The 56,284-nt window shown below is 57.9% G+C and carries 54 protein-coding genes and 2 pseudogenes; 40 read left to right on the top strand and 16 right to left on the bottom strand.

Annotation, left to right across the window (positions count from 1 at the left end):
- Positions 1-154: 154 nt before the first annotated feature.
- The 3 genes from ABLV30_RS23855 to ABLV30_RS23845 are packed head-to-tail and all read right to left on the bottom strand — an operon-like array spanning position 155 to position 1,870.
- A complete protein-coding gene (locus tag ABLV30_RS23855; RefSeq protein ID WP_004123464.1) occupies positions 155-358 on the bottom strand; it encodes a YpfN family protein in 204 nt (67 codons plus the stop codon).
- Between the two features lie 27 nt (positions 359-385).
- Positions 386-1,513 carry a succinyl-diaminopimelate desuccinylase gene (gene dapE, locus ABLV30_RS23850; protein WP_004853076.1) on the bottom strand — a complete coding sequence of 376 codons (1,128 nt, stop codon included), beginning with the start codon at positions 1,511-1,513 and terminating at the stop codon, positions 386-388.
- A 3-nt stretch (positions 1,514-1,516) separates the two neighbouring features.
- Positions 1,517-1,870, bottom strand: a complete 354-nt coding sequence (locus ABLV30_RS23845; RefSeq protein WP_004853073.1) for an ArsC family reductase — start codon at positions 1,868-1,870, stop codon at positions 1,517-1,519.
- Between the two features lie 386 nt (positions 1,871-2,256).
- On the opposite strand from ABLV30_RS23845, the gene ypfM reads away from it, so the two are divergent.
- Entirely contained in the window at positions 2,257-2,316 is a 60-nt protein-coding gene (gene ypfM / locus ABLV30_RS23840; RefSeq protein ID WP_100181659.1) for a protein YpfM, read from the top strand.
- A 137-nt stretch (positions 2,317-2,453) separates the two neighbouring features.
- On the opposite strand, the gene acrD is transcribed toward ypfM, so the two are convergent.
- Complete coding sequence (gene acrD / locus ABLV30_RS23835; RefSeq protein ID WP_004853071.1) at positions 2,454-5,567, bottom strand: multidrug efflux RND transporter permease AcrD; 3,114 nt, start codon at positions 5,565-5,567, stop codon at positions 2,454-2,456.
- 381 nt (positions 5,568-5,948) lie between these two features.
- Between acrD and aegA the strand changes: the two genes are divergently transcribed.
- The 3 genes and pseudogenes from aegA (at position 5,949) to ABLV30_RS23820 (ending at position 9,702) form a co-directional block, all read left to right on the top strand.
- Positions 5,949-7,913 carry a formate-dependent uric acid utilization protein AegA gene (gene aegA, locus ABLV30_RS23830; RefSeq protein ID WP_348865684.1) on the top strand — a complete coding sequence of 655 codons (1,965 nt, stop codon included), beginning with the start codon at positions 5,949-5,951 and terminating at the stop codon, positions 7,911-7,913.
- A 58-nt stretch (positions 7,914-7,971) separates the two neighbouring features.
- Positions 7,972-8,569: pseudogene (nudK, locus tag ABLV30_RS23825) on the top strand (GDP-mannose pyrophosphatase NudK).
- Positions 8,570-8,634: 65 nt separating this feature from the next.
- On the top strand, positions 8,635-9,702 hold the full coding sequence (locus ABLV30_RS23820; RefSeq protein ID WP_064358871.1) for a DUF1176 domain-containing protein: 1,068 nt from the start codon (positions 8,635-8,637) through the stop codon (positions 9,700-9,702).
- Here the strand turns inward: ABLV30_RS23820 and tkt are convergent.
- A complete protein-coding gene (gene tkt / locus ABLV30_RS23815; RefSeq protein ID WP_042945780.1) occupies positions 9,671-11,665 on the bottom strand; it encodes a transketolase in 1,995 nt (664 codons plus the stop codon). The genes ABLV30_RS23820 and tkt overlap by 32 nt on opposite strands.
- A gap of 289 nt (positions 11,666-11,954) precedes the next feature.
- Here tkt and maeB point away from each other — a divergent pair, with 289 nt between their 5' ends.
- The 18 genes from maeB to eutR all read left to right on the top strand — a co-directional run bounded on the left by maeB (position 11,955) and on the right by eutR (position 29,257).
- Positions 11,955-14,234 (top strand): NADP-dependent oxaloacetate-decarboxylating malate dehydrogenase, encoded by a 2,280-nt coding sequence (gene maeB / locus ABLV30_RS23810; RefSeq protein WP_004853066.1) that lies wholly within the window; start codon positions 11,955-11,957, stop codon positions 14,232-14,234.
- 159 nt (positions 14,235-14,393) lie between these two features.
- The gene (gene eutS / locus ABLV30_RS23805; protein ID WP_004123425.1) at positions 14,394-14,729 is read left to right on the top strand and encodes an ethanolamine utilization microcompartment protein EutS; all 336 of its coding nucleotides are present in this window, start codon (positions 14,394-14,396) and stop codon (positions 14,727-14,729) included.
- A gap of 12 nt (positions 14,730-14,741) precedes the next feature.
- The gene (gene eutP, locus ABLV30_RS23800; protein WP_009654912.1) at positions 14,742-15,221 is read left to right on the top strand and encodes an ethanolamine utilization acetate kinase EutP; all 480 of its coding nucleotides are present in this window, start codon (positions 14,742-14,744) and stop codon (positions 15,219-15,221) included.
- A complete protein-coding gene (gene eutQ / locus ABLV30_RS23795) occupies positions 15,199-15,891 on the top strand; it encodes an ethanolamine utilization acetate kinase EutQ (protein ID WP_109241387.1) in 693 nt (230 codons plus the stop codon). Before eutP ends, eutQ begins: the two co-directional genes overlap by 23 nt.
- Positions 15,888-16,691: an ethanolamine utilization cob(I)yrinic acid a,c-diamide adenosyltransferase EutT gene (eutT, locus tag ABLV30_RS23790; protein WP_014839175.1), complete on the top strand. Its 804-nt coding sequence runs from the start codon at positions 15,888-15,890 to the stop codon at positions 16,689-16,691. Before eutQ ends, eutT begins: the two co-directional genes overlap by 4 nt.
- Positions 16,688-17,704, top strand: a complete 1,017-nt coding sequence (gene pta / locus ABLV30_RS23785; protein WP_032750862.1) for a phosphate acetyltransferase — start codon at positions 16,688-16,690, stop codon at positions 17,702-17,704. The genes eutT and pta overlap by 4 nt, the downstream gene beginning before the upstream one ends.
- Before the next feature lie 41 nt (positions 17,705-17,745).
- On the top strand, positions 17,746-18,036 hold the full coding sequence (gene eutM, locus ABLV30_RS23780; protein WP_000387720.1) for an ethanolamine utilization microcompartment protein EutM: 291 nt from the start codon (positions 17,746-17,748) through the stop codon (positions 18,034-18,036).
- 114 nt (positions 18,037-18,150) lie between these two features.
- Positions 18,151-18,438, top strand: a complete 288-nt coding sequence (eutN, locus tag ABLV30_RS23775; RefSeq protein WP_004853058.1) for an ethanolamine utilization microcompartment protein EutN — start codon at positions 18,151-18,153, stop codon at positions 18,436-18,438.
- 11 nt (positions 18,439-18,449) lie between these two features.
- Positions 18,450-19,853 carry an aldehyde dehydrogenase family protein gene (locus ABLV30_RS23770; RefSeq protein ID WP_025106624.1) on the top strand — a complete coding sequence of 468 codons (1,404 nt, stop codon included), beginning with the start codon at positions 18,450-18,452 and terminating at the stop codon, positions 19,851-19,853.
- 10 nt (positions 19,854-19,863) lie between these two features.
- Entirely contained in the window at positions 19,864-20,703 is an 840-nt protein-coding gene (gene eutJ, locus ABLV30_RS23765; protein ID WP_014839174.1) for an ethanolamine utilization protein EutJ, read from the top strand.
- Positions 20,693-21,880 (top strand): ethanolamine utilization ethanol dehydrogenase EutG, encoded by a 1,188-nt coding sequence (gene eutG / locus ABLV30_RS23760; protein WP_064374451.1) that lies wholly within the window; start codon positions 20,693-20,695, stop codon positions 21,878-21,880. Before eutJ ends, eutG begins: the two co-directional genes overlap by 11 nt.
- Before the next feature lie 194 nt (positions 21,881-22,074).
- On the top strand, positions 22,075-23,307 hold the full coding sequence (gene eutH / locus ABLV30_RS23755; protein ID WP_004853049.1) for an ethanolamine utilization protein EutH: 1,233 nt from the start codon (positions 22,075-22,077) through the stop codon (positions 23,305-23,307).
- Entirely contained in the window at positions 23,304-24,707 is a 1,404-nt protein-coding gene (gene eutA / locus ABLV30_RS23750) for an ethanolamine ammonia-lyase reactivating factor EutA (protein ID WP_025106628.1), read from the top strand. Before eutH ends, eutA begins: the two co-directional genes overlap by 4 nt.
- Positions 24,708-24,718: 11 nt before the next feature.
- A complete protein-coding gene (gene eutB / locus ABLV30_RS23745; protein ID WP_004104373.1) occupies positions 24,719-26,080 on the top strand; it encodes an ethanolamine ammonia-lyase subunit alpha in 1,362 nt (453 codons plus the stop codon).
- Between the two features lie 20 nt (positions 26,081-26,100).
- Positions 26,101-26,994, top strand: coding sequence for an ethanolamine ammonia-lyase subunit EutC (eutC, locus tag ABLV30_RS23740; RefSeq protein ID WP_032693169.1), 894 nt, complete (start codon positions 26,101-26,103; stop codon positions 26,992-26,994).
- Between the two features lie 9 nt (positions 26,995-27,003).
- Positions 27,004-27,663 carry an ethanolamine utilization microcompartment protein EutL gene (eutL, locus tag ABLV30_RS23735; protein WP_004853042.1) on the top strand — a complete coding sequence of 220 codons (660 nt, stop codon included), beginning with the start codon at positions 27,004-27,006 and terminating at the stop codon, positions 27,661-27,663.
- A 10-nt stretch (positions 27,664-27,673) separates the two neighbouring features.
- On the top strand, positions 27,674-28,156 hold the full coding sequence (eutK, locus tag ABLV30_RS23730; protein ID WP_014230327.1) for an ethanolamine utilization microcompartment protein EutK: 483 nt from the start codon (positions 27,674-27,676) through the stop codon (positions 28,154-28,156).
- A gap of 48 nt (positions 28,157-28,204) precedes the next feature.
- On the top strand, positions 28,205-29,257 hold the full coding sequence (gene eutR / locus ABLV30_RS23725; protein WP_025106630.1) for an HTH-type transcriptional regulator EutR: 1,053 nt from the start codon (positions 28,205-28,207) through the stop codon (positions 29,255-29,257).
- 58 nt (positions 29,258-29,315) lie between these two features.
- Here eutR and hemF read toward each other — a convergent pair whose 3' ends face one another.
- Positions 29,316-30,215, bottom strand: a complete 900-nt coding sequence (gene hemF / locus ABLV30_RS23720; RefSeq protein WP_265801321.1) for an oxygen-dependent coproporphyrinogen oxidase — start codon at positions 30,213-30,215, stop codon at positions 29,316-29,318.
- Entirely contained in the window at positions 30,215-31,090 is an 876-nt protein-coding gene (gene amiA / locus ABLV30_RS23715) for an N-acetylmuramoyl-L-alanine amidase AmiA (protein WP_004870750.1), read from the bottom strand. Before amiA ends, hemF begins: the two co-directional genes overlap by 1 nt.
- A 211-nt stretch (positions 31,091-31,301) precedes the next feature.
- Between amiA and ABLV30_RS23710 the strand changes: the two genes are divergently transcribed.
- The 9 genes and pseudogenes from ABLV30_RS23710 (at position 31,302) to cysM (ending at position 38,807) form a co-directional block, all read left to right on the top strand.
- On the top strand, positions 31,302-31,727 hold the full coding sequence (locus tag ABLV30_RS23710) for a GNAT family acetyltransferase (RefSeq protein ID WP_004853033.1): 426 nt from the start codon (positions 31,302-31,304) through the stop codon (positions 31,725-31,727).
- Positions 31,714-32,162, top strand: a pseudogene (locus tag ABLV30_RS23705) (DUF2919 domain-containing protein). The gene ABLV30_RS23710 and the pseudogene ABLV30_RS23705 overlap by 14 nt, the downstream one beginning before the upstream one ends.
- Before the next feature lie 63 nt (positions 32,163-32,225).
- On the top strand, positions 32,226-32,801 hold the full coding sequence (locus ABLV30_RS23700) for an RpoE-regulated lipoprotein (RefSeq protein ID WP_116280135.1): 576 nt from the start codon (positions 32,226-32,228) through the stop codon (positions 32,799-32,801).
- A 93-nt stretch (positions 32,802-32,894) separates the two neighbouring features.
- Positions 32,895-33,794, top strand: coding sequence for a Dyp-type peroxidase (locus ABLV30_RS23695; RefSeq protein WP_009654897.1), 900 nt, complete (start codon positions 32,895-32,897; stop codon positions 33,792-33,794).
- A gap of 226 nt (positions 33,795-34,020) precedes the next feature.
- Positions 34,021-35,037: a thiosulfate/sulfate ABC transporter substrate-binding protein CysP gene (gene cysP / locus ABLV30_RS23690; protein WP_049069738.1), complete on the top strand. Its 1,017-nt coding sequence runs from the start codon at positions 34,021-34,023 to the stop codon at positions 35,035-35,037.
- Positions 35,037-35,870 carry a sulfate/thiosulfate ABC transporter permease CysT gene (gene cysT / locus ABLV30_RS23685; protein ID WP_004123378.1) on the top strand — a complete coding sequence of 278 codons (834 nt, stop codon included), beginning with the start codon at positions 35,037-35,039 and terminating at the stop codon, positions 35,868-35,870. The genes cysP and cysT overlap by 1 nt, the downstream gene beginning before the upstream one ends.
- Positions 35,870-36,745 (top strand): sulfate/thiosulfate ABC transporter permease CysW, encoded by an 876-nt coding sequence (gene cysW / locus ABLV30_RS23680; RefSeq protein ID WP_004853017.1) that lies wholly within the window; start codon positions 35,870-35,872, stop codon positions 36,743-36,745. Before cysT ends, cysW begins: the two co-directional genes overlap by 1 nt.
- Entirely contained in the window at positions 36,735-37,829 is a 1,095-nt protein-coding gene (gene cysA, locus ABLV30_RS23675; RefSeq protein WP_004853015.1) for a sulfate/thiosulfate ABC transporter ATP-binding protein CysA, read from the top strand. Before cysW ends, cysA begins: the two co-directional genes overlap by 11 nt.
- Positions 37,830-37,895: 66 nt before the next feature.
- Entirely contained in the window at positions 37,896-38,807 is a 912-nt protein-coding gene (gene cysM, locus ABLV30_RS23670) for a cysteine synthase CysM (RefSeq protein ID WP_014230319.1), read from the top strand.
- Here the strand turns inward: cysM and ABLV30_RS23665 are convergent.
- From ABLV30_RS23665 to ptsJ, 3 genes are read right to left on the bottom strand one after another with little or no spacing between them, the layout of a single operon-like run.
- Positions 38,804-39,211: a nuclear transport factor 2 family protein gene (locus tag ABLV30_RS23665; RefSeq protein ID WP_047723142.1), complete on the bottom strand. Its 408-nt coding sequence runs from the start codon at positions 39,209-39,211 to the stop codon at positions 38,804-38,806. The two genes, cysM and ABLV30_RS23665, sit on opposite strands and share 4 nt — an antisense overlap.
- Positions 39,212-39,256: 45 nt before the next feature.
- On the bottom strand, positions 39,257-39,964 hold the full coding sequence (locus ABLV30_RS23660; protein WP_048260624.1) for a type 1 glutamine amidotransferase: 708 nt from the start codon (positions 39,962-39,964) through the stop codon (positions 39,257-39,259).
- A gap of 14 nt (positions 39,965-39,978) precedes the next feature.
- Positions 39,979-41,277, bottom strand: a complete 1,299-nt coding sequence (gene ptsJ, locus ABLV30_RS23655) for a transcriptional regulator PtsJ (RefSeq protein ID WP_265801325.1) — start codon at positions 41,275-41,277, stop codon at positions 39,979-39,981.
- Positions 41,278-41,359: 82 nt separating this feature from the next.
- Here ptsJ and pdxK point away from each other — a divergent pair, with 82 nt between their 5' ends.
- Together pdxK and ABLV30_RS23645 are read left to right on the top strand one after the other, a co-directional pair.
- On the top strand, positions 41,360-42,226 hold the full coding sequence (pdxK, locus tag ABLV30_RS23650; RefSeq protein WP_025106636.1) for a pyridoxine/pyridoxal/pyridoxamine kinase: 867 nt from the start codon (positions 41,360-41,362) through the stop codon (positions 42,224-42,226).
- The gene (locus ABLV30_RS23645) at positions 42,223-42,462 is read left to right on the top strand and encodes a hypothetical protein (RefSeq protein WP_004104337.1); all 240 of its coding nucleotides are present in this window, start codon (positions 42,223-42,225) and stop codon (positions 42,460-42,462) included. The genes pdxK and ABLV30_RS23645 overlap by 4 nt, the downstream gene beginning before the upstream one ends.
- Before the next feature lie 41 nt (positions 42,463-42,503).
- Here the strand turns inward: ABLV30_RS23645 and crr are convergent, their stop codons facing one another.
- From crr to cysZ, 5 genes are all read right to left on the bottom strand, one after another.
- Positions 42,504-43,013 carry a PTS glucose transporter subunit IIA gene (gene crr, locus ABLV30_RS23640; RefSeq protein WP_000522253.1) on the bottom strand — a complete coding sequence of 170 codons (510 nt, stop codon included), beginning with the start codon at positions 43,011-43,013 and terminating at the stop codon, positions 42,504-42,506.
- 42 nt (positions 43,014-43,055) lie between these two features.
- Positions 43,056-44,783 carry a phosphoenolpyruvate-protein phosphotransferase PtsI gene (gene ptsI, locus ABLV30_RS23635; RefSeq protein WP_004852999.1) on the bottom strand — a complete coding sequence of 576 codons (1,728 nt, stop codon included), beginning with the start codon at positions 44,781-44,783 and terminating at the stop codon, positions 43,056-43,058.
- 44 nt (positions 44,784-44,827) lie between these two features.
- Positions 44,828-45,085 carry a phosphocarrier protein Hpr gene (gene ptsH, locus ABLV30_RS23630; RefSeq protein ID WP_002913505.1) on the bottom strand — a complete coding sequence of 86 codons (258 nt, stop codon included), beginning with the start codon at positions 45,083-45,085 and terminating at the stop codon, positions 44,828-44,830.
- A 381-nt stretch (positions 45,086-45,466) separates the two neighbouring features.
- Positions 45,467-46,438, bottom strand: coding sequence for a cysteine synthase A (gene cysK / locus ABLV30_RS23625; protein ID WP_025106638.1), 972 nt, complete (start codon positions 46,436-46,438; stop codon positions 45,467-45,469).
- A gap of 159 nt (positions 46,439-46,597) precedes the next feature.
- The gene (gene cysZ / locus ABLV30_RS23620; protein ID WP_009654873.1) at positions 46,598-47,359 is read right to left on the bottom strand and encodes a sulfate transporter CysZ; all 762 of its coding nucleotides are present in this window, start codon (positions 47,357-47,359) and stop codon (positions 46,598-46,600) included.
- A 230-nt stretch (positions 47,360-47,589) separates the two neighbouring features.
- Here cysZ and zipA point away from each other — a divergent pair, with 230 nt between their 5' ends.
- The 3 genes from zipA to ABLV30_RS23605 all read left to right on the top strand — a co-directional run bounded on the left by zipA (position 47,590) and on the right by ABLV30_RS23605 (position 50,913).
- On the top strand, positions 47,590-48,603 hold the full coding sequence (gene zipA / locus ABLV30_RS23615) for a cell division protein ZipA (RefSeq protein WP_032720511.1): 1,014 nt from the start codon (positions 47,590-47,592) through the stop codon (positions 48,601-48,603).
- A gap of 74 nt (positions 48,604-48,677) precedes the next feature.
- Positions 48,678-50,702 (top strand): NAD-dependent DNA ligase LigA, encoded by a 2,025-nt coding sequence (gene ligA, locus ABLV30_RS23610; RefSeq protein ID WP_048260628.1) that lies wholly within the window; start codon positions 48,678-48,680, stop codon positions 50,700-50,702.
- Entirely contained in the window at positions 50,695-50,913 is a 219-nt protein-coding gene (locus ABLV30_RS23605) for a DUF3820 family protein (protein ID WP_064374459.1), read from the top strand. Before ligA ends, ABLV30_RS23605 begins: the two co-directional genes overlap by 8 nt.
- Here the strand turns inward: ABLV30_RS23605 and ABLV30_RS23600 are convergent.
- Positions 50,910-51,908 (bottom strand): bile acid:sodium symporter family protein, encoded by a 999-nt coding sequence (locus tag ABLV30_RS23600; RefSeq protein WP_004852990.1) that lies wholly within the window; start codon positions 51,906-51,908, stop codon positions 50,910-50,912. The two genes, ABLV30_RS23605 and ABLV30_RS23600, sit on opposite strands and share 4 nt — an antisense overlap.
- Positions 51,909-51,997: 89 nt before the next feature.
- Here ABLV30_RS23600 and ABLV30_RS23595 point away from each other — a divergent pair, with 89 nt between their 5' ends.
- From ABLV30_RS23595 to ABLV30_RS23580, 4 genes are all read left to right on the top strand, one after another.
- Positions 51,998-52,924, top strand: a complete 927-nt coding sequence (locus ABLV30_RS23595; protein ID WP_014230310.1) for a LysR family transcriptional regulator — start codon at positions 51,998-52,000, stop codon at positions 52,922-52,924.
- A gap of 122 nt (positions 52,925-53,046) precedes the next feature.
- Positions 53,047-53,880: a xanthosine phosphorylase gene (gene xapA, locus ABLV30_RS23590; RefSeq protein ID WP_014230309.1), complete on the top strand. Its 834-nt coding sequence runs from the start codon at positions 53,047-53,049 to the stop codon at positions 53,878-53,880.
- Between the two features lie 60 nt (positions 53,881-53,940).
- Positions 53,941-55,197, top strand: a complete 1,257-nt coding sequence (locus ABLV30_RS23585; protein WP_014230308.1) for a nucleoside permease — start codon at positions 53,941-53,943, stop codon at positions 55,195-55,197.
- A gap of 98 nt (positions 55,198-55,295) precedes the next feature.
- Positions 55,296-56,180: a LysR family transcriptional regulator gene (locus ABLV30_RS23580; RefSeq protein WP_032750841.1), complete on the top strand. Its 885-nt coding sequence runs from the start codon at positions 55,296-55,298 to the stop codon at positions 56,178-56,180.
- Positions 56,181-56,284 lie beyond the last annotated feature (104 nt).

The raw sequence follows: 56,284 nt of genomic DNA, 5'->3' as shown, positions 1-56,284 counted from the left end.
CCCGTAGCCCGGGCAAGGCGCGTTAAGCGCCGCCCCCGGGAAAAGAGCGCAGAGTAGGATATTTTCCCGGAGGCGATGATGCGCATCAGTCCGGGCTACTTGACCCGCGTCGAACTCGCCGGGCGATTGCTTTATGGCAATCCGCAGTAAGATGTTACTTCTTCTTCGACGGGTCGTTCTTCGGCCAGTCGTCATCGTCGTCCCACTTGTCGTTGAAGTCGCGATGCGGGGGCAGATCCGGTTTATTGTTGAGAAATTTTTTGTGGTCAACGCGGGTCAGATCTTTAATCACGTTGATCATCACGCCCACCAAAAATACCAACACCAGAACCCACCAGTATTTCGTTAGCCAATCCATGCGCTTACCTCTTCTCTATTGATGCCGTCAGGCGACCAGCTGTTCCATGATGCGTTGGTACATCCGCGCCAGCAGCTGGAGGTCGGCGGCATTCACACACTCGTTTATTTTATGAATGGTGGCGTTCACCGGCCCCAGTTCAACCACCTGCGCGCCCATACGCGCGATAAAGCGCCCGTCGGAGGTGCCGCCGTTGGTCAGCAGCTGCGGTTTTATTTCATTATAGTGCTCAATGGCGTTAACCACCGCATCAACCAGCTTACCGCGGCTGGTCAGGAACGGCTGGCCTGAGAGCCACCAGTCGACGCTGTAGCGCAGCGCGTACTTCTCCAGCAGCGCCACGACGCGCGCTTTAATCATTTCGTCGGTCAGCTCGGTGCTAAAGCGGAAGTTGAACTGGACGAACATATCGCCGGGAATTACGTTGTTGCTGCCGGTGCCGGACTGCACGTTAGCGATTTGCATACTGGTCGGCGGAAAGAACTCGTTGCCCTTATCCCATTCGATATTCACCAGCTCCGCCAGCATCGGCGCGGCGCGGTGCACCGGGTTATCGGCGAGATGCGGGTAGGCCACGTGCCCCTGTACGCCGTGAATGGTCAGGTTGCAGGTCAGAGAGCCGCGACGGCCGTTTTTCACTACATCGCCGACGACTTCGGTGCTGGACGGTTCGCCGACCAGGCAATAATCCAGGCGCTCGTTGCGCGCCATCAGCGCTTCAACAACCTTAACGGTGCCGTTTTTGGCGCTGGCTTCTTCATCAGAAGTGATCAGGAAGGCCAGACGACCTTTATGATTTGGATACTGAGCGACAAAACGTTCGGCGGCGACGACCATTGCCGCGAGCGAGCCTTTCATATCCGCGGCGCCGCGGCCAAACAGCATGCCGTCGCGAATGGTGGGTTCAAAGGGGGGATTAATCCAGCGATCGGCGTCCCCCGACGGGACGACATCGGTATGGCCGGCAAACGCCAGCGTTTCCCCGCGCCCGCGCCAGGCCCAGAAGTTTTGGGTATCCCCGAAATCCATCGGTTCAACGGTAAAGCCAATCGCACGCAGGCGTTCAATCATTAACGCCTGGCATCCCGCATCATCGGGGCTGAGGGAAGGGCGGCGAATAAGCTGCTGAGCCAGCTCAATGACCGGGCAAGACATAGACTACACCTCGTTAAACTGCTGATAACTTGATTCACTGAAACCCAGCAGCATAGGCTGACCGGGCGCGCAGAGCAATGGGCGTTTAATGATTGCCGGCATTTCCAGCATCAGTTTTGCCGCAGCGTCGGCGTTATTGATACCGGCGCGGACCGTTTCATCCAGCTTGCGCCACGTCGTCCCCCGGGTGTTAAGCAGGGCTTCCCAGCCGAGTTCAGCGATAAAGGTATCTAATAAAGTGCGATCCAGACCATCGACACGATAATCATGAAAGCGATATTCTATCTGCTGCGTCTCCAGCCAGCGGCGAGCCTTTTTTATGGTGTCGCAGTTTTTTATCCCGTACATGGTAAGCATGATTAAACCTTTTCCGTTGAATTAAACGATTGGCTAAGAATGTTCCGAATATATAAGCCCTGAATAAATAATACGTGAAATGCTTTAATAAATATCGTTTTTTCCCGTCGGGATATATTCATTGTTACATTTTGGCTGTTTTTTAAACGCCCCCTGACGGCGTTTCCTGGCCTCGAGGCGGATTCCGGTGATTCAGGCTGATGAACAAATGTTGCTAAATGTTGCTGTTGGTCACATTAAAATGCGCAAAATCGGCTCATAGTACTTACGAATGAAAGAGAACGTTCCGCAGGGGGTAATGAAAGTTATCAGTACGATAGCGCAAACAGGCTTTTAACCATCAATGAATTTGCATAAAATCACCCATAATAATAAGAGAGGCTATTATGATTGAACACGAACTGGGGAACTGGAAAGACTTTATCGAAGGCATGCTTCGTAAATAGTTTTCCGCAATAAAAGCATGGCGATTTCACAGGCAGAATAATAATGCAGTTGAAGCGACCACATGAAAAAGGCGACCTGTCCGGTCGCCTTTTCTGTTATTTGGCCCTGGCGAAAATATCGTCAGGGCGCGTCCCGATTATTGCGGCCGTTCCTTGAGCGGGAAGCGGCGGCGTACCAGCACAAAGAACAGCGGCACGAAGAAGATAGCCAGCACCGTGGCGGAAATCATCCCGCCCATCACCCCGGTGCCGACGGCATGCTGGCTGCCGGAGCCCGCCCCGGTGCTGGTGGCCATCGGCAGTACGCCGAAGATAAACGCCAGCGAGGTCATCAGGATCGGCCGCAGACGCTGGCGGCAGGCGGAGAGCGTGGCGGTAAGCAGATCTTCGCCTTTCTGATTCAGCTCATTGGCAAATTCGACAATAAGAATGGCGTTCTTCGCCGACAGGCCGATAACCGTCAGCAGGCCCACCTGGAAATAGACATCGTTTTCCAGGCCGCGCATCCAGGTTGCCAGCAGCGCGCCGATAACCCCCAGCGGCACCACCAGCATCACCGAGAACGGCACCGACCAGCTTTCATACAGCGCCGCCAGGCACAGGAACACCACCAGCAGCGAAATGGCGTACAGCGCCGGCGCCTGCGCCCCGGAGAGCCGCTCCTGATAAGACATCGCCGTCCATTCGAGACCAAACCCGTTCGGCAACTGCTGGGCCAGCTCTTCCATAATCGTCATGGCGGTACCGGTACTGACGCCCGGCGCGGCTTCACCGACGATCTCTACCGCCGAGTAGCCGTTGTAGCGCTCCAGACGCGGCGAGCCGGTCTCCCAGCGCGAGGTCGCGAAGGCGGAGAAGGGCACCATCGTACCGCTGCTGTTGCGCACGTACCACAGGTTGATATCGTCCGGCAGCATGCGATACGGCGCGGCCGCCTGAACGTAGACCTTCTTCACGCGGCCGCGATCCATAAAGTCGTTGACGTAGCTTGACCCCCACGCGGTCTGCAGGGTGTCGTTGATATCGTCGATAGAGACGCCCAGCGCCTGCGCTTTACGCTGATCGATGTCCACCTGAAGCTGCGGACTATCGTCGAGGCCGTTGTGGCGGACGCGGGTGAGCTGATTATTTTTGCCGGCCAGTTCCAGCAGGGTATCGCGGGCGGCCATCAGCGCTTCGTGTCCGTTGCCCGCGTGATCCTCCAGCTCCATATCGAAACCGGCGGAGCTGCCCAGACCGCTGATGGCCGGCGGACTGCTGGCAAAGACGCGCGCTTCTTTAATTTTGTTAAACGCTTTGGTTGCGCGTTCGATGATGGCAAAAGATGAACCGGTTGTGGGATCGCGTTCGTCCCAGTCCTTAAGGCGTACGAACATACGCGCCACGTTCTGGCCGTTGCCGCCGGGGCCGGAGCCGATGGTCGCGAACACCGATTCAACATTTTGCTTCTCATTGTTCAGGAAGTAGTCTTCCGCCTGCTGCACCACCTTCAGGGTTTGCTGTTGGGTTGAGCCGCTCGGCAACTGCACCGAAGTGGTAAACATGCCGCGGTCTTCCAGCGGCAGGAATGACGTGGGCAGATGCAGAAACAGAAAGACCATCCCGCCCAGCAGCAGGACGTAGATCATTATCCAGCGCAGCGAACGATGAAGAATTTTGCCGACCGCGGTTTCGTAGCGGCTGGCGTTACGGTTAAACGTGCGGTTAAACCAGCCAAAAAAGCCCCGCTGCCCGTGGGTTTCGCCTTTATGAACGGGTTTAAGCAATGTGGCGCACAGCGCCGGGGTGAGGATCATCGCCACCAGCACCGACAGTACCATCGCCGAGACGATGGTAATCGAGAACTGGCGGTAGATCGCGCCGGTGGTGCCGCCGAAGAAGGCCATCGGCACAAATACCGCCGATAGCACCATGGCGATACCGACCAGCGCGCCCTGAATCTGCCCCATTGATTTTCGCGTCGCTTCACGCGGCGAGAGGCCCTCCTCGCTCATGATACGCTCGACGTTCTCTACCACCACGATGGCATCGTCCACCAGCAGGCCTATCGCCAGCACCACTGCGAACATGGTTAAGGTGTTGATGCTGTAGCCGCAGGCGTAAAGGACGGCAAAGGTTCCCATCAGCACCACCGGAACGGCGATGGTCGGGATCAGCGTGGCGCGGAAGTTCTGCAGGAACAGATACATCACGAGAAAGACCAGCGCGATGGCTTCAAGCAGCGTTTTCACGACGTCGGTAATCGACGCCTTAACGAATGAGGTGGTTTCGTAAGCGACTTTATATTCCAGGCCGTGCGGGAAATATTGCGACAGCTCGTTCAGACGGCTGATGACGCGTTCAGCGGTCGCCATTTCGTTTGCGCCAGAGGCCAGCTTAACCCCCAGCCCGGACGCCGCCTGGCGGTTGTAGCGGCTGAGGTAATCGTATTTTTCCGCCCCCATCTCGACGGTGGCGACGTCGCCAAGGGTAACTTCCGAACCGTCCTGATTAACCCGCAGGGTAATATCACGGAACTGTTCCGGCGTTTGTAACAGCGATTGTGAATTAATCGTCGCGTTGAGCGCCTGTTTATCCACTGACGGCGTGCCGCCCAGCTGGCCGACGGCGATCTGCGCGTTTTGCGAAGAGATGGCATCAGTGACGTCTTTCGCCGTCATCTGAAAGCTGTTGAGTTTGGCCGGATCGAGCCAGATGCGCATCGAATACTGCGAACCATAGGCGTCAATATCTCCGACGCCGTTGACCCGGCTGAGCGGGTCCTGAATATTACTGGCGACGTAGTCGGCGATATCCTGTTTATCCATACTGCCGTCGGTAGAGACGAAGGCGATCGTCAGGATATTAGTATCCCCGGTTTTACGCACCGTTACGCCCTGGTTCTGGACGGCCTGCGGCAGTTTGCGCATCGCCGACTGTAGCTGGTTCTGCACCTGCTGGACCGCTTCATCCGGATCGGTCCCGGCGGTAAAGCTCAGCGTCACGGTGGCCTGGCCGGTGCCGCTGCTCTGGGATGACATATACATCAGGTTATCGAGGCCGGTCATATTTTGCTCGATAACCTGGGTGACCGTATTTTCCAGCGTCTGTGCCGAAGCGCCCGGATAGTTCGCTGTGATCCGTACGTTAGGCGGGGCAAGGTCGGGATATTGCTCAACGGGAAGCGACAAAATTGCGAGCGTACCGGTCAGGCATAAAAGTATTGCCAGTACCCACGCAAAAATGGGGCGATCGATAAAAAAATTCGCCATCAGAATTAGGACCTCATTTTGCACATTTTTTTGTTATTGCACAGCCTGTGACACTCTAGCGGCAAGCCCTCAGGCAATCGTGGAGAAAATAAGGAGATAGTGTAATTTATCGTGTGCCTTTTATGGCAGCGTAAAGAACTCTCTTTCTTCCTCTATCTGCTCCTTCCTTTCGGCGCGCCGCCGCGGTGGCGCATACGTAGCGCATTATTACTTAGCTAAATAAAACGTGATTTCATTTAAGTCAAAAAAATTGATCCACCTCGGGTTATTACCAAAAAATCGGCAACCTGTGCAAATGCACATTGTTCCGGCACCGTTTTGTCGGGTAATAGATAAGCATGCTAATTGAGGGGTTATTCACCACGAAGACTGAAGGATGTCATGAACCACTTTATTTTAAGCGATAGTCATAAGTGCATCGGATGCAAGGCTTGTGAAGTTGCCTGCGTCATGGCGCACAACGATAAGCAGCATGTTTTGACCCCGCAGCGTTTTTTGCCGCGCATTACGGTTATCAAAAACGAGCAAAAACGTAACGCCGTAACCTGCCACCATTGTGAAGGGGCGCCGTGCGCCCGCAGTTGTCCCAATGGCGCCATCAGCCAGCTTAACGACAGCGTCCAGGTTAATCAGGAGAAATGCATCGGCTGTAAATCCTGTATGGTTGCCTGCCCGTTTGGCGTGATGCAAATCGTCCTGACGCCGGTACAGGAGGAGAGGGTCAAAGCGACGGCGCATAAATGCGATTTGTGCAGCGGTCGCGAAGAGGGGCCCGCCTGCGTACAAAACTGCCCGGCCGAAGCGCTGGTACTGGCAACGGACAGCACGCTGGTGAATCTGGCGAAACAGCGGCGTCAGCGCGCGGCGCGTCTTGGCCACCCCGGCGCGGCGATGGCGCCTTGCTCCGCGGGCAAAGTCGCGCAGATGGCCGCGACGCCGCCGCGCGGCGAGCCCGACAAGCTATCCGCCGAGGCGCGTAAGGCCAATTTTAGCGAAATCTATCTGCCGTTCAGCGCCGGGCAGGCCAACCGCGAGGCGGAGCGCTGCCTGACGTGCGGCGAGCACAGCATTTGTGAATGGACCTGTCCGCTGCATAACCATATTCCGCAGCGGATTGAACGCGTGAAAGAGGGGGATATTTCCGCCGCCGTGGAGCTTTCTCACCAGACCAACTGCCTGCCGGAAATTACCGGCCGCGTCTGCCCGCAGGATCGCCTGTGCGAAGGGGCCTGCACGCTGCGCGATGAGCACGGTTCGGTGACTATCGGCAACATTGAACGCTATATCTCCGACCAGGCGCTGGCCAACGGCTGGCGGCCGGATCTTTCTCAGGTCGTTGAAAGCGGCAAGCGGGTGGCGATTATCGGCGCGGGTCCTGCCGGGCTCGCCTGCGCCGACCGTCTGGTGCGTAACGGCGTGAGTCCGGTGGTCTTTGACCGTCACCCGGAAATTGGCGGTCTGCTGACCTTTGGTATTCCTGCCTTTAAGCTGGATAAATCTCTGCTTGCCCGGCGGCGGGAAATCTTTACCCAGATGGGCGTGCGCTTTGAGCTGAACTGCGAGATAGGCAAAGATATCCCGCTGACGACGCTGCTTGATGACTATGACGCGGTATTTATTGGCGCCGGAACCTATCGCTCGATGAAAGCGGATCTGCCGAATGAAGACGCGCCCGGCGTATATGACGCGCTGCCGTTCCTGATAGCCAACACCAAACAGGTGATGGGGCTGCTTGAACTGCCGGAAGAGCCTTACGTCAACACCGAAGGGCTGAACGTCGTGGTGCTCGGCGGCGGCGATACGGCGATGGACTGCGTGCGTACCGCGCTGCGCCACGGCGCGAAGCAGGTTACCTGCGCCTATCGTCGCGATGAAGCCAATATGCCTGGTTCGAAGAAAGAGGTGAAAAACGCGCGCGAAGAGGGGGCGCAGTTTGAATTTAACGTCCAGCCGGTCACCCTGGAGCTGAACGAGAAGGGACACGTCAACGGCGTACGCTTTCTGCGTACCCGGCTGGGCGCGCCGGACGCTCAGGGGCGCCGCAGCCCGTCGCCAATCCCCGGAAGCGAGTTTGTCATGCCCGCCGACGCGGTGATCATGGCTTTTGGTTTCCATCCGCACGGTATGCCGTGGCTGGAATCGGTGGGCGTTAAGCTCGATAGCCGGGGTCGAATCAAGGCCAATGTGGAAAGCCGCTACCGCTACCAGACCACCCATCGCAAAGTGTTTGCCGGCGGCGATGCGGTGCGCGGCGCCGATCTGGTGGTGACCGCCATGGCGGAAGGCCGCCACGCGGCGCAGGGGATAATGGACTTCCTCGAGGTTAAATCGATTCCGCTTCACTGACGACAAAGCGGGCTTCACAGCGTAGTATGGAATCGTCATTTCACGCTGTGGGGCTCGTATGTCACTCAATATCAACATTATCAAAGATAAAATCCTCTCCGAAAACTGGTTCCTTTTGCGCAACATGACCTATGAACTGACGCGCAGCGACGGCAGCGTGGTTCGCCATAGACGCGAAGTCTACGATCGCGGCAACGGCGCTACCATCTTGCTGTATAACCGCCATAAGCAGACCGTCGTGCTGGTTCGCCAGTTCCGCATCGCGACCTGGATAAACGGCAACGAAGACGGGATGCTGATTGAAACCTGCGCCGGGCTGTTGGACAGCGATGAGCCGGAGGAGTGCGTGCGCAAAGAAGCCATTGAAGAGACCGGTTTCGAAGTGGGTGAAGTGCGCAAACTGTTTGAACTGTTTATGTCGCCCGGCGGCGTCACCGAGCTTATCTATTTCTTTATTGCCGAATATAACGATACTCAGCGGGCCAACGATGGCGGCGGCGTTGATGATGAAGATATTGAGGTGCTGGAGCTCCCTTATCATCGCGCGCTGGAGATGATGGCGAACGGGGAGATCCGCGATGGCAAAGCGGTGATCCTGCTGCAATATTTGCAAACCTCCGGGCTGATGAACGGGGATCTCTGATAAATCCGATTGAGTAAAACCTCGCCGCTGGTGAACATAGCCGCTGTGTATGGCGTTTTCTCCGGGGTTGTGCCGCTCATGTTGCATCGGGTTATTTTGTTTCTGCTTTTCGGTTTAGTGCCGACGTCGCTGGTGCGGGCGGCGCCGGCACAACAGCTCTTCAATGACTGGCAGGTAACCTGCAACAATCAGAACTTCTGCGTGGCCCGCAACGTCGGGCTGCATCACGGCCTGGTCATGACCCTCACCCGCAGCGCCGGGGCGGCTACCAGCGCCAGCCTGCGCATTGAACTCGGCGGCGTGGGCAATCCGGTCGCGGCGCTGGCGCCGATTGCGCCGCGCCTTCGCCTCGATGGTAAACCCCTGTCTCTGGGCGATAAACATTGGCAGATCGCCGACAAACTGCTTGAAACCGACGATAGCGTCACCATTGATGCCTTTCTGCAGCAGGTGCAGGCAGCAAAGGCGATAACCCTCGAAAATGGCCTGCAGGCCATCTCTTTACAGGGGCTGAAAGCCGCCCTGCTGTTTATCGATAGCCGGCAGAAGCGCGTGGGGAGCGAAACCGCGTGGGTAGGGAAGGGAGAAGAGCCGCCGCTCAGCGTTCCGCCCGCCCCGGCGCTGCGCTCGGTGGCGAGAATCGACGTGGCGGAGTCCCCCCTCAGCCGCGATGAACTTAACGATCTCATGGATTATGGCAACGAGCGCATGAACAGCAGCGCCTGTTCGCTGGATCCGTTTCGCCGCGAGGTGCGGGTTGCCGCGCTGACCGACGATAGGGTGCTGCTGATGACCAGCTGCGAAGCGGGCGCCTACAACACCATTTGGCTGGCCTGGCTGGTGTCGCGCCAGCGGCCGTATATTGCTCATCCGGTACGGCTCACTCTGCCTTTCCAGCCCCCCGGCGACGGGCCGCGCGATGTCGAACTGGTAAACGCCCGCTACGACGATCGACGCCAGGAACTGGTGACGCTGGATAAAGGGCGCGCGCCCGGCGACTGCGGGACGCAAACGCGCTGGCGCTATGACGGCCAGCGGTTTAGCCTGGTACGCTACGCGCGGCAGCCGCAGTGCGATAACTGGCAGGGGCCAGACGCCTGGCCCACGCTCTGGGTTACCCGTTCAGTACCTCGTCCCCCACGGTAACGATATGCTCAACGGTAAAGCCGAAGTAAGGGAAGAGCTTATCCGCGGGGGCCGATTCACCGTAGCCGGTCATGCCGACGATTTTGCCTTTTAGCCCCACATACTTATACCAGTAGTCGGCGATGCCGGCCTCAACCGCGACGCGGGCGCTGACGTCCGACGGCAGGACCGATTCCCGGTAGGCTTCCTCCTGGGCATCAAACACGTCGGTCGATGGCAGGGAGACCACGCGCACGTTCACCCCTTTGGCCAGCAGCTTCTCCGCCGCCAGCACGGTGATCTCGACTTCCGAACCGGTAGCTATCAGGATCAGGTCCGGCTTGCCGCCAGCGTCCTTCAGCACGTAGCCGCCGCGGGCGATATTCTGTACCTGCTCCGGCGTGCGCGCCATTTGCGCCAGATTTTGCCTTGAGAGGATCAGCGCCGTCGGCCCGCTGTGACGTTCGACCGCCAGCTTCCACGCCACCGCGGCCTCCACCTGATCGCACGGTCGCCAGGTGCTGAAGTTTGGCGTCAGGCGCAGGCTGGCCAGCTGTTCTACCGCCTGGTGCGTCGGACCATCTTCGCCGAGACCGATGGAATCGTGGGTATAGACCATGATTTGCCGCGCTTTCATCAGCGCCGCCATACGCGCCGCGTTGCGGGCATATTCGACGAACATCAGGAAGGTGGCGGTATAGGGGACAAACCCGCCGTGATGCGCGATGCCGTTGGCGATGGCCGTCATCCCGAACTCGCGTACGCCGTAGTGGATATAGTTACCCGCCGGATCCTCTTTCAGCGAAGTCGATCCTTTCCAGATGGTCAGGTTGCTGGGCGCGAGGTCAGCGGAGCCGCCCAGCAGTTCCGGCAGATGCGGGCCGTAGGCATCGAGGGCATTTTGCGAAGCCTTGCGGGTGGCTATTTTCGCCGGGTTAGCCTGCAGATCGGCAATATACTTCCGCGTCGTTTCATTCCACGACTCAGGCAGTCCGCCGCTCATGCGCCGCGTAAACTCCGCCGCCAGCTGCGGATGGGCCTGCTGATAGGCGGCAAACTTCTCCTCCCAGCTTTTCTGCGCCTTTTGTCCCTTTTCACGCGCGTCCCAGGCCCGGTAGATCTCTTTCGGGATCTCAAACGCCGGGTGATGCCAGCCCAGCTGCTGGCGCGCCAGCGCCACTTCCTGTTCTCCCAGCGCCGCGCCGTGGGCCTCTTCTTTCCCGGCTTTATTCGGCGAACCAAAGCCTATCACCGTACGGCAGATAATCAGCGAGGGTTTGTCCTTCACGCTCTGGGCTTCCAGAATCGCTTTCTTCACGGCTTCGGGGTCGTGGCCGTCAATTTCATGCACCACATGCCAGTGATAGGCCTCAAAGCGTTTTGCCGTGTCATCGGTAAACCAGCCTTTGGTTTCGCCATCAATGGAAATGCCGTTGTGGTCGTAGAAGCCGATCAGCTTGCCCAGTCCTAACGTCCCCGCCAGAGAGCACACTTCGTGAGAAATCCCCTCCATCAGGCAGCCATCGCCCATAAACACGTAGGTGAAGTGATCGACGATCTCATGGTCTGGCTGATTAAACTGGGCCGCCAGCGTGCGCTCGGCGATAGCCAGGCCCACGGCATTCGCCAGTCCTTGCCCCAGCGGACCGGTGGTGGTTTCCACTCCCGGCGTATAGCCAATCTCCGGGTGGCCCGGGGTTTTTGAATGCAGCTGACGGAAGTTTTTTATCTCTTCGATGGGCAGGTCATAGCCCGTCAGATGCAGCAGGCTGTAAAGCAGCATCGACGCGTGGCCGTTGGAGAGAATAAAGCGGTCGCGATCGTACCATTGCGGGTTTTCAGGATTGTGCTTGAGGAAATCGTTCCATAGCACCTCGGCGATATCGGCCATACCCATTGGCGCGCCGGGGTGGCCGGAGTTGGCTTTCTGGACTGCATCCATACTCAGGGCGCGGATGGCGTTGGCTAGTTCTCTACGGGACATAATGTGCTCCTGAAACAATAGGTTACATGAGTTTTTATTGGATTAGGATAGAGAGGGTGATGAGTTGCATAACTAAAAAGCATAGCAGACGGGGCTATCATTGCTTCTGAAACTAAGTTACATAAACAATATAAATCGATAACAAATATAACTTTGTTATGGCGAGAGTTTGGCGGTGTTCAAAGTTTACGAAGCCGTCAGGCGAGATACTAGGTGGCCCTTTAGGGTGAACACCAGGTACGCGATAACGTTTCACCCCCTACGATCGATACGTGAAAGGAACGATAAAATGGATGAGCAGTTAAAACAAAGCGCCCTTGATTTCCACGAATTCCCGGTCCCCGGAAAAATCCAGGTCTCCCCGACCAAACCGCTGGCTACCCAACGCGATCTGGCCCTGGCCTACTCGCCGGGCGTCGCCGCGCCCTGCCTGGAAATCGAGAAGGATCCGCTGGCAGCCTATAAATATACCGCGCGCGGCAACCTTGTAGCGGTGGTCTCCAACGGCACGGCCGTTCTGGGGCTGGGCAATATCGGCGCGCTGGCCGGTAAGCCGGTGATGGAAGGCAAAGGCGTTCTGTTTAAAAAATTCGCTGGTATCGATGTGTTCGATATTGAAGTCGATGAACTGGACCCGGACAAATTTATCAACGTCGTCGCGGCGCTGGAGCCGACCTTCGGCGGTATCAACCTTGAAGATATTAAAGCGCCGGAGTGCTTCTACATCGAGCAAAAGCTGCGCGAGCGCATGAATATTCCGGTTTTCCATGACGATCAGCACGGGACGGCGATTATCAGTACCGCGGCGATTCTTAACGGTCTGCGGGTGGTGGAGAAAAACATCTCCGACGTGCGGATGGTGGTCTCCGGCGCGGGCGCGGCGGCGATTGCCTGTATGAACCTGCTGGTGGCGCTGGGGATGCAGAAACACAACATCGTGGTCTGCGACTCGAAAGGCGTTATCTATAAGGGCCGCGAGCCGAATATGGCGGAGACGAAAGCGGCCTATGCGGTCGAAGACAGCGGCAAACGCACGCTGGATGACGTGATTGACGGAGCGGACATTTTCCTCGGCTGCTCGGGCCCGAAAGTGCTGACTCAGGAGATGGTGAAGAAAATGGCCCGCGCGCCGATGATTCTGGCGCTGGCTAATCCGGAGCCGGAGATTCTGCCGCCGCTGGCGAAAGAGGTGCGCTCCGACGCCATTATTTGTACCGGCCGCTCCGACTATCCGAACCAGGTAAACAACGTGCTGTGCTTCCCGTTCATCTTCCGCGGCGCGCTGGACGTCGGCGCAACGGCGATTAACGAAGAGATGAAGCTGGCGGCGGTGCACGCGATTGCCGAGCTGGCGCACGCTGAACAGAGCGAAGTGGTGGCCTCCGCCTACGGCGATCAGGATCTGAGCTTCGGCGCGGAATATATCATTCCGAAGCCGTTCGACCCGCGGCTGATCGTCAAGATTGCTCCGGCAGTGGCGAAAGCGGCGATGGACTCCGGCGTCGCGACCCGCCCGATCGCCGATTTTGATGCGTACATCGAGAAGCTCAGCGAGTTCGTCTACAAAACGAACCTGTTTATGAAGCCGATTTTCTCGCAGGCGCGCAAAGAGCCGAAGCGGGTGGTACTGGCGGAAGGCGAAGATACCCGCGTACTGCACGCGACTCAGGAGCTGGTCTCCCTTGGGCTGGCGAAACCGATTCTGATCGGTCGTCCCGGCGTCATTGAGATGCGCATCCAGAAACTGGGACTGCAGATCAAAGCCGGGGTTGATTTTGAGATCGTCAATAACGAATCCGATCCGCGTTTCAAAGAGTACTGGAATGAATATTACACCCTGATGAAGCGGCGCGGGATCACCCAGGAGCAGGCGCAGCGGGCGGTGATCAGCAACACTACGGTCATTGGCGCGATCATGGTGCAGCGCGGCGAAGCCGATGCGATGATCTGCGGCACCATCGGTGACTATCACGAGCACTACAGCGTCATTCAGCCGCTGTTTGGCTACCGCGAAGGGGTTCATGCGGCCGGGGCGATGAACGCGCTGCTGCTGCCGAGCGGCAACACCTTTATCGCCGACACCTACGTCAACCACGATCCCTCGCCGGAGCAAATTGCCGAGATCACCCTGATGGCGGCAGAAACCGTTCGTCGATTCGGGATTGAACCGCGGGTGGCGCTGCTGTCGCACTCGAACTTTGGTTCCTCGGACTGCCCGTCCGCCAGCAAAATGCGCCAGGCGCTGGAGCTGGTGAAGGCGCAGGCGCCGGAGTTGATGATCGATGGCGAAATGCACGGCGATGCCGCGCTGGTGGAAAGCATTCGTAATGAGCGGATGCCGGACAGCCCGCTGAAAGGTTCGGCCAATATTCTGGTGATGCCGAATATGGAAGCAGCGCGTATTAGTTACAACTTACTTCGCGTCTCCAGCTCTGAAGGCGTCACCGTCGGACCGGTGCTGATGGGCGTCGCAAAGCCGGTGCATATCCTGACGCCAATTGCTTCGGTACGGCGTATCGTGAATATGGTCGCGCTGGCGGTTGTTGAAGCGCAAACTCAGCCGCTGTAATTTTCATTTAATTATTTCAGGCGCGGGAATTCTCCCGCGCTTTTTTATTTCTGTTTATAAGTGATCTATCTCACCTTTCAAATCAACTTGCCGAATTTTGTTATTTACTCCAGCGGAAACTTGTCACGATAAGCGCAAGTTTTAGCGGAGCGGTGAGCCATGGATAAAGAACGCATCATTCAGGAATTTGTACCCGGCAAGCAGGTGACGCTGGCGCATCTGATTGCGCACCCTGGGGCAGAACTGGCGAAAAAGATCGGCGTTCCCGAATCCGGCGCTATCGGCATTATGACCTTAACCCCTGGAGAAACCGCCATGATCGCCGGTGATTTAGCGATGAAGGCCGCCGATGTGCATATCGGTTTTCTCGACCGGTTTAGCGGCGCGCTGGTGATTTACGGCTCGGTCGGCGCGGTAGAAGAGGCGCTGCTGCAGACGGTGAGCGGGCTTGGCCGATTATTAAATTACACCCTCTGCGAGTTAACCAAAAGCTAATTAGAGGCGGCAATGAAACGTATTGCATTTGTCGGTACGGTGGGCGCGGGAAAAACAACGCTATTTAATGCGTTACAGGGAAATTATTCCCTCGCGAGAAAAACGCAGGCCGTGGAATTTAACGAGAAAGGCGATATTGACACCCCGGGGGAATATTTCAGCCATCCGCGCTGGTACCACGCATTAATTACCACGCTGCAGGATGTCGATACGCTGATTTATGTCCACGCGGCAAATGATACCGAAAGTCGCTTACCCGCCGGGCTACTGGATATTGGCGCGAATAAACGACATATCGCCGCGATCAGCAAAACGGATATGCCGGACGCCGACGTCGCCGCGGTGCGGCAACTGCTGTACGGGATGGGGTTTCAGGAGCCGATTTTCGAACTCAACGCTCACGACCCGCAAAGCGTAGAGCATCTGGTGAATTACCTGAGTGAGCTCAGCCAAAAGGAGGAAGGGGCAGGTGAAGAAACTTATCACAGCTAACGATATTCGTGCGGTCCACGCGCGAGGCGAAGAGGAAATATCGGTTGTGCTGCGCGCCAGCATCATCACCCCGGAAGCCCGCGAAGTTGCGGAGCTGCTGGGCGTCGCCATCCAGGAGTGCGATGAATCCGCGCCAGAGCCGGCAGTCCCGGCGGCAGAGGAAAAAACCGAAAGCCAGCGCATTCGCGAAACCATTATCGCGCAGCTGCCGGAAGGGCAGTTTACCGAAAGCCTGGTGGCGCAGCTGATGGAAAAAGTGATGAAGGAGAAGCAGTCGCTGGGGATGGACGCGATGCAGCCCAGCTTTAAGGCGGTCACCGGTAAAGGCGGCGTAAAGGTCATTGACGGCAGCAGCGTGAAATTCGGCCGCTTCGACGGCGCCGAACCGCACCGCGTCGGCTTAACGGATTTGGTCACCGAGCAGGACGGCAGCAGTATGGCCGCCGGGTTTATGCAGTGGGAAAACGCCTTCTTCCCCTGGACGCTGAACTATGACGAGGTCGACATGGTGCTGGAGGGCGAACTCCACGTGCGCCATGAAGGCGAAACCATGGTGGCCAAAGCCGGGGACGTGATGTTTATCCCGAAAGGCTCCAGCATTGAATTCGGCACGCCGTCGACCGTGCGCTTCCTGTACGTCGCCTGGCCTGCGAACTGGCAATCGCTATGAAAGATTTTATTACCGAAGCCTGGCTCAGAGCGAACCATACGCTCAGCGAAGGGGCAGAAATTCATCTGCCCGCCGACGCCCGTCTGACGCCTTCGGCCCGGGAGCTGCTGGAAAGCCGCCGTCTGCGCATTAAGTTTCTCGACGAGCAGGGCAGCCTGTTTGTCGATGACGACGCGCAGCAGCCGCAGCCGGTACACGGTTTAACCAGCAGCGGTACGCATCCGCAGGCCTGCTGCGAACTGTGCCGCCAGCCGGTAGACAAAAAACCGGACACCCTGACCCATCTGACGGCGGAAAAAATGGTCGCCAAAAGCGATCCGCGGCTGGGCTTTCGCGCCGCCCTCGACGCCACCATCGCCCTGGCGGTATGGCTGCAAATCGAACTGGCGGAGCCCTGGCAGCCCTGGCTGGCGGATATCCGCTCGCGCCTGGGCAATATTATGCGCGCCGACGCCGTGGGTGAACCGCTGGCGGCGCAGTCTATCGTCGGGCTGAACGAGGATGAACTGCATCGCCTTTCCCACCAGCCGCTGCGCTATCTCGACCACGATCATCTGGTGCCGGAAGCCGGCCACGGCCGCGATGCCGCGCTGCTCAATCTGCTGCGAAGCAAAATACGCGAAACGGAAACGGTCGCCGCGCAGGTCTTTATTACCCGCAGTTTTGAGGTCTTACGTCCGGACATTCTGCAGGCGCTCAACCGCCTCTCCAGCACCGTCTACGTGATGATGATTTTAAGCGTGGCGAAACATCCGCTAACCGTTAGTCAGATCCAACAGCGTCTGGGAGGGGAGCAATGATTATTCAACGCGCCCGTCAACTGGCTTTGCGTTCGCCCGCCCGGGTGGTGTTTGCGGACGCGCTGGATATCCGCGTCCTCAAAGCGGCGCACTACCTCCAGCAGCAGGGGCTGGCAAAGCCGATTTTGATCGCCAGCCCTTTTGCCCTGCGCCAGTTCGCCCTCAGCCACCGCCTGCCGATGGACGGTATGCAGATCGTCGACCCGCACAGCAACCGGCAAATGCGTGAAGCGTTTGCCCGGCGCTGGCTTGCCCGCGCCGGAGAAAAAACGCCGCCGGACGCGGAGGAAAAACTCAACGACCCGCTGATGTTCGCCGCCGCCATGGTCAGCGCCGGGAAGGCCGACGTGTGTATTGCCGGCAATCTCTCCTCGACGGCGAACGTGCTGCGCGCCGGATTACGCATTATTGGCCTTCAGCCTGGCTGCAAAACGCTGTCGTCGATCTTTCTGATGCTGCCGCAGTACGTCGGACCGGCGCTGGGATTTGCCGACTGCAGCGTGGTGCCGCAGCCGACGGCGGCGCAGCTGGCGGATATCGCCATTGCCAGCGCGGAGACATGGCAGGCCATTACCGGCGAGGAGCCGCGGGTGGCGATGCTGTCGTTTTCCAGCAGCGGCAGCGCCCGTCATCCCAACGTCGCCAACGTACAGCAGGCCACAGAGATCGTGCGTCAGCGCGCTCCGCAGCTGATGGTGGATGGCGAACTGCAGTTTGACGCCGCCTTCGTGCCGGAGGTCGCCGCGCAAAAAGCGCCCGCCAGTCCGCTGCAGGGGCGGGCCAACGTGATGGTTTTTCCGTCGCTGGAAGCCGGCAACATCGGCTACAAAATCGCCCAGCGCCTGGGCGGCTATCGTGCGGTCGGGCCGCTGATTCAGGGGCTGGCCGCACCGCTCCACGACCTCTCCCGAGGCTGTAGCGTGCAGGAAATTATCGAACTGGCGTTAGTGGCAGCCGTGCCGCGCCGGAGTGACGTAAGCGGCGAGTGCCGCTTACCCACGCAGGTTGAATGAACGGTCCCGTTCTGGACCCCCTTAAGTAAGAGGAAAACACAATGGAAGCATTAGGAATGATTGAAACCCGGGGCCTGGTTGCGCTGATTGAGGCCTCTGATGCGATGGTGAAAGCCGCGCGCGTGAAGCTGGTTGGCGTGAAGCAGATTGGCGGCGGTCTGGTGACCGCGATGGTGCGCGGCGACGTGGCGGCCTGCAAAGCCGCTACCGATGCCGGCGCCGCTGCGGCGCAGCGCATCGGCGAGCTGGTCTCGGTGCACGTGATTCCGCGTCCGCACGGCGATCTGGAGGAGGTATTCCCCATCAGTTTCAAAGGCGACAGCAATATCTGATGGTCGGGCCGGATAAGACGCGCCAGCGTTGCCTTCCGGCATTAACGCGCGCCATTGCCTGATGGCGCTGCGCTTATCCGGCCCACGACTTACCACGCAATTCAGGGAGGCGGTATGAAACTGGCAGTCGTCACGGGACAGATTGTCTGCACCGTCCGCCATCAGGGGCTGGCGCACGACAAGCTGCTAATGGTGGAGATGATTGATGCCGCGGGCAAGCCCGACGGGCAGTGCGCCGTCGCCATCGACAGCATCGGCGCGGGGCCCGGCGAATGGGTGCTGCTGGTGAGCGGAAGCTCGGCGCGACAGGCACACCGCAGCGAGGCGTCTCCTGTGGATTTGTGCGTCATCGGTATCGTCGATGAAGCGGTGGCCGGCGGTCAGGTGATTTTCCATAAATAGGACTGAACATCATGAATCAACAGGATATTGAACAGGTGGTGAAAGCGGTACTGCTGAAAATGACGGCCAGCAGCCAGCCGGACGACGCCGTTCATGAGATGGGCGTCTTTGCCTCCCTGGATGACGCCGTCGCGGCGGCAAAGGTGGCCCAGCAGGGGCTGAAAAGCGTGGCGATGCGTCAGCTGGCGATTCACGCCATCCGTGAGGCGGGCGAAAAACACGCCAGAGAATTAGCGGAGCTTGCCGTCAGCGAAACCGGCATGGGTCGCGTTGAAGATAAATTTGCCAAAAACGTGGCCCAGGCGCGCGGCACGCCGGGCGTGGAGTGCCTCTCTCCGCAGGTGCTCACCGGCGATAACGGCCTGACGCTGATTGAAAACGCGCCCTGGGGCGTGGTGGCCTCGGTCACCCCCTCCACCAACCCGGCGGCGACGGTAATTAATAACGCCATCAGCCTGATTGCCGCGGGCAATAGCGTGGTGTTCGCCCCGCATCCGGCGGCGAAAAGGGTTTCCCAGCGGGCGATTATGCTGCTCAACCAGGCGGTGATTGCCGCGGGCGGTCCGGCCAATCTGCTGGTCACCGTGGCGAACCCGGACATCGAAACGGCCCAGCGGCTGTTTAAGTACCCCGGTATTGGCCTGCTGGTGGTCACCGGCGGTGAAGCGGTGGTGGAGTCCGCGCGCAAGCATACCAATAAACGTCTGATTGCCGCCGGCGCCGGTAACCCGCCGGTAGTGGTCGACGAAACGGCCGACCTGGCGCGCGCCGCACAGTCCATCGTCAAAGGCGCCTCGTTTGATAACAACATCATCTGCGCCGACGAAAAGGTGCTGATTGTGGTCGATAGCGTCGCCGACGAGCTGATGCGCCTGATGGAAGGCCAGCAGGCGGTGAAGCTCAGCGCGGCCCAGGCCGAGCAGCTTCAGCCGGTGCTGCTGAAGAATATCGATGAGCGCGGCAAAGGTACGGTCAGCCGTGACTGGGTGGGACGTGACGCGAGCAAGATTGCCGCCGCCATCGGCCTGAACGTGCCGCCGCAGACGCGCCTGCTGTTCGTGGAAACCCCGGCCAGCCATCCATTTGCCGTGACGGAACTGATGATGCCGGTGCTCCCTGTCGTACGGGTGGCCAGCGTCGATGACGCTATCGCGCTGGCGGTGCAGCTGGAGGGCGGCTGCCACCACACGGCGGCGATGCACTCGCGCAATATCGACAACATGAATCAGATGGCGAACGCCATTGATACCAGCATTTTCGTTAAAAACGGGCCGTGCATCGCCGGGCTCGGGCTGGGCGGAGAGGGCTGGACCACCATGACCATCACCACGCCAACCGGGGAGGGGGTGACCAGTGCGCGCACCTTCGTTCGCCTGCGGCGCTGCGTGCTGGTGGATGCCTTCCGAATTGTATAAGGGATGACTCATGGCACACGACGAACAACGTTGGCTCACCCCCAGACTGCAAAAAGCGGCCGCCCTGTGTAATCAGACGCCTGCCGCCAGTGAATCACCGCTGTGGCTGGGCGTGGATTTAGGCACCTGCGACGTGGTGTCGATGGTTGTCGACAGCGAAGGGCAGCCGGTGGCGGTGTGTCTGGACTGGGCTGACGTCGTGCGTGACGGCATCGTCTGGGATTTCTTCGGCGCCGTCACCATCGTGCGCCGCCATCTCGATACGCTCGAACAGCAGCTTGGCTGTCGCTTCAGCCACGCGGCGACCTCGTTTCCGCCGGGCACCGACCCGCGTATTTCGATCAACGTACTCGAATCTGCCGGGCTGGAAGTTAGCCACGTGCTGGATGAACCGACCGCGGTGGCGGATCTGCTACAGCTCGACAACGCGGGCGTGGTGGATATCGGCGGCGGCACCACCGGGATCGCTATCGTCAAAAGGGGCGAGGTGACGTACTCCGCCGATGAAGCGACCGGCGGTCACCATATCTCCCTGACCCTTGCCGGTAACCGCCGCATGCCGCTGGAAGAGGCGGAGCAGTACAAGCGCAGCAACGTCCAGGAGATCTGGCCGGTGGTGAAGCCGGTATACGAAAAGATGGCCGAGATTGTTGCTCACCATATCGAAGGCCAGGGCATTGCTGATTTATGGCTGGCGGGCGGCTCCTGTATGCAGCCGGGCGTGGACGCGCTGTTTCGCAAGCGCTTCCCGGAATTACGGGTGCATTTACCGCAGCACAGCCTGTTTATGACCCCGCTGGCGATAGCCAGCAGCGGGAGAGAGAAAGCGGAGGGAATCTATGCAAGCTGAACTGCAGACGGCGCTCTTTCAGGCATTCGATACCCTGAATCTGCAGCGGGTGAAAACCTTCAGCGTGCCGCCGGTGACGCTGTGCGGCCTCGGCGCGCTGGGCGCCTGCGGTCAGGAAGCGCAAGCGCGAGGCGTAAGCCATCTGCTGGTGATGGTCGACAGTTTCCTGCATCAGGCGGGAATGACCGCCGGGCTTGCGCGCAGCCTGGCGATGAAGGGGGTGGCGATGACCGTCTGGCCCTGTCCGCCGGGAGAGCCGTGCATTACCGACGTCTGCGCGGCGGTGGCGCAGCTGCGCGAATCGAAGTGCGACGGCGTGGTGGCCTTTGGCGGCGGTTCGGTGCTTGACGCGGCGAAAGCGGTCGCGCTGTTGGTCACCAACCCGGAGCAGACGCTCAGCGCGATGACGGAAAGCAGCGTACTGCGCCCGCGTCTGCCGCTCATTGCGGTGCCGACCACCGCCGGAACCGGCTCGGAAACCACCAACGTGACGGTGATTATCGATGCGGTCAGCGGGCGCAAGCAGGTGCTGGCGCACGCCTCGCTCATGCCGGACGTGGCGATTCTCGACGCCGCCCTGACCGAAGGCGTTCCGCCGCCGGTGACGGCGATGACCGGGATTGACGCGCTGACCCACGCCGTTGAGGCGTACAGCGCGCTCAACGCGACGCCCTTCACCGATAGCCTGGCGCTTGGCGCGATAGCGATGATCGGCCAGGCGCTGCCGAAGGCCGTGGGCTACGGCCACGACCTCGCCGCCCGCGAAAGCATGCTGCTGGCTTCGTGTATGGCGGGAATGGCCTTTTCCAGCGCGGGTCTGGGTTTGTGTCATGCGATGGCGCATCAGCCCGGCGCGGCGCTGCATATTCCACACGGGCAGGCCAACGCCATGCTGCTGCCGACGGTAATGCGGTTTAACCGCATGGTATGCCGCGAGCGTTTCAGCCAGATCGGCCGGGCGCTGACCGCTAAAAAAACCGACGACCACGAGGCAATCGCCGCCGTAGAGGCGCTGATCGCCGAAATCGGCCTGAGCAAACGACTCTCTGACGCCGGGGCGAAGCCCGAACATTTCAGCGCATGGGCGCAGGCGGCGCAGGAGGACATTTGTCTGCGCACCAATCCACGCACCGCCACCCGGGAGCAGATTATCGATCTGTACGCGGCGGCGCGCTGATGCGGCCATTTTCCCGGAGGCGTGTGGCTGTCCCGGCTCGCGCTGCGCTTAGCCGGGCTACAGGATCGCAGCCGTCTGCTATTCCGTAGCCCGGGTAAGGCGTTCACGCCGCGACCCGGGAAAGCCCCCGGAGCGCGGTTAATGCCCCGGCGTTCACAGTATCTACAAATCATAAATGACAGGGAGTAAAGGCTATGGGAATTAACGAAATCATCATGTACATCATGATGTTCTTTATGCTGATTGCCGCCGTGGACAGGATCCTGTCGCAGTTTGGCGGCTCGGCGCGCTTTCTCGGCAAGTTTGGCAAAAGCATCGAAGGATCCGGCGGCCAGTTCGAAGAGGGGTTTATGGCGATGGGCGCGCTGGGCCTGGCGATGGTCGGGATGACCGCGCTGGCGCCGGTACTGGCGCACCTGCTCGGGCCGGTGATAATTCCGCTGTATGAAATGCTCGGCGCCAACCCGTCGATGTTCGCCGGAACGCTGCTGGCCTGCGATATGGGCGGCTTCTTCCTCGCCAAAGAGCTGGCGGGCGGCGACGTGGCGGCGTGGCTCTATTCCGGCCTGATCCTCGGGGCGATGATGGGGCCGACGCTGGTGTTCTCCATTCCGGTCGCGCTCGGCATCATCGAGCCCTCCGACCGCCGCTACCTGGCGCTGGGCGTGCTGGCCGGGATCGTCACGATTCCGATCGGCTGCATCGCCGGCGGCCTGGTGGCCATGTACTCCGGCGTGGAGATTAACGGACAGCCGGTGGAGTTCACCTTCGCGCTGATCCTGATGAATATGATCCCGGTGCTTATCGTCGCGGTGCTGGTGGCGCTGGGGCTGAAGTTTATTCCGGAAAAAATGATCAACGGCTTCCAGATCTTCGCCAAATTTCTGGTGGCGCTGATCACCATCGGCCTGGCCGCGGCGGTCATCAAGTTCCTGCTCGGCTGGGATCTGATCCCGGGGCTCGACCCGATCTTTATGGCTCCCGGCGACCAGCCCGGCGAGGTGATGCGCGCCATTGAAGTCATTGGCTCGATCTCTTGCGTGCTGCTCGGCGCTTATCCGATGGTGCTGCTGCTGACCCGCTGGTTTGAAAAGCCGCTGATGCGCGTCGGTAATCTGCTGAAAATCAACAATATGGCTGCCGGCGGGATGGTAGCGACGCTGGCCAACAACATCCCGATGTTCGGCATGATGAAGCAGATGGATACCCGCGGCAAAGTCATCAACTGCGCGTTCTCCGTCTCCGCCGCTTTCGCGCTGGGCGACCACTTAGGCTTCGCCGCCGCCAACATGAACGCCATGATCTTCCCGATGATCGTCGGCAAGCTGATCGGCGGCGTCACCGCCATTGGCGTAGCGATGCTGCTGGTGCCGAAAGATGAAAACGCACCGGCGGCGGCGAAAACCGAAGCGGAGGCGCAATCGTGAAAACTCGCCAGCTGCTGAGCGTCGGTATCGATATCGGCACCACCACCACTCAGGTGATCTTCTCCCGCCTTGAGCTGGTTAACCGTGCGGCGGTGTCGCAGGTGCCGCGCTACGAATTCATCAAACGCGAAATTAGCTGGCAAAGCCCGGTCTTCTTTACACCGGTTGATAAACAGGGCGGTCTGAAGGAGGCCGAACTCAAGGCGCTGATTCTGGCGCAGTACCAGGCCGCCGGGGTTGCCCCCGAATCGGTGGACTCCGGGGCGATCATTATCACCGGCGAAAGCGCGAAAACCCGTAACGCCCGACCGGCGGTGATGGCGCTCTCGCAGTCGCTCGGCGACTTTGTGGTGGCCAGCGCCGGGCCGCATCTGGAATCGGTGATTGCCGGTCACGGCGCCGGGGCGCAAACCCTTTCTGAACAGCGGATGTGCCGGGTGCTGAACATTGATATCGGCGGTGGTACTTCAAACTACGCGCTGTTTGAAGCGGGAAAAATCAGCGCCACCGCCTGCCTGAACGTTGGCGGGCGCCTGCTGGAGACCGACGGCCAGGGGCGGGTGGTTTATGCGCATCAGCCGGGACAAATGATCGTCGATGAGGTTTTTGGCGCAGGCGCCGATGCGCGCGCGTTGAGTGCTTCGCAGTTAGCGCAGGTAGCGCGGCGGATGGCGGAGCTGATCGTCGAAGTTATCGACGGCACGCTCTCTCCGCTGGCGCAACGGCTGATGCAAACCGGCCTGCTGCCCGCAGGCGCGGTACCCGAGGTGATAACCCTTTCCGGCGGAGTGGGCGAGTGCTACCGCAACCAGCCCGCGGATCCGTTCTGTTTTTCTGATATTGGGCCACTGTTGGCCACGGCGCTGCATGAGCATCCGCGGCTGCGGGAGATGAACGTGCAGTTCCCGGCGCAAACCGTACGCGCCACGGTGATTGGCGCCGGCGCGCACACGCTCTCGCTTTCCGGCAGCACCATCTGGCTGGAGGGGGTTCAGCTCCCGCTGCGCAATCTGCCGGTGGCGATCCCGCTTGATGAAGCCGATCTGCTGAGCGCCTGGCAGCAGGCGCTGATGCAGCTCGATCTGGATCCGGGATCGGATGCTTACGTGCTGGCGCTTCCTGCTTCGTTGCCGGTGCGCTACGCCGCCCTGCTGGTGGTGATTGACGCGCTGCTGGCTTTTGTCGCGCGCTTTCCCAACCCGCATCCCCTGCTGGTGGTGGCCGAGCAGGACTTTGGCAAAGCGCTGGGCATGCTGCTGCGCCCGCAGCTGCAACAACTCCCGCTGGCGGTCATCGATGAGGTGAGCGTACGGGCGGGGGACTATATCGACATTGGTACGCCTCTTTTTGGCGGATCGGTTGTGCCGGTGACGGTGAAATCACTCGCATTTCCTTCCTGAGGGAACGACTTATGAAACTAAAGACCACATTGTTCGGCAATGTTTATCAGTTTAAGGATGTAAAAGAGGTGCTGGCTAAAGCCAACGAACTGCGTTCGGGGGATGTGCTGGCGGGGGTGGCGGCGGAAAGTTCGCAGCAGCGCGTGGCGGCGAAGCAGGTGCTCTCCGATATGACGGTCGCCGATATTCGTAACAATCCGGTGATTCCTTATGAAGAGGACTGCGTGACGCGCCTGATTCAGGATGACGTCAACGAAACCGCCTATCAGCGGATTAAAAACTGGACTATCAGCGACCTGCGCGAATACGTGCTTAACGATGAGGTCACCAGCGATGACATCGCGTTTGTGCGCAAAGGGCTGACCTCAGAAGTGGTGGCGGCGGTGGCGAAGGTCTGCTCCAACGCCGACCTGATCTACGGCGCGAAGAAAATGCCGGTGATTAAAAAAGCCAACACCACCATCGGCCTGCCGGGCACCTTTAGCTGCCGCCTGCAGCCGAACGATACCCGCGATGACGTGCAGAGCATTGCCGCGCAAATCTACGAAGGGCTCTCGTTCGGCGCGGGCGATGCGGTGATCGGCGTTAACCCGGTAACCGATGACGTGGAGAACCTGACCCGCGTCCTCGATACCGTCTACGGCGTTATCGACAAGTTTAATATCCCGACCCAGGGCTGCGTGCTGGCGCACGTCACCACCCAGATTGAAGCGATCCGTCGCGGCGCCCCGGGGGGGCTTATTTTCCAGAGCATCTGCGGCAGCGAAAAGGGGCTAAAAGAGTTCGGCGTGGAGCTGGCGATGCTCGATGAAGCGCGGGCGGTCGGCGCCGAGTTTAACCGTATCGCCGGGGAGAACTGCCTGTACTTTGAAACCGGGCAGGGCTCGGCGCTGTCGGCCGGCGCGAACTTCGGCGCCGACCAGGTGACGATGGAGGCGCGCAACTATGGCCTGGCGCGGCACTACGATCCGTTCCTCGTCAATACCGTGGTGGGCTTTATCGGGCCGGAGTACCTCTATAACGATCGGCAGATTATTCGCGCCGGTCTCGAAGATCACTTTATGGGCAAGCTGAGCGGCATCTCGATGGGCTGCGACTGCTGCTACACCAACCATGCCGACGCCGACCAGAACCTCAATGAAAACCTGATGATTCTGCTCGCCACCGCCGGCTGCAACTACATCATGGGCATGCCGCTCGGCGACGACATCATGCTCAACTATCAGACCACCGCGTTTCACGATACCGCTACCGTCCGTCAGCTGCTGAATCTACGGCCGTCGCCGGAGTTCGAACGCTGGCTGGAAACCATGGGCATTATGGCAAACGGTCGTCTGACCCAACGGGCGGGCGATCCGTCACTGTTCTTTTGATGACGCGGGGATGACACATGATGGATCAAAAGCAGATTGAAGAAATTGTACGTAGCGTGATGGCGTCAATGGGACAACCGCAGACGGCAGCAGCAGCGCCTGAGGCGACGGTGACGAAGTGCGCCAGCCGGTGCGAGGTCGCGGCGGAGAGCTGCGCGCTGGATTTAGGTTCGCCAGAGGCGAAAGGCTGGATTGGCGTGCAGCAGCCGCATCGCGCGGAAGTGCTGGCCGAACTGAAGCGCAGCACCGCAGCGCGCGTGTGTACCGGCCGCGCCGGTCCGCGTCCGCGTACCCTCGCGCTGCTGCGCTTCCTCGCCGACCACTCGCGCTCCAAGGATACGGTGCTGAAAGAGGTACCGGAGGAGTGGGTGAAAACCCAGGGATTGCTGGAGGTGCGCTCCGAAATTAGCGACAAAAACCTCTACCTGACGCGCCCGGATATGGGCCGTCGGCTGAGTCCGGAGGCGATTGACGCGCTGAAGGCGCAGTGCGTGGCGAATCCTGACGTTCAGGTGGTGGTATCCGATGGCCTCTCTACCGACGCGATTACCGTCAACTATGAAGAGATCCTGCCGCCGCTGCTGTCGGGCCTGAAGCAGGCCGGACTGAAGGTCGGTACGCCGTTCTTCGTCCGCTACGGGCGAGTCAAAATTGAAGATCAGATTGGCGAAATTCTCGGCGCGAAGGTGGTCATCCTGCTGGTAGGCGAACGTCCGGGGCTGGGGCAGTCGGAAAGCCTCTCCTGTTACGCCGTGTATTCGCCGCGCGTGGCGACCACCGTCGAAGCGGACAGGACCTGTATTTCCAATATTCACCAGGGCGGCACGCCCCCGGTAGAAGCCGCGGCGGTGATTGTCGATTTGGCCAAACGCATGCTGGAGCAGAAGGCTTCCGGCATCAACATGACTCGGTAAGGAGGCATCATGCCTGCATTAGATTTAATTCGCCCTTCGGTGACGGCCATGCGCGTGATTGCCTCAGTGAATGACGGCTTTGCCCGCGAGCTTAAATTACCGCCACATATACGTAGCCTCGGACTCATCACGGCGGATTCGGATGATGTGACTTATATTGCCGCTGACGAAGCGACAAAACAGGCGATGGTGGAAGTGGTCTACGGTCGTTCTCTTTACGCCGGCGCGGCCCACGGCCCTTCGCCAACCGCAGGTGAAGTGCTGATTATGCTGGGCGGCCCGAACCCGGCGGAAGTGCGCGCCGGTCTGGATGCGATGGTGGCGCATATCGAAACTGGGGCCGCGTTCCAGTGGGCCAACGATGCCGAAGATACGGCGTTTCTGGCGCACGTGGTGTCGCGTACCGGCTCTTATCTCTCGTCTACCTCCGGCATTGCGCTGGGCGATCCGATCGCTTATCTGGTGGCGCCGCCGCTGGAGGCGACCTTCGGTATCGATGCGGCAATGAAATCGGCCGACGTGCAGCTGGTGACCTACGTGCCGCCGCCGTCGGAAACCAACTATTCCGCCGCCTTTTTGACGGGAAGCCAGGCCGCATGTAAAGCCGCCTGTAACGCCTTTACCGATGCCGTTCTGGATATTGCCCGTCATCCAATCCAGCGCGCGTAAGGGGGAAGCGATGATCAACGCCCTGGGATTACTGGAAGTGGACGGCATGGTGGCCGCCGTTGACGCGGCGGATGCGATGCTGAAGGCGGCCAACGTGCGGCTGCTCAGCCATGAGGTTCTTGACCCCGGCAGGCTGACGCTGGTGGTGGAAGGCGACCTGGCGGCGTGCCGGGCGGCGCTGGATGCCGGCAGCGCTGCGGCGCAGCGTACGGGGCGCGTTATCAGCCGTCGGGAGATTGGACGCCCGGAAGAGGATACCCAGCGGCTGATCGCCGGTTTTCAACGGCTGCCGCAAACGCCGGAGCCGCCGGTGGTCGTGGAATCCTCAGAACCCTTGCTGACGCTGCTCTCTTCGACGCGTCAGGGAATGACGGCAGGGGAGGTGGCCGCCCATTTCGGCTGGTCGCTTGAAGAGGCCAGGAAGGCGCTGGAGCAGCTCTTTTCTACCGGAGCGTTGCGTAAACGCAGTAGTCGCTATCGCTTAAAAAATTAACCAGTCGGAGGTGCCGGGAACGCGAAAGCGCTCCCGGTTTATCAGATCATGAAAAAGAAAAAACCGGCCAACCTGCACCATCTTTATCATGAAGCATTACCCGAAGACGTTAAACTGACGCCGATGGTCGAGGTGGACAACGTCCATCAGCGGCGGACCACCGATGTCTATGAACATGCCCTGACGATTACCGCCTGGCAGCAGATTTACGATCAGCTGCATCCGGGGAAATTTCACGGTGAATTTACCGAAATCCTGCTCGATGATATTCAGGTCTTTCGCGAATATACCGGCCTGGCGCTGCGTCAGTCCTGCCTGGTGTGGCCGAACTCCTTCTGGTTCGGTATTCCGGCAACCCGCGGCGAGCAGGGGTTTATTGGCTCACAGTGCCTCGGCAGCGCCGAAATCGCCACCCGACCCGGCGGCACCGAGTTTGAGCTCAGCACGCCGGATGATTACACCATTCTGGGCGTAGTGATCTCGGAGGATGTCATTTCCCGCCAGGCCAGCTTCCTGCATCACCCGGAGCGGGTGCTGCATATGCTGCGTAACCAGTCGGCGCTGGAGGTCAAAGAGGAGCACAAGGCGGCGCTGTGGGGCTTTGTGCAGCAGGCGCTGGCGACGTTTAGCGAGAATCCGGAGAACCTTCATCAGCCCGCGGTGCGTAAGGTGTTGGGCGATAATCTCCTGCTGGCGATGGGGGCGATGCTGGAGGAGGCGCAGCCGATGATTACCGCCGAGAGCATTAGCCACCAGAGCTATCGGCGTCTGCTTTCCCGGGCGCGGGAGTACGTGCTGGAGAATATGTCGGAGCCGCTGACGGTTCTCGATTTATGTCAGCAGCTGCACGTCAGCCGCCGTACGCTGCAAAACGCCTTTCACGCCATTCTGGGGATCGGGCCGAACGCCTGGCTGAAGCGCATTCGTTTAAACGCGGTGCGCCGGGAGCTGATTAGCCCGTGGTCGCAGAGCACGACGGTTAAGGATGCGGCGATGCAGTGGGGATTCTGGCACCTGGGCCAGTTCGCTACCGATTATCAGCAGCTGTTCGCCGAGAAACCGTCGCTGACGCTGCATCAGCGGATGCGGCAGTGGGCGTAATGAGTGGAGCGCCGGATGGCGGCGCTTTGCGTCTAATCCAGTCTGAGGAGGCGCGCATTTACAGCCAGTCGCGCACCTGAATAAATTCGCCTAACGCCGCTTCCGGGCTGCCCGCTTCCGGCTGGTAGTCGTATTCCCAGCGCACCAGCGGCGGCATCGACATCAGAATGGATTCGGTGCGGCCGCCGGTTTGCAGGCCGAACAGGGTACCGCGATCCCACACCAGGTTGAACTCCACGTAGCGCCCGCGGCGGTAGAGCTGAAAAGCGCGTTCGCGCTCGCCCCAGACCCTCTCTTTACGCCGCTCGACAATGGGCAGATACGCATCGGTGAAGCCATTGCCCACCGCCTGCATAAAGTCGAAACAATGGTCAAAGTTCGGGGTATTCAAATCATCAAAAAACAGGCCGCCGATGCCGCGCTGCTCGTTACGATGCTTGAGGAAGAAGTAGTCGTCGCACCACTTTTTATAGCGCGGATAAACCTCTTCGCCGAAGGGCTGGCACAGGTCGAGAGCGGTGCGATGCCAGTGAACGGCATCTTCTTCAAAGCCGTAGTAGGGGGTTAAATCGAAGCCGCCGCCGAACCACCATACCGGCTCGGCGCCCGGTTTTTCCGCGATAAAGAAGCGCACGTTGGCGTGGCTGGTGGGGATATAGGGACTGCGCGGGTGCACGACCAGCGAGACGCCCATCGCTTCAAAGCTGCGGCCCGCCAGCTCAGGGCGGTGCGCGGTTGCGGAGGCCGGCATCGCCTCGCCGTGCACGTGCGAAAAGTTAACGCCAGCCTGCTCAAAGATACCGCCATCGCGCAGCACCCGGCTGCGTCCGCCGCCGCCGCCTTCCCGCAGCCAGCTATCTTCGATGAATTCGCTGCCGTCAACGGCGCTGAGCTTTTGGCAGATAGCATCCTGGAGCTGGAGAAGGAAAGCTTTTACCTGGTGCGCATCGGGTCTCATTAACGTCTCTTCGAGTGGGCTTTCTGGTTATCGAACCAGTGGAAATAGCTGATGATGCCGTTGGCAATCGCTGTGGCGATTTTCTGCCGGAACGCGGTGGTGCCGAGCAGTTTTTCTTCGTTCGGATTGGTAATAAACGAGGTTTCTACCAGCACCGACGGAATCGACGGTGATTTCAGCACCACAAACGCCGCCTGCTCGGTATTGCGGCTGTGCAGCTTATGCACCGGCTTGATCTTTTTCAGGATATGCGAACCGAGCGTCAGGCTGTTTTTGATGGTATCAGTTTGTACCAGGTCGAACAGCACTTGCTGCAATAGGTGGTCTTTATCCGTCGTTTTCTTGCCGGCCACTTCATCCGCTCGGTTTTCACGGTCCGAGAGATACTTTGCCATGGCGCTACTGGCGCCGCGGTTGGAAAGGGCGAAAACGGAGGCGCCGGCCGCGCTCGGGTTGGTGAAACCATCGGCGTGAATTGACATAAAAAGATCGGCGCCGTGCTGGTGGGCGATCTCCACCCGGTCATAGAGCGGAATAAATGTATCGCCGCTGCGCGTCAGGCGCGCATCGATGCCGTTGCTGCGCAGAATGCTGCGCACGTTTTTAGCGATCGCCAGCACGACGTGCTTCTCTTTTGAACCGTTATGGCCGATAGCGCCGGTATCAATACCGCCATGGCCCGGGTCGAGCATCACGACGCGTTTGGCGCCTTTTTTCTTCGCTGCGGGTTTGCTGTGCCCATTGGATGTTTTCAATGGCTGTTGTTCTTTCGCGCTGGCCTGTGAGGCGATCCCTGAAAGCGTGATTGCTGCCAGCCCGGCTTTCAGCACCTGGCGGCGCGAAGCAAGTATTTTTAATGGTTTAAAAGTGCTCATTCGGCCTGAATTGCAAACAAGTGGTAACCAATGTTATATCGTATCGTCTTTTCTGATACGACCATTCAAAATAAGAATTGTTTTACTTTTCATTTCAATACATGACAAAGTCATAGTATGCCATTTTTTGCGGCTCATTGCGCCTGATATTGGCTATCGGGCACAATCACGCCATAATCTCTGTTTTTAACCGTCAATGGTGGGGAATACCATGGAGATACGCGTTTTTCGCCAGCAAGATTTCGAAGAGGTCATCACCCTGTGGGAGCGTTGCGATCTCCTTCGCCCATGGAACGATCCGGAAATGGATATTGAACGTAAGCTGAACCACGATGCCAGCCTGTTTCTGGTCGCCGAAGTTAACGGTGAAGTGGTTGGCACGGTGATGGGCGGTTATGACGGGCATCGCGGGTCTGCCTATTATCTTGGCGTGCATCCTGAATATCGCGGTCGCGGTATTGCTAATGCGCTACTTAATCGGCTGGAGAAAAAGCTGATCGCCCGCGGCTGTCCGAAAATAAATATTATGGTTCGCGAAGATAATGATGTGGTGCAGGGGATGTACGAACGCCTTGGCTATGAGCATTCAGACGTGCTGTGCCTCGGCAAGCGCTTAATTGAAGATGAAGAATACTGAGTTTATCCCCGCCGATTTCGATACCCACGGCCGCCTGCGTTTGCCGTTTCTCTTTTGGTGCGTGCTGCTGCTTCAGGCGCGGACGTGGGTGCTATTTCTGATGGCCGGCGCGTCACGCCAGCAGGGCGACGCGCTGCTGAATCTGTTTTATCCGGACCACGATAATTTTGGCTGGGATTGCTCCCCGGCATTCCGGCGGTGCTGGCGTTTATCATTAGCGGGCATCGTCAGCGCTTCCCCCGGCTCTGGCCCATGATGCGCTGGCTGCTGGTGCTTTCCCAGCTCTTGCTGTTGGTCTGGCAACCGCTGTTGTGGATGAGCGGCGAGTCGCCTTCGGCGGTGACCATCGGCCTGCTGGCGGCGGATCTTTACGCGCTCTGGTGGCTGTTAAGCAGCCGTCGGCTGAAAGCCTGTTTTCGCGAAGAACAGGTTTAACGGCACTTTTTGCCGATCGCGCACTCCAACTTGCGTTGAATACATCAGAAAGGACACTCAGTCATGAAATCGCTACGTTTACTTCTCTGCGCACTACCGCTGGCTTTAACCGGCTGCTCAACGATGAGCTCGGTGAACTGGTCGGCGGCTTATCCGTGGAACTGGTTTGGTTCCTCTTTGGAGGTGAGCGAACAGGGCGTAGGCAACCTGACGGCGTCAACGGCGCTGAGCGAGCAGGCGATCGGCGACGCGCTCGGCAGCAGCTACCGCCTGCGCAGCGGCATGAAAACGGCTAACGGCAATATTGTGCGCTATTTCGAAGCGTTAAAAGATGACAAGGTCGCGCTGACCATCAACGGCGAGAGCGGGACTATTAGCCGCATAGACGTGCGCGATAGCAATATCAAAGCCGCCAGCGGCGTGAAAATCGGTACCCCGTTCAGCGATATCTACAGCAAAGCGTTTGGTAACTGCCAGAAAGGCAGCAACGATAACGGTGCCGTGGTGGAGTGCAAGGCCGAGGGTAGCCAGCATATTAGCTATGCCTTCACCGGCAGCTGGAGCGGCCCTGAAGAGCTAATGCCCTCCGACGACACGCTGAAAAACTGGAAGGTGAGCAAGATTATCTGGCGTCGCTAATTTGATCTGAAGTGATTCGAGGTCCTGAAAAAGCGGGTACAATAGCGCCTTAAAAAGCCACAGCGTTGTGGTTGTACTATTTCAGGAGGAGCGATGTCTCAGGTTCAGAGCGGCATTTTGCCGGAACATTGCCGTGCGGCGATTTGGATTGAAGCAAATGTCAAAGGCGATGTTGACGCCCTGCGCGAAGCCAGCAAGGTGTTTGCCGATAAGTTAGCCACCTTTCAGGCGAAATACCCGGAAGCGAAGCTGGGGGCGGTGGTCGCTTTTGGCCATAACGTCTGGCGTCAGCTAAGCGGTGGCGTCGGGGCTGAAGAGCTAAAAGACTTCCCGTCCTATGGCAAAGGTCTGGCCCCGGCTACCCAGTATGATGTGCTAATCCACATTCTGTCCGCGCAGCATGAGCTGAATTTTTCTGTCGCTCAGGCGGCCCTGTCCGCTTTTGGCGCAGCGATTGATGTTAAAGAAGAGATTCACGGCTTTCGCTGGATTGAAGAGCGCGATCTGAGCGGCTTTGTCGACGGTACTGAAAACCCGGCGGGGGAAGAGACCCGCCGTGAAGTGGCGGTGATTCAGGATGGCGTCGATGCGGGCGGCAGCTACGTATTTGTGCAGCGCTGGGAGCACAACCTCAAGCAGCTTAATCGCATGAGCGTTCCCGATCAGGAGATGATGATCGGCCGTACCAAAGAAGCCAACGAAGAGATTGACGGCGACGATCGTCCGGATACCTCTCACCTGAGCCGCGTGGATCTGAAAGAAGAAGGTAAAGGGCTGAAGATTGTGCGTCAGAGCCTGCCGTACGGTACCGCCAGCGGCACCCACGGCCTCTACTTTTGCGCCTACTGCGCGCGTCTGCACAATATTGAACAGCAGCTGCTGAGCATGTTCGGCGATACCGACGGTAAGCGCGACGCGATGCTGCGTTTTACCAAACCGGTGACCGGCGGATACTACTTCGCGCCTTCGCTGGATAGACTGCTGGCGCTGTAAGATCTTCTCCTGACCCTCTCCCCGCAGGGAGAGGGGACCGTTCGGCGCGGCCGGCAGGCGTCGAACGTGTTCCGGTTCTGCATGCGTGATTCAGATAAGCTTTGCCATTCCCTTATTCTCTTTTCGACTTCCAAATCGCCAAACGGTATATAAAACCGTTACTCCTTTCATAGCCGTTATAAATATGATGATCAGCAGAAAATCATCATATTGATAAGGGTGCGCAATGGCCGTTAAATCACTAAAAAAAGGATATCTGGCGCTGGCTGCTTCTGTGCTGCTGGTCGCGCAGGCGCAGGCGACGGAATTGCTGAACAGTTCCTACGATGTTTCCCGCGAGCTGTTTGCCGCCCTTAACCCGCAGTTCGAACAGCAGTGGGCGAAAGATAACGGCGGCGATAAGCTGACGATAAAACAATCTCATGCCGGGTCATCAAAACAGGCGCTGGCGATTCTGCAAGGGCTGAAGGCTGACGTGGTGACCTACAATCAGGTGACCGATGTCCAGATTCTGCACGACAAAGGCAAGCTGATCCCCGCCGACTGGCAAAGCCGTCTGCCGAATAACAGCTCGCCGTTTTACTCCACCATGGGCTTCCTGGTGCGTAAAGGTAACCCGAAGAATATCCACGACTGGAATGACTTAGTGCGTTCCGACGTGAAGCTGATTTTCCCGAACCCAAAAACCTCCGGCAACGCGCGTTACACTTATTTAGCGGCGTGGGGCGCGGCGGACAAGGCTGACGGCGGCGATAAAGCGAAAACCGAGCAGTTCATGACCCAGTTCCTGAAAAACGTCGAAGTGTTTGATACCGGCGGTCGCGGGGCTACCACGACCTTCGCCGAGCGCGGTCTGGGCGATGTGCTGATCAGCTTCGAATCGGAAGTGAACAACATCCGCAAACAGTATGAAGCGCAGGGCTTTGAGGTGGTTATCCCGAAAACCAACATCCTGGCCGAGTTCCCGGTGGCGTGGGTGGATAAAAACGTCCAGGCCAACGGTACCGAGAAAGCGGCAAAAGCCTATCTCAACTACCTGTACAGCCCACAGGCGCAGACCATCATTACCGATTACTACTACCGCGTGAATAACCCGGACGTGATGAACAAACTGCAAGATAAATTCCCGCAGACCGAACTGTTCCGCGTGGAAGATAAATTTGGCTCCTGGCCTGATGTGATGAAAACCCATTTTGCCAGCGGCGGTGAGCTGGACAAACTGCTGGCGGCGGGGCGTAAGTAATGTTTGCAGTATCGACTAAACGCGTGCTGCCGGGCTTTACCTTAAGCCTCGGGACCAGCCTGCTGTTCGTCTGCCTTATCCTGTTGTTGCCGCTCAGCGCGCTGGTGATGCAGCTTGCCCAGATGAGCTGGGCGCAGTACTGGGACGTGGTGACCAACCCGCAGGTGGTGGCGGCCTATAAAGTGACGCTGCTGTCGGCGTTTGTCGCCTCCATTTTTAACGGCGTGTTCGGCCTTCTGATGGCGTGGATCTTAACCCGCTACCGCTTCCCGGGCCGCACGCTGCTTGATGCGCTGATGGATTTGCCGTTTGCGCTGCCGACGGCCGTTGCCGGCTTAACCCTCGCCTCGCTCTTCTCCGTGAACGGGTTGTACGGCGAGTGGCTGGCGAAATTTGATATTAAAGTCACCTATACCTGGCTCGGTATCGCGGTGGCCATGGCCTTTACCAGCATCCCGTTTGTGGTGCGTACCGTGCAGCCGGTGCTGGAAGAGTTGGGCCCGGAATATGAAGAAGCGGCGGAAACCCTGGGCGCCACGCGCTGGCAGAGCTTTCGCAAGGTGGTGCTGCCGGAGCTCTCCCCGGCGCTGATGGCGGGCGTTGCGCTGTCGTTTACCCGCAGCCTCGGTGAGTTCGGCGCGGTGATTTTTATCGCCGGCAACATTGCGTGGAAAACGGAAGTGACCTCGCTGATGATTTTTATTCGTTTGCAGGAGTTTGATTACCCGGCGGCGAGCGCGATTGCTTCGGTGATCCTCGCGGCCTCGCTGCTGCTGCTGTACTCGATTAACACTCTGCAAAGTCGCTTTGGTCGACGTGTGGTAGGTCACTGATGGCGGAAGTTACGCAATTGAAGCGATACGATGCGCCCCGCATCAACTGGGGTAAATGGTTTCTGATCGGTGCGGGCGTGCTGGTTTCCGCGTTTATTCTCGTCGTGCCGACGGTGTATATCTTCGTTCAGGCCTTCAGCAAGGGGCTGATGCCCGCGCTGGAAAACCTGGCGAACCCGGATATGCTGCACGCCATCTGGCTGACCGTGCTGATTGCATTGATCACCGTGCCGGTGAACCTGGTGTTCGGCACGCTGCTGGCGTGGCTGGTGACGCGCTTTAACTTCCCGGGACGTCAGCTGCTGCTGACCCTGCTGGATATTCCTTTTGCCGTGTCGCCGGTGGTAGCGGGCCTGGTGTATCTGCTCTTTTACGGCTCCAACGGGCCGCTGGGCGGCTGGCTGGATGAGCACAACCTGCAGATCATGTTCGCCTGGCCGGGCATGGTGCTGGTGACGGTCTTTGTGACCTGCCCGTTTGTGGTGCGCGAGCTGGTGCCGGTGATGTTAAGCCAGGGGAGCAACGAAGACGAAGCGGCGGTGCTGCTGGGCGCGTCAGGCTGGCAGATGTTCCGCCGCGTGACGCTGCCGAATATCCGCTGGGCGCTGCTTTACGGCGTGGTGCTGACCAACGCCCGCGCGATTGGCGAGTTTGGTGCCGTTTCCGTCGTCTCCGGCTCTATTCGCGGTGAAACCCTGTCGCTGCCGTTACAGATTGAGCTGCTGCAGCAGGACTACAACACCATCGGTTCGTTTACTGCCGCCGCGTTGCTGACGCTGATGGCTATTTTGACCCTGTTTTTGAAGAGTGTGGTGCAGTGGCGTTTAGAAAATCAGGAAAAACGTCAGCATCAGGAGGGAAATCATGAGCATTGAGATTGCCAATATTAAGAAGTCTTTTGGTCGCACCCAGGTGCTGAATGATATCTCGCTGGATATCCCTTCCGGACAAATGGTGGCGCTGCTCGGGCCGTCTGGCTCCGGTAAAACCACGCTGCTGCGTATTATCGCCGGGCTTGAGCATCAGACCAGCGGGCACATCCGCTTTCACGGCACCGACGTGAGCCGTCTGCATGCCCGCGATCGCAAGGTGGGCTTTGTATTCCAGCATTACGCGCTGTTCCGCCATATGACCGTGTTCGACAATATTGCGTTTGGCCTGACCGTACTGCCGCGCCGCGAGCGCCCGAATGCGGCGGCCATCAAAGCGAAAGTGACCAAACTGCTGGAGATGGTACAGCTTGCGCATCTGGCGGATCGCTTTCCGGCGCAGCTCTCCGGCGGGCAGAAGCAGCGCGTGGCGCTGGCGCGTGCGTTAGCCGTTGAACCGCAGATACTGCTGCTGGATGAACCCTTCGGCGCGCTGGACGCCCAGGTGCGTAAAGAGCTGCGTCGCTGGCTGCGTCAGCTGCATGAAGAGCTGAAGTTCACCAGCGTCTTCGTCACCCACGATCAGGAAGAGGCGATGGAAGTTGCCGACCGCGTGGTAGTGATGAGCCAGGGCAACATTGAGCAGGTTGACGAGCCGGAGCAGCTCTGGCGCGAACCGGCGACCCGCTTTGTGCTGGAATTTATGGGCGAGGTGAACCGTCTGCAGGGCACCATTCGCGGCGGACAATTCCACGTGGGCGCGCACCGCTGGCCGCTGGGCTATACCTCCGCGCATCAGGGGCCGGTCGATCTGTTCCTGCGTCCGTGGGAAGTTGACGTGAGCCGCCGAACCAGCCTCGATTCACCGCTGCCGGTGCAGGTGCTGGAAGCTAGCCCTAAAGGTCACTACACGCAATTGGTGGTACAACCGCTGGGCTGGTATACCGAGCCGCTGACCGTGGTCATGCGCGACGACGTCCCGCCGCACCGGGGAGAGCGCCTGTTTGTCGGTCTGCAGCATGCCCGTATTTATCACGGGAAGGAACGCATTGAGACGCGCGAGGATATTGCTCTGGCTGAGTCAGCCTGATAGGTTATCGCGTATGTTTTTCGCCCGGTGGGGTAATGCTTACCGGGCTTTTTATTGGGCAAAACCGTGAATACATTAGAACAAACAATCGGCAACACGCCTCTGGTCAAACTGCAGCGCATGGGGCCGGACAACGGCAGCGAAATCTGGGTCAAACTTGAAGGCAACAATCCGGCGGGGTCGGTGAAAGACAGGGCGGCCCTGTCGATGATTGTCGAGGCCGAAAAGCGCGGAGAGATTAAACCCGGTGATGTGCTGATTGAAGCGACCAGCGGCAACACCGGCATTGCGCTGGCGATGATCGCCGCGCTTAAAGGCTATCAGATGAAGCTGCTGATGCCGGACAACATGAGTCAGGAGCGCCGTGCCGCCATGCGCGCCTACGGTGCGGAGCTGATTCTGGTCACCAAAGAGCAGGGAATGGAAGGCGCGCGTGACTTAGCGTTAGCCATGGCGCAGCGCGGCGAAGGCAAGCTGCTCGATCAGTTCAACAACCCGGACAACCCGTACGCGCACTACACCACTACCGGGCCGGAAATCTGGCAGCAGACCGACGGGCGGATCACCCATTTTGTCTCCAGCATGGGTACCACCGGCACCATTACCGGCGTATCGCGTTTTCTGCGCGAGCAGGATAAAGCGGTGAGCATCGTGGGGCTGCAGCCGGAAGAGGGGAGCAGTATTCCCGGAATTCGCCGCTGGCCTGCCGAATATATGCCGGGCATTTTTAACGCGCAGCTGGTGGACGCGGTGCTCGATATCCATCAACAGGATGCCGAAAACACCATGCGGATGCTGGCGGTGAAGGAGGGGATTTTCTGCGGCGTCAGTTCCGGCGGCGCGGTGGCGGGCGCGCTACGTGTGGCGGGTGAAAATCCTGGCGCGGTAGTGGTGGCGATCGTTTGCGATCGCGGCGATCGCTACCTTTCTACCGGCGTATTTGGCGAAGAGCACTTTACCCAAGGCGCGGGAATTTAAACCTCGGGCGCGTCGAGCAGGTCCGTACCGTAGGAGTTATCCACGGTGCAGAGCCAGCGTTCACCCTGCTGATGAAAGACATAGGTTGCGCGCCGCGTGACCTGTGTTATCCCGGCTTCCGCCGTCGGGATATCCAGCCGGGTTTCCATAATCACCAGCGCATTGCCGCCGCCTTCGATAATCTCCATTTTTCCCTGCGTCACCACCAGCCGGTGCTGGAAATAGTCGGCAATGGCGATAAACGCGTTGCGGATATTTTCTTTGCCCCGCACGACCATGCCTGGCTTGACGACCAGCGCGGCGTCATCAGCGTAATACTCCATCAGTGTCGCGTAATCCTCCTGGGAGATAGCGCGATCGCAGGCTTCGATGGCGGCTTTAAGCTGTGGGTTGGGATTGGGCATTTCTGGCGATCCTTAAATTGCCGGGCTTTAATAAAAGCCTTTTGCTTACTTTGCCGTCAGCTTATCAAGAAACGCCCACAGCTTCTCATTCATTTCGCGATAATCGCAGGCACGCATCTCCTGTTCACTACGAATGAAACGCCTGCCTCTGGCGGCGCTAAGCTCCTGCTGCGAATGGGCGATCAGCAGCTCAATGACCTCAGCATCAAACTCCATGTGGCACTGGAAGCCATAAACCCGGTCGCTGTATTTCACAATTTGCCGCGGGCAGCCTTCGCTGGAGGCCATCACTTCCGCCTCCGGGGTCAGGCCTGGCATATCGTTATGCCAGTGGCCGACGACCAGCGAGGGGCCAAAATGGGCCAGTTTGTCATCCTGCAGGCCCGCGGTGGTGAGCGTGATGGGATAGTGACCCACCTCTTTTTCCGGACTTTGCATGACCGGCGCGCCCAGCGCTTCACCGATAAGCTGCGAGCCCAGGCATATCCCTACCACGATCCGTCCTGCGGCAATGGCCTGCGCAATCAAACGCTGCTCGGCGTGGCTATCAAACCAGGGGCACTCAGATAATGTCGTGCGCGGCGACTGCGGACCGCCGAGCACAACCAGCATATCAAAAGCGTTGGCGTTTTCCGGTAGCCTGTCCCCCGCGTATACCCGCGACCAGCTGATACCGTAGCCGCGCGCCTGCGCCCAGTGCAGGTAAGCTCCCGGCGCTTCAAAGACTTCATGGACGATAAAGTGGATCTGCATAGCGTTAACTCCCGTCACTGTTGTTGTAATATCTGGTATAAGTCATTGGCGAGCTTATTCATTTCATTGTCGCTGAGCGTCGCAAGCGACAGCCTCAGCCCGTGCGAAGGGGCGCGAATGCCGAACGTTTCGCCTTCGCGAACCAGCCAGCCGGCGTGCGCCAGACGGAGCGCTACCGGCTGGCTCGGCTCTTCCAGCGGGAACCAAAAATTAAGGCCGTCTCCCGGCGTCAGATGGGTGATTCCGCGGCTGGCGAGGGCGGCAATCAGCTTTTCATGCTGCTGACGATAGTGGCGCCGGGTTTCCGCCAGAGAGGCCATAAAGGTGTTGTCGTTAAGGCAGGCGATGACCAGATCCTGCAACAGATGGCTGACCCATTGGCTACCGGAATTAAGCCTCAGCCGCAGCGCCGCCGACGTGTCAGCGTCGCTGGCGACGATGGCCAGACGCAAATCTGGTCCCAGGGTTTTTGACAGGGAGCGTACCAGCGCCCAACGCTGACTTTCCGCGGCGATAGGGGAGTACCAGGGCGTGGCGGAGAGCAGCGCGAAATGGTCGTCAACAATCACCAGAACCTGCGGATAGCGGGCCAGTATTTCGCGTATTGCCCGGGCGCGGGATTCGCTGAGGCTACAGCCGGTCGGATTGTGCGCGCGCGGGGTAATAATGACCGCCCGGGCGCCGTTGCTCAGCGCCTCTTCAAGGGCCCCAGGCTGCATGCCTTCCCCGTCGACCGGTACCGGCGAAGGGCTAAAACCGGCGTAGCGCAGCATATTGATGCTGCTGAGAAAGCAGGGGTCTTCGATGGCCACGCTATCGCCGGGCAGCAGCAGGGCGCACAGCAGGCGCTCAAGCGCATCGACAGCGCCGCTGGCAAGGTTAATATCGGCATCCAGGTTCACATCGTTGTTAACCCAGCGGCTGGCCCACGCGGCCAGCCGTGGTTCAACCGCCGCATCGCCGTACAGGCGAGGCGCTGGCGCAATTGCGCCGAGATAGTGCTTGAGGTTTGCCAGGCGAGCGGGGTCGGGATTGCCGCTGGAGATATCCTTCAGCGGCGAAGAGGGATCGCCACCTTCAAGGGCGGGCAGGGTATTATGGGTTTTAATGGCGGTACCATTACGCCCCTGGCTGATAGCCAGGCCAGAGGTCACCAGTCGCTTATAGGCGGCAGCGACGGTATTGCGGTTAACCAACAGCTTGCCCGCCAGCTCGCGGACCGGCGGTAAAACATCGCCAGGCTTGAGTACGCCGCTTTGTACCAGATGGCGGATGCTATCGAAGATCTCACTGGCAGTTTTTCCAACGATCATTATTGACCTATGACAAAATGAATTTTAGCATAGGACGAATGATAATCAGAGTATGACCCGCTGTCCAGCGGGGGGAGAAAGGATGGGCCAGCAAGATGAAATACAATCGGTGCTCTTCAACGATAAAAGTCGGGCGCTTCAGGTCGATATTGTGGCCGTGCAGTCGCAGGTGGTCTACGGCAGCGTAGGCAACAGTATTGCGATACCGGCGATAAAGCAGCACGGCCTGCGGGTCATCGCGGTGCCGACGGTGCTGTTCAGCAATACGCCGCACTATGATACTTACTATGGCGGCGTTATCCCGGAAGAGTGGTTTGCCGGCTATTTAAAGGCGCTGGAGGAGCGTGACGCCCTGCGCGAGCTGCGGGCGGTAACGACCGGCTATATGGGCAGCGCCGTGCAGATTAAGCGTCTGGCGCAATGGCTGCTGCGCATTCGCGAGCAGCATCCTGAACTGTGTATTCTCGTTGATCCCGTCATTGGCGATGTGGATAGCGGTATTTACGTCAAGGCCGAGATCCCTGAAGCCTATCGTACGCATTTGCTCCCGCTGGCGCAGGGGATCACGCCCAATCTGTTTGAGCTGGAAACGCTAAGCGGTCTGCCTTGCCATAATCAGCAGGAGGCGATTATTGCCGCCCGTAGTCTGCTCTCTGATTCACTGAAATGGGTCGTTATCACCAGCGCGCCGGGAGAAAATAGCGCCACGATCAACGTGCTGGTGGTTAGCGCGCAGTCGGTCGAGGTGGTTGAACATCCGCGCGTTGAAACCGATCTGAAGGGAACGGGCGACCTTTTTTGCGCCGAGCTGGCGAGCGGCTTGGTGCGCGGAATGCCGCTGGGCGAGGCCGCCCACGCTGCCGCGCAGCGGGTGCTGGCGGTTATGACCTGGACCAATGAACAGGGCTGCGATGAGCTCATTCTTCCGCCGCATAGGGAGGGAGAATGAAGAGCTATCGTTTAGTGGTGCGTCAGCAGGGAAGAGTCGTCGGCCATTTTGAGACCACCGGCAGCGAAGCCCTTGAGGATGTCTGCGAAGTGGGATCTTTATTTGGCGCCGTTGGCGGATATCAGTGTGATTTACAGGTTTCTGACAGCGAGAAGCGGATTCTGGAAAGCGGCCCGGAAGGGATGAAAATACTTTCGCGGGAGAAGTGCTATCGGCCGTTTAAAGCGGCGAGATAAAAAAATGGCGCCCGAGAGGCGCCATTCTTCTGCGGCAAGAATTACTTCTTGATGCGGATAACCGGTGTTTCACCCACGGTTACGCTACCGGACAGTTTGATCAGCTCTTTGATCTCGTCCATGTTGGAGATAACAACCGGAGTCAGGGTAGACTTGGCTTTCTCTTCCAGCAGCGGCAGATCGAATTCGATAACCGGGTCGCCGACTTTCACACGCTGGCCTTCTTCGGCGATACGTTTGAAGCCTTCGCCTTTCAGCTCAACGGTATCAATACCGAAGTGAACGAACAGTTCAATGCCGCTATCAGATTCGATTGAAAAAGCATGGTTGGTTTCAAAAATTTTACCGATGGTACCATCTACCGGCGCAACCATTTTGTTGCCAGTAGGTTTGATAGCAATGCCATCACCCACAATTTTTTCCGCAAAAACTACATCCGGCACGTCTTCAATGTTGACGATCTCGCCAGAGAGCGGGGCAACAATCTCAATAGTTCCGGTGTCTTTTTTATCATCAGAAACCAGAGATTTCAATTTATCGAACAAACCCATGATCTTCTCCTAAGCAGTAATTTGGGCCGCGCATCTCGTGAATTAGCAGATTGTTTTTTCTTCAATGAACTTGTTAACCAGCGTCATTAACTCGTCCGTTGTCGGTTGAGCAAGAGCCTGCTCTGCTAATACTTTCGCATCTTCGAAGTTCGTGTTACGGATAATCTTCTTGATGCGCGGGATGGAAATGGCGCTCATAGAGAACTCGTCCAGACCCATACCCAGCAACAGAAGTGTAGCACGTTCATCGCCCGCAAGCTCACCGCACATGCCAGTCCATTTGCCTTCAGCATGAGAAGCATCAATAACTTGCTTAATCAGCGTCAGCACGGACGGGGACATTGGCTGGTAAAGATGTGAAATCATATCATTACCACGGTCAACTGCCAGAGTATACTGCGTTAAATCATTGGTACCGATACTAAAGAAATCAACTTCTTTGGCTAAGTGACGCGCAATTGTCGCAGCGGCTGGGGTTTCCACCATCACGCCAATCTCAATTGCCTCATCAAAAGCTTTACCTTCGTCGCGCAGTTCCTGTTTGTAGATTTCGATCTCTTTCTTCAGTGCACGCACTTCTTCAACAGAGATGATCATCGGGAACATGATGCGCAGTTTACCGAAAGCGGAAGCGCGCAGGATGGCACGAACCTGGTCGCGCAGAATCTCTTTGCGATCCATGGCGATGCGCACTGCGCGCCAGCCGAGGAACGGGTTCTCTTCTTTCGGGAAGTTCATGTACGGCAGCTCTTTGTCGCCGCCGATGTCCATGGTGCGAACGATAACCGCCTGCGAGCCGCACGCTTCGGCAACGGCTTTGTATGCTGCGAACTGTTCTTCTTCAGTCGGCAGCGAGTCGCGGTCCATGAACAGGAATTCTGTACGATACAAACCAACGCCTTCCGCGCCGTTACGTTCGGCACCTTCAACGTCGCGTACGGTACCGATGTTGGCGCAGACTTCAACCTGATGGCCGTCCAGCGTAATGGCCGGCAGGTCTTTCAGCTTAGCCAGTTCCGCTTTCTCTTCAGCGACCTGAGCCTGCAGGTTGCGCAGTTCTTCGATTTGTTGATCGCTCGGGTTAACCAGAACCTGATTATTCACCGCGTCGAGAACCAGATAATCGCCGTTTTTCACCTGGGTAGTCACGCTACCGGTGCCCACGATGGCCGGCAGTTCAAGGGAACGCGCCATGATGGAGGTGTGGGAAGTACGGCCGCCCGCGTCGGTGATGAAACCCAGCACCTTGTTCAGGTTCAGCTGTGCGGTTTCAGACGGGGTGAGGTCAGCGGCTACCAGGATAACTTCATCCTGAATCGCGCTCAGATCGATGATGGCCAGACCGAGGATGTTGCGCAGCAGGCGCTTACCGATGTCGCGTACGTCAGCGGCACGCTCTTTCAGGTATTCGTCATCCAGTTCTTCCAGGGCAGTAGCCTGACCTTCGATAACTTCATTGGCTGCCGCATCGGCAGTCATATGCTTATCTTTAATCAGGGCTATGATTTCCTGCTCAAGCTCCTCATCTTCCAGCAGCATGATGTGCCCTTCGAAGATGGCTTCTTTTTCTTCACCGAAGGTTTCACCAGCTTTGGTTTTGATGACCTCCAGCTGGGCGGAGGCCTTGGTGCGGCCATTCAGAAAACGTTCAACTTCCTGATCAACCTTATCGGCAGAAATTTTCTTCCGGTCGATGACAATTTCATCTTCTTTCAGCAGAAGTGCCTTGCCGAAAGCGATACCCGGGGATGCTAAAATGCCTGAAATCATAACCCTACCTTACTTGTGACTGATATTAAAAAGAACCCGTGAACTTACTCGAGTTCAGCCATCAGTTTTACCAGATGCTCAACTGCTTTTTGCTCGTCTTCGCCTTCGGCAGAGAGAGTGACAACGGTACCCTGGGTCAGGCCCAGAGTCTGCAGTTTGAACAGGCTTTTGGCGCTGGCGCTTTTGCCGTTGGAGGTTACAGTGATCTCAGAAGTGAAGCCTTTTGCTTCTTTAACAAACTGAGCAGCAGGGCGGGTGTGCAGACCGTTCGGAGCGGTAATAGTAACTTCTTGCTGGAACATTATATTTCCCCAACTTATAGGTTTAGTGTTGTGGACCTAAAGTTTAGCCTAACGGCCAAACTTTAGCCTGTATCGTTAGCGCCGGCATCACGTATCCGGCTCCGGCACCATCAGCGGAAAATCGCTGTGGAAACCTTCAGGCCGTTAACGTCTACCACGTCATTAAACATTATGCCGCTAAAGGAAGACTTGAACCAAATCATAAAATCGATTCAGCTTATGGAAATCCAAATCGGAATAATTTCGCGCATCGAAATAAATGTGCTGGTTAAATACCAGACCCAACGAAGTGAATCAATGCCAGGAGGGGTAAAAGTTTGATGTGCGCCACAAAAAAGCACCTGAAAAGGTGCTTTTTTACACGATATTAACAAGCTGGCATTACTGTTGCAGTTCTTTCTCGGTGAAGAGATCGGCAAACAATGCGGTGCTTAAATAGCGCTCACCTGAAGAGGGTAGGATAACCACAATATTCTTGTTGGTAAAGGCTTCATCCTCCTGCAGCTTCAGCGCAGCGGCAACGGCAGCGCCGGAAGAGATGCCGGCCAGAATGCCTTCCTCTTCCATCAGGCGACGGGCGGTGGAAATGGCTTCATCATTGGTAATAGCCACTACTTTATCCACCAGCTTCAAATCCAGGTTGCCTGGGATAAAGCCTGCGCCAATACCCTGGATTTTGTGCGGGCCTGGCTTCAGCTCTTCGCCTGCCAGCGCCTGGGCGATAACCGGGGAGTCGGTAGGTTCAACGGCAACGGTAATCAGATCTTTTTTACCTTTGGTGCCTTTGATATAGCGGCTCACGCCGGTCAGCGTACCGCCAGTACCGACGCCGGAGATGAAGACGTCGATTTGACCATCGGTATCTTCCCAGATTTCCGGGCCGGTGGTTTTTTCATGAATTTCCGGGTTGGCCGGGTTGCTGAACTGCTGGAGCAGGAGGAATTTTTCCGGGTCGCTGGCGACAATTTCTTCGGCTTTCTGGATGGCGCCTTTCATCCCCTTGGCGCCTTCGGTCAGCACCAGGTTAGCGCCCAGGGCCTTCAGCAGCTTGCGGCGTTCGATGCTCATGGTCTCCGGCATCGTCAGCGTCAGTTTATAACCGCGCGCCGCAGCCACGTAGGCCAGCGCGATACCGGTATTACCGCTGGTCGGTTCCACCAGCTCAACGCCGGGCTTCAGCACGCCGCGTTTTTCGGCATCCCAAATCATATTGGCACCGATACGGCATTTTACGCTAAAGCTCGGGTTACGAGATTCTACCTTTGCCAGGATGCGTCCGTTACCGATGCGGTTCAGTCGTACCAGCGGCGTATGGCCGATAGTCAGGGAGTTATCTTCAAAAATCTTACTCATGGCCCGTCCTTAACTGTATGAAATTTGGGAGTACGGCTTCAGCATACCCGCTTAAAGAATATGCGGAAGTAAGGATTTAGCATATCTATATTCAGAAGAGAAATAATGGCAAGCCAGAAGTAATAAGGAGCGGCATAAGCCGCTCCGAAAGCGATAGCGCTACTTCCACATGGCGTGTTTGTCACGGTAGCAATCGACCCACATCGCCGTCGCGCCGCAAATCGCGACGGGCAGGATGACCAGGTTTAGCACCGGGATCATGGTAAACAGGCTGGTCAGGGCGCCAAACTGCATATTGGTCACTTTGCGCGTGCGCAGCGCCTGACGCATCGTTTTAAACGGCACCTTATGGTTATCAAAAGGGTAATCGCAGTACTGAATCGCCAGCATCCAGGCGCTGAACAGGAACCACAGCACGGGGGCGACGGTCTGGCCGATACCGGGGATAAAGTAGAGAAGCAAAAGGACGATGGCCCGCGGCAGGTACCAGGCAAACTTCTGCCACTCGCGCTTCATGATGCGCGGAACATCTTTCAGGATGCCGAAAACCCCGACATCCGGCGGCGTCGCGCCCGTCAGGCGCGCTTCAAGCTGCTCGGCCAGCAGGCCGCTAAAGGGCGCGGCAATCCAGTTGGCGATTGTCGAGAAGAAGTAGCCGAAGACAAGCAGAATAGAAATGACCACCATGGGCCACAGCAGATAGTTAAGCCATTGCAGCCATTCAGGAACATGGCTCATCAACGAAGGGATCCAGCTGTCCAGACGCGTGAACAGCCACCAGAATGCGCCGCCCATCAGAATAATGTTGACGAGTAAAGGGAGGAATACGTATCGACGGATCCCCGGCAGCCCGATCAGCTTCCAACCCTGCGAAAAATAGTAGACGCCACTACGCGGGGTCGTTACGGATGATGAAACCATAGTCAGGTAATGCTCCTTTTTTGACATCCAGGCTGAATGCCGGGCTATTTTATCGGGTTAGCAGACAATAACCAGTTAGGAAATGTTCGAAAAAACAGCAAAAAGCACGATTTAGTTCATCTTTATGTAGTGAAAGCCCCCGACGCACTTGCACTTGATGTAATCGGCAAATACTCTTAGTGAGTAAATGTTTGCCGTGGTGGCAAGGTGTTAGAACAACAGAGAATATAATGATGCAGGATTTGCGTCTGATATTAATCATTGTTGGCGCGATCGCCATAATCGCTTTACTGGTGCACGGTTTCTGGACCAGCCGTAAAGAACGCTCCTCGATGTTTCGCGATCGCCCACTGAAACGTATGAAGTCTCGCGACGATGAAGCGTCGGAAGGCGACGACTTTGATGACGATGTTGAAGGCGTTGGTGAAGTCCGGGTTCATCGGACCAGTCATGCGTCGAATGGCGTTCATGGGGAGCATGAAGCACCTCGTCAGCCGCAGCACCAGTATCAGCCTCCTTATGAGCGTCAGGCGCAACAGCCACCTGTGCGCCCGGAAGAGCCTGTCCGTGCACCGCAGCCGCCGCAACATCAGCCCGTTCACGCCCAGGCCCCGGTCCAGCAGCCGCAGCGCGCCGTGCCGCCTCAGCAGCCGGTACAGCCGCAGCCCGTTCCGCATGTGCAGCAACCCGTTCAGCATGCGCAGCAGCCCGTTCAGCATGTGCAGCAGCCGGTTCAACAACCTGCCGCCGCTCCAGAGCCGCAGCCGGCGCCGGAACCTCAGGCCCCTGAGCCGCAGCAGGCCGCGCCGCAGCCTAAAGAGCGTAAGGAGACGGTCATCGTGATGAACGTCGCTGCGCATCACGGTTCGCAGCTCAACGGCGAGCTACTCATCAATAGCATCCAGCAGGCGGGCTTCAAATTTGGCGATATGAATATCTTCCATCGCCACCTCAGCCCGGACGGCAGCGGTCAGGTGCTCTTCAGTCTGGCCAATATGGTTAAGCCTGGCACCTTCAATCCTGACAGCATGGCGGATATGATGACGCCCGGGGTGACTATCTTTATGCAGGTTCCGTCCTTTGGCGATGAACTGCAAAACTTTAAGCTGATGCTGCAGTCCGCGCAGTACATTGCCGATGAAGTCGGCGGCGTAGTGCTGGATGACCAGCGTCGTATGATGACGCCGCAAAAATTGCGTGAATATCAAGACCGAATTCGTGAAGTGAAAGAGGCTAACGCCTGATTCATCTTCTTGCGTTTCATCTACTTATCCTGAACCCCCGCCCGTCGGGGGTTTTTTATCATTGATGGTGTGATATGGAATCGAACGAACAAAAACTGACTGAACTGCGAACCACGCTTCGCCATCATGAATATCTCTACCACGTCATGGATACGCCGGAAATCCCTGATGCGGAATACGATCGGTTAATGCGCGAACTGCGCGAGCTGGAAGCTCAGTACCCTGAGCTGATCACCCCGGACTCGCCCACCCAGCGCGTCGGTGCCGCACCGTTAGCCTCTTTTAGCCAGATTCGCCATGAAGTCCCGATGCTGTCGCTGGACAACGTTTTTGATGAGGAGAGCTTCCTCGCGTTCAACAAGCGGGTACAGGATCGCCTGAAAAATACCGATAACCTGACTTACTGCTGTGAGCTCAAGCTGGATGGCCTGGCGGTCAGTATCCTGTATGAAAACGGCCTGCTGGTGCAGGCGGCGACCCGCGGCGATGGAACGACCGGCGAAGATATTACCTCCAACGTGCGTACCATTCGCGCGATTCCCCTGAAGCTACGCGGTGACAATATTCCGCAGCGGCTTGAGGTGCGCGGAGAGGTGTTCCTGCCGCAGGCAGGGTTTGAAAAAATTAATGAAGAGGCGCGGCGAACCGGAGGTAAAGTCTTTGCTAACCCGCGTAACGCGGCGGCGGGGTCTTTACGCCAGCTCGATCCGCGAATTACCGCGAAGCGTCCACTCACTTTCTTTTGCTACGGCGTGGGCGTGCTGGAAGGCGGCGAGCTGCCTGCCAGCCACTCGGCGCGCTTGCAGCAGTTTAAGTCCTGGGGGCTGCCGGTCAGCGAGCGTGTAAAGCTCTGCCATACGCCAGAGGAAGTGCTTACTTACTATCGCCAGGTTGAAGATGATCGGCCGAAGCTGGGGTTTGATATCGACGGCGTGGTCATCAAAGTCGATTCGCTGGCGCTGCAGGAACAGCTTGGCTTCGTAGCCCGCGCGCCGCGCTGGGCGGTGGCGTTTAAGTTTCCGGCGCAGGAGCAGATGACTTTCGTGCGCGACGTTGAGTTTCAGGTCGGGCGCACTGGCGCCATCACGCCGGTTGCGCGTCTGGAGCCGGTACACGTCGCCGGGGTCCTGGTCAGCAACGCGACGCTGCATAATGCTGATGAAATCGAGCGTCTGGGACTGCGTATCGGCGATAAGGTGGTCATTCGCCGCGCCGGCGATGTTATCCCTCAGGTCGTGAACGTCGTGCTCTCAGAACGCCCGGAGGAGACGCGTGAGATCGTGTTCCCCACCCATTGTCCGGTATGTCATTCCGACGTTGAACGCGTGGAAGGCGAAGTGGTGACGCGCTGTACCGGCGGCCTGATCTGCGGCGCCCAGCGTAAAGAAGCGCTCAAGCATTTTGTCTCCCGTCGCGCCCTGGACGTTGACGGTATGGGCGATAAAATCATCGATCAGCTGGTTGAAAAAGAGTACGTGCATACGCCGGCCGATCTCTTCCAACTGACGCCGGGTAAACTCACCGGGCTCGATCGCATGGGGCCCAAATCAGCGCAGAACGTGGTGGATGCCCTGGAGAAGTCCAAAGAGACCACCTTTGCCCGTTTCCTTTATGCGCTGGGGATCCGCGAAGTCGGTGAGGCGACGGCAGCCGGTTTAGCGGCCCACTTTGGCACCATTGAGGCGCTGGAGCAGGCTTCAATTGACGATCTGCAAAAAGTGCCCGATGTCGGGATTGTGGTTGCCACGCACGTGCGTAATTTCTTTGCCGAAGAGAGCAACCGCGAAGTGATTGCTCAGCTGCGTAAAGAAGGCGTCCGCTGGCCGGCGCCGGTCGTGGTCAATGCGGAAGAGATTGATAGCCCCTTTGCCGGCAAAACGGTGGTTCTGACCGGTAGCCTGAGTCAGCTCTCCCGTGACGATGCGAAAGCCCGGCTGGTTGCGCTGGGGGCGAAGGTGGCGGGCAGCGTGTCGAAGAAGACCGACCTTGTCATCGCCGGGGAGGCGGCGGGCTCTAAGCTTGCCAAAGCGCAGGAGCTGGGAATTGCGGTGATCGATGAAGACGAAATGCTGCGTCTGCTCGGAGAGTCGCGTGGATAAAGATCAGCTTATTGAGATTGCCAACACGGAAATGCCGTTTGGTAAATACAAAGGGCGGCGCTTAATCGATGTGCCGGAAGAGTATTTGCTGTGGTTTGCCCGTAAGGATGAATTTCCCGCCGGGCATCTTGGCGAGCTGATGGCATTAACGCTATTGATTAAAACGGAGGGGCTGACCAGCCTGGTCGAGCCCCTTAAGCGCCCGCGTTAGGCTTCGGAGGCGCGGCTTTTCTCCTGCGCCTGTAACGCTTCGGCCTGGCGCTTATAGCGCCGCGCCAGCACCGCACAGACCATAAGCTGAATCTGATGGAAGATCATCAGCGGCAGAACCATTATCCCCAGGATAGAGGTCGGGAAGAGAATGTTGGCCATCGGAATGCCGTTCGCCAGGCTCTTTTTCGACCCGCAAAAGACAATCGTAATTTCATCCGCTTTATTAAACCCGCACCTGCGCGCCACAAAGACGTTAATCGCAATCACAATCGCCAGCAGCACCATGCTGACAATAACGATAAACAGCAGCGAACCGACGCCGACTTTGTGCCAGATACCGTTAACAACCGCCTCGCTGAACGCCGAATAGACCACCAGCAGGATGGAGGTCTGGTCGGTTTTCGAGATCCACTTTTTATGTTTTGCCACCCAGTTGCCAATCCACGGACGAGAGAGATGTCCCAGCACAAACGGCAGCAGCAGCTGCAGCATGATTTTGCCAACCTGCTCCAGACTCCCCCCCGCACCGTGCAGGTTCATCAACAGGCCGACCAGCAGCGGCGAAATGAAGATCCCCAGCAGGCTTGAGGCCGAAGCCGAGCATACCGCAGCCGCCACGTTGCCGCCCGCCAGAGAGGTAAACGCAATGGCTGACTGGACGGTGGCGGGAAGAATGCAGAGATAAATAAACCCGGTATAGAGCGCCGGATCGACGTTAACGGGCGCCCACCAGGCGAATAGCACGCCAAGTACGGGAAAAACGATAAACGTGCTGCACATGACCCAGAGATGTAAACGCCAGTGGCTGCCCCCGGCAACGATCGCCTCACGGGAGAGCTTGGCGCCGTGCATAAAGAAAAGCAGCGCGATGGCGGCGGTGGTTAAATGTTCAAAGAAGGGGACAAATCCGCCGCGCGCAGGAAAAAAGGAGGCCAGCAGGACGACGGTGACTAATGTCAGGGTGAATGGATCAAGAATGCGGAAAAATTTCATAAACGCTCCTGAAAATCGATGTCGCTATTGTGCTTTCTTTAGTTTGAGAAATAAAATCGATTTATTGCATCTATTCATGAAAAAAAGAGATGAATTATTCGCTACGTCAGTTGAAGGTTTTTGTGACCGTTGCTCGCGTCAAAAGCTTTAGCCGGGCAGGGGAGAGTATTGGCCTGAGTCAGTCAGCGGTAAGCCACAGCGTGAAAGAGCTGGAACATCAGACCGGCGTACGCCTGCTTGACCGAACGACGCGCGAAGTGGTGCTCACGGAAGCCGGACAGCAGCTGGCGGCCCGGCTTGAGCGCCTGCTGGATGAGTTAAACGGCACGTTGCGTGAGGCCGGGCGCGTCGGGCAGCAGCTTATGGGAACCGTGCGGGTGGCGGCCAGCCAGACCATTTCCGCCCATCTGATCCCGCAGTGCATCGCCTACAGCAACCGTCGCTATCCGGAGATAGATTTTGTTCTGCACGATCGCCCCCAGCAGTGGGTGCTGGAGAGCATCCGTCAGGGAGAAGTTGATTTTGGCATTGTTATCGACCCTGGCGCCGCGACCGATTTGCAGTGTGAGGCGGTTCTCGCTGAACCTTTCCTGCTGCTTTGCCGTTGCGATCACCCTTTCGCTAAAAGGGATGCGGTGAGCTGGCATGCGCTGCATGACCAGCGGCTGGTTTTGCAGGATTATGCTTCGGGTAGCCGGCCGCTGATTGACGCCGCGCTCGCGGGATTCGCCGTTACCGCAAATATCGTGCAGGAAATCGGTCATCCGGCCACGCTATTCCCAATGGTTGAGTCGGGGATAGGCATCAGCATCCTACCTGCGTTAGCGCTGCCGCTCCCTCAGGGAAGTCATCTGCAGGTGAAGCGGCTCACCCCGGTGGTGGAACGCCAGCTGATGCTGGCGCGGCGTAAAAACCGCTCGCTATCGACAGCCGCAGAGGCGCTGTGGGAGGTGGTGCGGCAGCAAGCTGGCCAACTGACCGCCTTACGCGAAAACGACCCCTTGTATCAGAAATGAAATCAATAGCTTTTTAATATCAAACGTCCGGGAAAACTGTATTGGTAATCGATTGCGTAGCATCGTTATAACAGCATGGTAGCCAATCACTTTATCGATCTTTCAGTTTTTAAGGACAGCTTATGAGCGACACGCTTTTCTCACAGAATCCCTGGTATAGCGCCGATATTATTCGCGGATATAAGCCGGATTTTACGCCGCGGGTGGCCTTTATCCTGGGGTCGGGTCTCGGGGCGCTGGCGGAACAAATTGAAGATGCGGTGGCGATATCTTACGAAAAGCTGCCCGGCTTTCCGGTGAGTACCGTGCACGGCCATGCCGGTGAACTGGTGCTTGGAAATCTGGCCGGCGTACCCGTTGCCTGCATGAAAGGGCGTGGGCACTTCTATGAAGGTCGGGGCATGACGGTGATGACTGACGCCATCCGGACGCTAAAGCTGCTGGGGTGTGAACTGCTGTTTTGTACTAACGCTGCCGGTTCTTTACGTCCGGAAGTGGGGCCGGGAAGTCTGGTGGCGCTCAGCGATCATATTAACACGATGCCGGGTACGCCAATGGTGGGCCTGAATGATGAGCGCTTCGGCGAACGCTTCTTCTCCCTGGCCAACGCCTATGACGCGGATTACCGCGCCGTTCTGCAGCGCGTAGCGGAGGAGGAGGGGTTTCCGCTGACTGAAGGCGTATTTGTCTCTTATCCCGGGCCGAATTTTGAAACGGCGGCGGAGATTCGCATGATGCAGATTATCGGCGGCGATGTGGTGGGGATGTCCGTCGTGCCGGAAGTCATCGCTGCCCGCCATTGCGAGCTGAAAGTGGTGGCCGTCTCAGCCATTACCAATCTGGCTGAGGGCCTCGGCGATGTGAAACTATCTCACGCGCAAACCCTGGCAGCGGCCGAACTCTCCCGGCAGAACTTTATTAACCTGATCTGCGGCTTCTTACGCAAACTGGCCTGAAAAAATAATAAATATTGACCCCGCTTGCGGGGTCTTACTTTAATGGCAAGGAACGGAAAAATGGGTATCGCCTCTCGCTTAAAACTCATGTCGTTTTTGCAATATTTTATCTGGGGTAGCTGGCTGGTCACCCTGGGTTCTTACATGATAAACACACTGCATTTCACCGGGGCAAATGTCGGCATTGTCTATAGTTCCAAAGGGCTGGCGGCCATTATCATGCCCGCCATTATGGGGATCGTTGCCGATAAATGGCTACGTGCAGAACGGGCCTATATGCTCTGCCACCTGGTCTGCGCGGGCGTGCTTCTTTATGCAACGACCGTCACCGATCCGGAGACGATGTTCTGGGTAATGCTGATTAACGCGATGGCCTATATGCCGACTATCTCGTTGTCTAATAGCATCTCCTATTCATGTCTGGCACAGTCCGGCCAGGATCCGGCGACCGCGTTTCCTCCTGTTCGCGTATTTGGCACTCTTGGTTTTATTGTCGCCATGTGGACGGTGAGCCTGATGGGGCTGGAGCTGAGCAGCGCGCAGCTGTATATCGCCTCTGCCGCGTCGTTATTACTGGCGATTTATGCGCTTACGCTACCGAAAATTGCTGTGACCGAGAAGAAACCTGGCGCCACATTGGCCACGAGGCTGGGACTGGATGCATTCGTATTGTTTAAAAATCCGCGGATGGCCATTTTCTTTTTCTTCGCGATGATGCTCGGGGCGGTACTGCAAATAACCAACGTCTTCGGTAACCCCTTTCTGCATGATTTCGCCCGCAACCCGGCGTTTGCCGACAGCTTTGTCGTACGCTATCCCTCTATTTTGCTTTCGGTTTCGCAGATGGCGGAAGTCGCCTTTATTCTCACCATTCCATTCTTTCTGAAACGCTTTGGCATTAAAACGGTCATGCTGATGAGTATGCTGGCGTGGACGCTGCGCTTTGGCTTTTTTGCCTTTGGCGATCCGTCTCCGTTCGGTTTTGTTCTGCTGCTGATGTCGATGATCGTTTACGGCTGCGCATTCGACTTTTTTAATATTTCAGGATCGGTGTTCGTAGAGCAAGAGGCGGGGGCGCATATTCGCGCCAGCGCGCAGGGGTTGTTTATGACCATGGTGAACGGTGTTGGCGCATGGGTAGGTTCGGTTCTCAGCGGCATGGCCGTGGATTACTTCTCTGTTGATGGCGTAAAAGAGTGGCAGACCATCTGGCTGGTGTTCGCGGCCTATTCATTGCTGCTGGCGGTTATTTTTGCCGCGTTCTTCAAATATAAACATGAACCTGAGAAGTTAATGAAAAAAGCGCTGACGCATTAATCCTCTTCCGCGGCGGGCACATGTTCCGCCGTTTCATTTTTTCTGATGCAGTGTGGTAACTTTGCGCATTATCTTTATGCCTCAGGAGCGCATGACCCATGGAACGCACGCATCGTATCGATCTGAAGTTATTGCGCTATTTTCTGGCTGTTGCCGAAGAGCTGCATTTTGGTCGTGCGGCGGCCCGTCTGAACATGTCGCAACCTCCGCTCAGCATTCACATTAAAGACCTGGAGCAGCAGCTTGGCACGCTGCTGTTTGTTCGCCACTCCCGCAGCGTAGCGTTGACCCACGCAGGGAAAATCCTGATGGAGGAGTCCCGTCGTCTGCTTTCCAGCGCGAATCAGGCGCTGGCGCGCGTGGAACAGATTGGGCGGGGTGAGGCGGGACGGGTAGAGCTGGGCGTGATAGGTACGGCTATGTGGGGAAAAATGCGTCCGGTGATGCGGCGTTTTTTGAAAGAGAACCCTAACGTAGAGGTGCTTTTTCGCGAGAACATGCCCGCCATGCAGATGGCGATGCTGGAACGACGCGAGCTGGACGCCGGCGTCTGGCGGATGGCGACAGCGCCTTCTCCTGGATTTACCAGCCTGCGCTTGCACGAATCCTCTTTTCTGGTGGCCATGCCGGAAGAGCATCCGCTTGTCGCGCGTAAGGCGATCCCGCTTGCGGCTTTGCGTAACGAATATTTTGTCACCATGCCTTCAATACATACCGACTGGACGTTTTTGCAGCGCGTGTGCCAGAGCGCCGGATTCTCGCCGATGATTATCCGTGAAGTGATGGAGCCGCAAACGGTTCTGGCGATGGTCAGTATGGGGATAGGTATTACGCTCATCGCTGATAGCTATGCGCAAATGACGTGGCCGGGGGTGGTGTTTCGTCCGCTGGAAGAACGCATACCGGCAGATTTGTATATCGTCTATGACCAACAGCAGGCGACGCCCGCGCTGGAGAAGCTGATTGCGGCGCTGGTGAATTGATGGTCTGTGCCGGATAGCAAGATGAAGGCCCGTGTCGGCTTTGTCTATCGCAGATAGCAAAAAAGCGCCTTTAGGGCGCTTTTTTACATTGGTGGGTCGTGCAG

The sequence above is a fragment of the Klebsiella sp. CN_Kp113 genome, from assembly GCF_040064585.1.
Taxonomy (GTDB): domain Bacteria; phylum Pseudomonadota; class Gammaproteobacteria; order Enterobacterales; family Enterobacteriaceae; genus Klebsiella; species Klebsiella michiganensis.
This window is presented reverse-complemented; position numbering and strand designations above follow the sequence as displayed.

Excerpts from the sequence above, each read along its gene's own strand:
- ABLV30_RS23820 (WP_064358871.1), top strand. The coding sequence starts at position 8,635 with ATGTTGCATCGGGTTATTTTGTTTCTGCTTTTCGGTTTAGTGCCGACG.
- cysK (WP_025106638.1), bottom strand. The coding sequence starts at position 46,438 with ATGAGTAAGATTTTTGAAGATAACTCCCTGACTATCGGCCATACGCCG.
- ABLV30_RS23580 (WP_032750841.1), top strand. The coding sequence starts at position 55,296 with ATGGAACGCACGCATCGTATCGATCTGAAGTTATTGCGCTATTTTCTG.
- tkt (WP_042945780.1), bottom strand. The coding sequence starts at position 11,665 with ATGTCCCGTAGAGAACTAGCCAACGCCATCCGCGCCCTGAGTATGGAT.
- maeB (WP_004853066.1), top strand. The coding sequence starts at position 11,955 with ATGGATGAGCAGTTAAAACAAAGCGCCCTTGATTTCCACGAATTCCCG.
- eutR (WP_025106630.1), top strand. The coding sequence starts at position 28,205 with ATGAAAAAGAAAAAACCGGCCAACCTGCACCATCTTTATCATGAAGCA.
- eutG (WP_064374451.1), top strand. The coding sequence starts at position 20,693 with ATGCAAGCTGAACTGCAGACGGCGCTCTTTCAGGCATTCGATACCCTG.
- ABLV30_RS23845 (WP_004853073.1), bottom strand. The coding sequence starts at position 1,870 with ATGCTTACCATGTACGGGATAAAAAACTGCGACACCATAAAAAAGGCT.
- cysA (WP_004853015.1), top strand. The coding sequence starts at position 36,735 with ATGAGCATTGAGATTGCCAATATTAAGAAGTCTTTTGGTCGCACCCAG.
- eutJ (WP_014839174.1), top strand. The coding sequence starts at position 19,864 with ATGGCACACGACGAACAACGTTGGCTCACCCCCAGACTGCAAAAAGCG.
- ABLV30_RS23770 (WP_025106624.1), top strand. The coding sequence starts at position 18,450 with ATGAATCAACAGGATATTGAACAGGTGGTGAAAGCGGTACTGCTGAAA.
- cysW (WP_004853017.1), top strand. The coding sequence starts at position 35,870 with ATGGCGGAAGTTACGCAATTGAAGCGATACGATGCGCCCCGCATCAAC.
- zipA (WP_032720511.1), top strand. The coding sequence starts at position 47,590 with ATGATGCAGGATTTGCGTCTGATATTAATCATTGTTGGCGCGATCGCC.
- eutL (WP_004853042.1), top strand. The coding sequence starts at position 27,004 with ATGCCTGCATTAGATTTAATTCGCCCTTCGGTGACGGCCATGCGCGTG.
- ptsH (WP_002913505.1), bottom strand. The coding sequence starts at position 45,085 with ATGTTCCAGCAAGAAGTTACTATTACCGCTCCGAACGGTCTGCACACC.
- ligA (WP_048260628.1), top strand. The coding sequence starts at position 48,678 with ATGGAATCGAACGAACAAAAACTGACTGAACTGCGAACCACGCTTCGC.
- aegA (WP_348865684.1), top strand. The coding sequence starts at position 5,949 with ATGAACCACTTTATTTTAAGCGATAGTCATAAGTGCATCGGATGCAAG.
- ABLV30_RS23700 (WP_116280135.1), top strand. The coding sequence starts at position 32,226 with ATGAAATCGCTACGTTTACTTCTCTGCGCACTACCGCTGGCTTTAACC.
- cysZ (WP_009654873.1), bottom strand. The coding sequence starts at position 47,359 with ATGGTTTCATCATCCGTAACGACCCCGCGTAGTGGCGTCTACTATTTT.
- eutB (WP_004104373.1), top strand. The coding sequence starts at position 24,719 with ATGAAACTAAAGACCACATTGTTCGGCAATGTTTATCAGTTTAAGGAT.
- acrD (WP_004853071.1), bottom strand. The coding sequence starts at position 5,567 with ATGGCGAATTTTTTTATCGATCGCCCCATTTTTGCGTGGGTACTGGCA.
- ptsJ (WP_265801325.1), bottom strand. The coding sequence starts at position 41,277 with ATGATCGTTGGAAAAACTGCCAGTGAGATCTTCGATAGCATCCGCCAT.
- xapA (WP_014230309.1), top strand. The coding sequence starts at position 53,047 with ATGAGCGACACGCTTTTCTCACAGAATCCCTGGTATAGCGCCGATATT.
- pta (WP_032750862.1), top strand. The coding sequence starts at position 16,688 with ATGATTATTCAACGCGCCCGTCAACTGGCTTTGCGTTCGCCCGCCCGG.
- cysT (WP_004123378.1), top strand. The coding sequence starts at position 35,037 with ATGTTTGCAGTATCGACTAAACGCGTGCTGCCGGGCTTTACCTTAAGC.
- pdxK (WP_025106636.1), top strand. The coding sequence starts at position 41,360 with ATGGGCCAGCAAGATGAAATACAATCGGTGCTCTTCAACGATAAAAGT.
- ABLV30_RS23585 (WP_014230308.1), top strand. The coding sequence starts at position 53,941 with ATGGGTATCGCCTCTCGCTTAAAACTCATGTCGTTTTTGCAATATTTT.
- ABLV30_RS23600 (WP_004852990.1), bottom strand. The coding sequence starts at position 51,908 with ATGAAATTTTTCCGCATTCTTGATCCATTCACCCTGACATTAGTCACC.
- hemF (WP_265801321.1), bottom strand. The coding sequence starts at position 30,215 with ATGAGACCCGATGCGCACCAGGTAAAAGCTTTCCTTCTCCAGCTCCAG.
- ABLV30_RS23695 (WP_009654897.1), top strand. The coding sequence starts at position 32,895 with ATGTCTCAGGTTCAGAGCGGCATTTTGCCGGAACATTGCCGTGCGGCG.
- ABLV30_RS23710 (WP_004853033.1), top strand. The coding sequence starts at position 31,302 with ATGGAGATACGCGTTTTTCGCCAGCAAGATTTCGAAGAGGTCATCACC.
- eutC (WP_032693169.1), top strand. The coding sequence starts at position 26,101 with ATGGATCAAAAGCAGATTGAAGAAATTGTACGTAGCGTGATGGCGTCA.
- cysP (WP_049069738.1), top strand. The coding sequence starts at position 34,021 with ATGGCCGTTAAATCACTAAAAAAAGGATATCTGGCGCTGGCTGCTTCT.
- eutM (WP_000387720.1), top strand. The coding sequence starts at position 17,746 with ATGGAAGCATTAGGAATGATTGAAACCCGGGGCCTGGTTGCGCTGATT.
- eutK (WP_014230327.1), top strand. The coding sequence starts at position 27,674 with ATGATCAACGCCCTGGGATTACTGGAAGTGGACGGCATGGTGGCCGCC.
- eutP (WP_009654912.1), top strand. The coding sequence starts at position 14,742 with ATGAAACGTATTGCATTTGTCGGTACGGTGGGCGCGGGAAAAACAACG.
- ABLV30_RS23665 (WP_047723142.1), bottom strand. The coding sequence starts at position 39,211 with ATGCCCAATCCCAACCCACAGCTTAAAGCCGCCATCGAAGCCTGCGAT.
- dapE (WP_004853076.1), bottom strand. The coding sequence starts at position 1,513 with ATGTCTTGCCCGGTCATTGAGCTGGCTCAGCAGCTTATTCGCCGCCCT.
- amiA (WP_004870750.1), bottom strand. The coding sequence starts at position 31,090 with ATGAGCACTTTTAAACCATTAAAAATACTTGCTTCGCGCCGCCAGGTG.
- ptsI (WP_004852999.1), bottom strand. The coding sequence starts at position 44,783 with ATGATTTCAGGCATTTTAGCATCCCCGGGTATCGCTTTCGGCAAGGCA.
- ABLV30_RS23645 (WP_004104337.1), top strand. The coding sequence starts at position 42,223 with ATGAAGAGCTATCGTTTAGTGGTGCGTCAGCAGGGAAGAGTCGTCGGC.
- ABLV30_RS23660 (WP_048260624.1), bottom strand. The coding sequence starts at position 39,964 with ATGCAGATCCACTTTATCGTCCATGAAGTCTTTGAAGCGCCGGGAGCT.
- ABLV30_RS23855 (WP_004123464.1), bottom strand. The coding sequence starts at position 358 with ATGGATTGGCTAACGAAATACTGGTGGGTTCTGGTGTTGGTATTTTTG.
- eutH (WP_004853049.1), top strand. The coding sequence starts at position 22,075 with ATGGGAATTAACGAAATCATCATGTACATCATGATGTTCTTTATGCTG.
- eutS (WP_004123425.1), top strand. The coding sequence starts at position 14,394 with ATGGATAAAGAACGCATCATTCAGGAATTTGTACCCGGCAAGCAGGTG.
- ABLV30_RS23595 (WP_014230310.1), top strand. The coding sequence starts at position 51,998 with ATGAATTATTCGCTACGTCAGTTGAAGGTTTTTGTGACCGTTGCTCGC.
- eutT (WP_014839175.1), top strand. The coding sequence starts at position 15,888 with ATGAAAGATTTTATTACCGAAGCCTGGCTCAGAGCGAACCATACGCTC.
- eutN (WP_004853058.1), top strand. The coding sequence starts at position 18,151 with ATGAAACTGGCAGTCGTCACGGGACAGATTGTCTGCACCGTCCGCCAT.
- crr (WP_000522253.1), bottom strand. The coding sequence starts at position 43,013 with ATGGGTTTGTTCGATAAATTGAAATCTCTGGTTTCTGATGATAAAAAA.